Source organism: Citrobacter sp. wls714 (genome assembly GCF_005281025.1).
In the GTDB taxonomy this organism is placed as follows: Bacteria; Pseudomonadota; Gammaproteobacteria; order Enterobacterales; family Enterobacteriaceae; genus Citrobacter; species Citrobacter werkmanii.
On the sequence record NZ_SZWZ01000004.1, the window covers coordinates 1 to 57,671 of the forward strand.

Annotated in this window: 42 protein-coding genes and 3 pseudogenes (1 of these 45 running past the window's edge); 22 read left to right on the forward strand and 23 right to left on the reverse strand. The window is 52.5% G+C overall.

What is annotated here, in order from left to right; genetic code table 11:
- From FDX11_RS00955 to cusR, 6 genes are all read right to left on the reverse strand, one after another.
- Positions 1 to 322 (reverse strand): GtrA family protein (locus FDX11_RS00955; protein WP_137397304.1); only part of this gene is annotated, 322 nt, incomplete at its 3' end.
- Between the two features lie 453 nt (positions 323 to 775).
- Positions 776 to 1,204: a universal stress protein UspF gene (uspF, locus tag FDX11_RS00965; RefSeq protein ID WP_038638520.1), complete on the reverse strand. Its 429-nt coding sequence runs from the start codon at positions 1,202 to 1,204 to the stop codon at positions 776 to 778.
- A 163-nt stretch (positions 1,205 to 1,367) separates the two neighbouring features.
- Positions 1,368 to 2,171, reverse strand: a complete 804-nt coding sequence (locus FDX11_RS00970; RefSeq protein WP_137397306.1) for an MBL fold metallo-hydrolase — start codon at positions 2,169 to 2,171, stop codon at positions 1,368 to 1,370.
- An 83-nt stretch (positions 2,172 to 2,254) separates the two neighbouring features.
- The gene (locus tag FDX11_RS00975; protein WP_137366316.1) at positions 2,255 to 2,464 is read right to left on the reverse strand and encodes a hypothetical protein; all 210 of its coding nucleotides are present in this window, start codon (positions 2,462 to 2,464) and stop codon (positions 2,255 to 2,257) included.
- A gap of 120 nt (positions 2,465 to 2,584) precedes the next feature.
- Positions 2,585 to 4,036, reverse strand: coding sequence for a Cu(+)/Ag(+) sensor histidine kinase (locus FDX11_RS00980; RefSeq protein WP_042309923.1), 1,452 nt, complete (start codon positions 4,034 to 4,036; stop codon positions 2,585 to 2,587).
- Positions 4,026 to 4,709 carry a copper response regulator transcription factor CusR gene (cusR, locus tag FDX11_RS00985; RefSeq protein WP_038638530.1) on the reverse strand — a complete coding sequence of 228 codons (684 nt, stop codon included), beginning with the start codon at positions 4,707 to 4,709 and terminating at the stop codon, positions 4,026 to 4,028. The genes FDX11_RS00980 and cusR overlap by 11 nt, the downstream gene beginning before the upstream one ends.
- 195 nt (positions 4,710 to 4,904) lie before the next feature.
- Between cusR and FDX11_RS00990 the strand changes: the two genes are divergently transcribed.
- From FDX11_RS00990 to FDX11_RS01005, 4 genes are all read left to right on the forward strand, one after another.
- Complete coding sequence (locus tag FDX11_RS00990) at positions 4,905 to 6,287, forward strand: efflux transporter outer membrane subunit (protein ID WP_137366156.1); 1,383 nt, start codon at positions 4,905 to 4,907, stop codon at positions 6,285 to 6,287.
- Positions 6,288 to 6,319: 32 nt separating this feature from the next.
- Positions 6,320 to 6,667 carry a cation efflux system protein CusF gene (gene cusF, locus FDX11_RS00995; protein ID WP_042309919.1) on the forward strand — a complete coding sequence of 116 codons (348 nt, stop codon included), beginning with the start codon at positions 6,320 to 6,322 and terminating at the stop codon, positions 6,665 to 6,667.
- Positions 6,668 to 6,743: 76 nt separating this feature from the next.
- Positions 6,744 to 8,036 (forward strand): efflux RND transporter periplasmic adaptor subunit, encoded by a 1,293-nt coding sequence (locus FDX11_RS01000; RefSeq protein WP_042309918.1) that lies wholly within the window; start codon positions 6,744 to 6,746, stop codon positions 8,034 to 8,036.
- An 11-nt stretch (positions 8,037 to 8,047) separates the two neighbouring features.
- Positions 8,048 to 11,191, forward strand: a complete 3,144-nt coding sequence (locus FDX11_RS01005; RefSeq protein WP_042309917.1) for a CusA/CzcA family heavy metal efflux RND transporter — start codon at positions 8,048 to 8,050, stop codon at positions 11,189 to 11,191.
- Between the two features lie 52 nt (positions 11,192 to 11,243).
- On the opposite strand, the gene rclR is transcribed toward FDX11_RS01005, so the two are convergent.
- Positions 11,244 to 12,098: a reactive chlorine-specific transcriptional regulator RclR gene (gene rclR, locus FDX11_RS01010; RefSeq protein WP_042309916.1), complete on the reverse strand. Its 855-nt coding sequence runs from the start codon at positions 12,096 to 12,098 to the stop codon at positions 11,244 to 11,246.
- Positions 12,099 to 12,332: 234 nt separating this feature from the next.
- Here rclR and rclA point away from each other — a divergent pair, with 234 nt between their 5' ends.
- The 5 genes and pseudogenes from rclA to FDX11_RS01035 all read left to right on the forward strand — a co-directional run bounded on the left by rclA (position 12,333) and on the right by FDX11_RS01035 (position 16,536).
- Complete coding sequence (gene rclA, locus FDX11_RS01015) at positions 12,333 to 13,658, forward strand: reactive chlorine resistance oxidoreductase RclA (protein ID WP_137397307.1); 1,326 nt, start codon at positions 12,333 to 12,335, stop codon at positions 13,656 to 13,658.
- 15 nt (positions 13,659 to 13,673) lie between these two features.
- Positions 13,674 to 13,802: pseudogene (locus FDX11_RS01020) on the forward strand (DUF417 family protein); the annotation flags it as partial.
- 569 nt (positions 13,803 to 14,371) lie between these two features.
- Positions 14,372 to 15,067, forward strand: a complete 696-nt coding sequence (locus FDX11_RS01025) for a flagellar brake protein (protein WP_042309913.1) — start codon at positions 14,372 to 14,374, stop codon at positions 15,065 to 15,067.
- Positions 15,068 to 15,088: 21 nt separating this feature from the next.
- Entirely contained in the window at positions 15,089 to 15,670 is a 582-nt protein-coding gene (locus tag FDX11_RS01030; protein WP_170973568.1) for a LuxR family transcriptional regulator, read from the forward strand.
- 98 nt (positions 15,671 to 15,768) lie between these two features.
- Complete coding sequence (locus tag FDX11_RS01035; protein ID WP_042309909.1) at positions 15,769 to 16,536, forward strand: bifunctional diguanylate cyclase/phosphodiesterase; 768 nt, start codon at positions 15,769 to 15,771, stop codon at positions 16,534 to 16,536.
- Between the two features lie 144 nt (positions 16,537 to 16,680).
- Here the strand turns inward: FDX11_RS01035 and FDX11_RS01040 are convergent, their stop codons facing one another.
- From FDX11_RS01040 to FDX11_RS01050, 3 genes are all read right to left on the reverse strand, one after another.
- On the reverse strand, positions 16,681 to 26,019 hold the full coding sequence (locus tag FDX11_RS01040; RefSeq protein ID WP_137397308.1) for an autotransporter outer membrane beta-barrel domain-containing protein: 9,339 nt from the start codon (positions 26,017 to 26,019) through the stop codon (positions 16,681 to 16,683).
- A gap of 195 nt (positions 26,020 to 26,214) precedes the next feature.
- The gene (locus FDX11_RS01045) at positions 26,215 to 26,793 is read right to left on the reverse strand and encodes a LuxR C-terminal-related transcriptional regulator (RefSeq protein WP_137397309.1); all 579 of its coding nucleotides are present in this window, start codon (positions 26,791 to 26,793) and stop codon (positions 26,215 to 26,217) included.
- A 617-nt stretch (positions 26,794 to 27,410) separates the two neighbouring features.
- Positions 27,411 to 28,586, reverse strand: coding sequence for a DnaJ family molecular chaperone (locus tag FDX11_RS01050; RefSeq protein ID WP_137397310.1), 1,176 nt, complete (start codon positions 28,584 to 28,586; stop codon positions 27,411 to 27,413).
- Positions 28,587 to 28,879: 293 nt separating this feature from the next.
- Here FDX11_RS01050 and pheP point away from each other — a divergent pair, with 293 nt between their 5' ends.
- Complete coding sequence (pheP, locus tag FDX11_RS01055) at positions 28,880 to 30,274, forward strand: phenylalanine transporter (RefSeq protein ID WP_137397311.1); 1,395 nt, start codon at positions 28,880 to 28,882, stop codon at positions 30,272 to 30,274.
- A 54-nt stretch (positions 30,275 to 30,328) separates the two neighbouring features.
- Here the strand turns inward: pheP and FDX11_RS01060 are convergent, their stop codons facing one another.
- Together FDX11_RS01060 and FDX11_RS01065 are read right to left on the reverse strand one after the other, a co-directional pair.
- Positions 30,329 to 31,573, reverse strand: a complete 1,245-nt coding sequence (locus FDX11_RS01060; protein WP_042309900.1) for a mechanosensitive ion channel family protein — start codon at positions 31,571 to 31,573, stop codon at positions 30,329 to 30,331.
- Positions 31,574 to 31,644: 71 nt separating this feature from the next.
- Complete coding sequence (locus FDX11_RS01065; protein WP_212734559.1) at positions 31,645 to 33,084, reverse strand: MFS transporter; 1,440 nt, start codon at positions 33,082 to 33,084, stop codon at positions 31,645 to 31,647.
- A 107-nt stretch (positions 33,085 to 33,191) separates the two neighbouring features.
- Between FDX11_RS01065 and FDX11_RS01070 the strand changes: the two genes are divergently transcribed.
- A complete protein-coding gene (locus FDX11_RS01070) occupies positions 33,192 to 34,055 on the forward strand; it encodes a helix-turn-helix transcriptional regulator (RefSeq protein WP_079225085.1) in 864 nt (287 codons plus the stop codon).
- Positions 34,056 to 34,101: 46 nt separating this feature from the next.
- On the opposite strand, the gene nfsB is transcribed toward FDX11_RS01070, so the two are convergent.
- The 3 genes from nfsB to FDX11_RS01085 all read right to left on the reverse strand — a co-directional run bounded on the left by nfsB (position 34,102) and on the right by FDX11_RS01085 (position 35,823).
- A complete protein-coding gene (nfsB, locus tag FDX11_RS01075; RefSeq protein WP_137360465.1) occupies positions 34,102 to 34,755 on the reverse strand; it encodes an oxygen-insensitive NAD(P)H nitroreductase in 654 nt (217 codons plus the stop codon).
- 118 nt (positions 34,756 to 34,873) lie between these two features.
- Complete coding sequence (locus tag FDX11_RS01080) at positions 34,874 to 35,242, reverse strand: MmcQ/YjbR family DNA-binding protein (protein WP_079225081.1); 369 nt, start codon at positions 35,240 to 35,242, stop codon at positions 34,874 to 34,876.
- Positions 35,242 to 35,823, reverse strand: coding sequence for a TetR/AcrR family transcriptional regulator (locus tag FDX11_RS01085; RefSeq protein WP_061381627.1), 582 nt, complete (start codon positions 35,821 to 35,823; stop codon positions 35,242 to 35,244). The genes FDX11_RS01080 and FDX11_RS01085 overlap by 1 nt, the downstream gene beginning before the upstream one ends.
- Before the next feature lie 190 nt (positions 35,824 to 36,013).
- Between FDX11_RS01085 and FDX11_RS01090 the strand changes: the two genes are divergently transcribed.
- Both FDX11_RS01090 and FDX11_RS01095 read left to right on the forward strand, forming a co-directional pair.
- Positions 36,014 to 37,126 (forward strand): MBL fold metallo-hydrolase, encoded by a 1,113-nt coding sequence (locus tag FDX11_RS01090; RefSeq protein WP_137397312.1) that lies wholly within the window; start codon positions 36,014 to 36,016, stop codon positions 37,124 to 37,126.
- A 17-nt stretch (positions 37,127 to 37,143) separates the two neighbouring features.
- On the forward strand, positions 37,144 to 37,485 hold the full coding sequence (locus FDX11_RS01095; RefSeq protein ID WP_042310172.1) for a RamA family antibiotic efflux transcriptional regulator: 342 nt from the start codon (positions 37,144 to 37,146) through the stop codon (positions 37,483 to 37,485).
- A gap of 21 nt (positions 37,486 to 37,506) precedes the next feature.
- Here FDX11_RS01095 and FDX11_RS01100 read toward each other — a convergent pair whose 3' ends face one another.
- Both FDX11_RS01100 and FDX11_RS01105 read right to left on the reverse strand, forming a co-directional pair.
- The gene (locus FDX11_RS01100; RefSeq protein ID WP_137397313.1) at positions 37,507 to 37,755 is read right to left on the reverse strand and encodes a DUF1158 domain-containing protein; all 249 of its coding nucleotides are present in this window, start codon (positions 37,753 to 37,755) and stop codon (positions 37,507 to 37,509) included.
- A gap of 66 nt (positions 37,756 to 37,821) precedes the next feature.
- Positions 37,822 to 38,940: a YbdK family carboxylate-amine ligase gene (locus tag FDX11_RS01105; RefSeq protein ID WP_137397314.1), complete on the reverse strand. Its 1,119-nt coding sequence runs from the start codon at positions 38,938 to 38,940 to the stop codon at positions 37,822 to 37,824.
- 142 nt (positions 38,941 to 39,082) lie between these two features.
- Between FDX11_RS01105 and FDX11_RS25330 the strand changes: the two are divergent.
- Both FDX11_RS25330 and FDX11_RS25335 read left to right on the forward strand, forming a co-directional pair.
- Positions 39,083 to 39,772, forward strand: a pseudogene (locus FDX11_RS25330) (GNAT family N-acetyltransferase); the annotation flags it as partial.
- 294 nt (positions 39,773 to 40,066) lie between these two features.
- Positions 40,067 to 40,780, forward strand: a pseudogene (locus FDX11_RS25335) (alpha/beta hydrolase); the annotation flags it as partial.
- Here the strand turns inward: FDX11_RS25335 and entD are convergent.
- Both entD and FDX11_RS01120 read right to left on the reverse strand, forming a co-directional pair.
- Positions 40,770 to 41,423, reverse strand: a complete 654-nt coding sequence (gene entD, locus FDX11_RS01115) for an enterobactin synthase subunit EntD (protein ID WP_137366166.1) — start codon at positions 41,421 to 41,423, stop codon at positions 40,770 to 40,772. The pseudogene FDX11_RS25335 and the gene entD sit on opposite strands and share 11 nt — an antisense overlap.
- 50 nt (positions 41,424 to 41,473) lie before the next feature.
- The gene (locus FDX11_RS01120) at positions 41,474 to 43,768 is read right to left on the reverse strand and encodes a TonB-dependent siderophore receptor (protein WP_042309884.1); all 2,295 of its coding nucleotides are present in this window, start codon (positions 43,766 to 43,768) and stop codon (positions 41,474 to 41,476) included.
- A gap of 253 nt (positions 43,769 to 44,021) precedes the next feature.
- On the opposite strand from FDX11_RS01120, the gene fes reads away from it, so the two are divergent.
- From fes to wzz(fepE), 4 genes are all read left to right on the forward strand, one after another.
- On the forward strand, positions 44,022 to 45,239 hold the full coding sequence (fes, locus tag FDX11_RS01125) for an enterochelin esterase (protein ID WP_137397315.1): 1,218 nt from the start codon (positions 44,022 to 44,024) through the stop codon (positions 45,237 to 45,239).
- Between the two features lie 30 nt (positions 45,240 to 45,269).
- Positions 45,270 to 45,488, forward strand: a complete 219-nt coding sequence (locus tag FDX11_RS01130; protein WP_087857112.1) for an MbtH family protein — start codon at positions 45,270 to 45,272, stop codon at positions 45,486 to 45,488.
- Positions 45,485 to 49,375 (forward strand): enterobactin non-ribosomal peptide synthetase EntF, encoded by a 3,891-nt coding sequence (gene entF, locus FDX11_RS01135; RefSeq protein ID WP_137397316.1) that lies wholly within the window; start codon positions 45,485 to 45,487, stop codon positions 49,373 to 49,375. The genes FDX11_RS01130 and entF overlap by 4 nt, the downstream gene beginning before the upstream one ends.
- A 227-nt stretch (positions 49,376 to 49,602) precedes the next feature.
- Positions 49,603 to 50,736 carry an LPS O-antigen length regulator Wzz(fepE) gene (gene wzz(fepE) / locus FDX11_RS01140; protein ID WP_042309880.1) on the forward strand — a complete coding sequence of 378 codons (1,134 nt, stop codon included), beginning with the start codon at positions 49,603 to 49,605 and terminating at the stop codon, positions 50,734 to 50,736.
- A 45-nt stretch (positions 50,737 to 50,781) separates the two neighbouring features.
- Here the strand turns inward: wzz(fepE) and fepC are convergent, their stop codons facing one another.
- From fepC to fepD, 3 genes are read right to left on the reverse strand one after another with little or no spacing between them, the layout of a single operon-like run.
- Positions 50,782 to 51,579, reverse strand: coding sequence for an iron-enterobactin ABC transporter ATP-binding protein (gene fepC, locus FDX11_RS01145; protein ID WP_038638617.1), 798 nt, complete (start codon positions 51,577 to 51,579; stop codon positions 50,782 to 50,784).
- Positions 51,576 to 52,568 carry an iron-enterobactin ABC transporter permease gene (gene fepG / locus FDX11_RS01150; protein WP_170975579.1) on the reverse strand — a complete coding sequence of 331 codons (993 nt, stop codon included), beginning with the start codon at positions 52,566 to 52,568 and terminating at the stop codon, positions 51,576 to 51,578. The genes fepC and fepG overlap by 4 nt, the downstream gene beginning before the upstream one ends.
- Positions 52,565 to 53,572: a Fe(3+)-siderophore ABC transporter permease gene (fepD, locus tag FDX11_RS01155; protein ID WP_137397317.1), complete on the reverse strand. Its 1,008-nt coding sequence runs from the start codon at positions 53,570 to 53,572 to the stop codon at positions 52,565 to 52,567. The genes fepG and fepD overlap by 4 nt, the downstream gene beginning before the upstream one ends.
- 109 nt (positions 53,573 to 53,681) lie before the next feature.
- Between fepD and entS the strand changes: the two genes are divergently transcribed.
- Positions 53,682 to 54,917, forward strand: coding sequence for an enterobactin transporter EntS (gene entS / locus FDX11_RS01160; RefSeq protein ID WP_137397318.1), 1,236 nt, complete (start codon positions 53,682 to 53,684; stop codon positions 54,915 to 54,917).
- Between the two features lie 61 nt (positions 54,918 to 54,978).
- Here the strand turns inward: entS and fepB are convergent, their stop codons facing one another.
- The gene (fepB, locus tag FDX11_RS01165) at positions 54,979 to 55,935 is read right to left on the reverse strand and encodes a Fe2+-enterobactin ABC transporter substrate-binding protein (RefSeq protein WP_061381637.1); all 957 of its coding nucleotides are present in this window, start codon (positions 55,933 to 55,935) and stop codon (positions 54,979 to 54,981) included.
- Positions 55,936 to 56,122: 187 nt separating this feature from the next.
- Between fepB and entC the strand changes: the two genes are divergently transcribed.
- Both entC and entE read left to right on the forward strand, forming a co-directional pair.
- On the forward strand, positions 56,123 to 57,298 hold the full coding sequence (gene entC, locus FDX11_RS01170) for an isochorismate synthase EntC (RefSeq protein ID WP_137397319.1): 1,176 nt from the start codon (positions 56,123 to 56,125) through the stop codon (positions 57,296 to 57,298).
- Between the two features lie 9 nt (positions 57,299 to 57,307).
- A protein-coding gene (entE, locus tag FDX11_RS01175) for a (2,3-dihydroxybenzoyl)adenylate synthase EntE (protein WP_137397326.1) crosses the window boundary here: on the forward strand, positions 57,308 to 57,671 show its 5' end (the start). It continues 1,247 nt past the right edge of the window; 364 of the gene's 1,611 nt are visible here — the first part of the coding sequence; the start codon lies at positions 57,308 to 57,310; the stop codon falls past the right edge of the window.

Genomic DNA, 57,671 nt, shown 5'->3' on the forward strand with positions numbered 1-57,671 from the left:
AACCGCATACCAGGCTGATAGCGGAAAATATGATGAGCGTGACTATTGGAGGCAGACCGGATTTATCCGCTGCCCAGCCAACAGTCGCGCTAAGGGTTCCCATAAATCCTACATAAAGCATGTAGCGCATGGTTGTTGTGGAGGACTTGAACGTGAACTTGGCATTTGCAAAGAAGCTGAATGACACCGCCACGACAAAACCAGCGAAGTTGCCAAGTGCCTGACCTGTGTGAAACGCATATATGCAAACAGCAAACACAACCCAGTGGATTAATGTGTTAATTATGCCGATAGATGTGTACTTAGCGAATAGCTTTAACATTATAAAAATCAGTAAATTCTTGGAGGCCGAAAGTTTAGCATTTGAAAGGGGATCGATCGACATATCATGTTGGTGGGTGAGACAAAAGTGGGACACAAAAAGCTTTGCATTGGTTTGCAAGGCTTTGCATGTTTTTCGAAAATGGGACGCGTGAGCGCCGTAGTGATGGGGTAAGTTGTTGTTAGCTCAGGCAGTTCCAGGAACTTCTAAGCCGTAGGTCGTAGGTTCGAATCCTACAGGGCGTACCATTTCAAAGTAAGCCCCAATTCTTAGCTTCTGCGTACCGCTACGAACCTTCCTTCTCCAGCCATATTTCTACTTCATTAAGACTGCGTTGCACACATCTTGCTGGCTGAGCGCATTTGCGTGCTGGATAATCAGCACTGAGTGCTGATCTGCGTCGGAATAAAAACGGGCGAAAATTTACGCCCGTTTTTATTGTGTTAGCCAGTGTCAACGTACAACCAGCACCGGACATTTTGCATGGCGAACTACGGCAGAAGCCGTTGAACCCAGCAGGTAGGTGCTAAAACCGGGCTTATGCGAGGCGATGACGATAAGTTCGGCGTCAACCGCTTCCGCCAGTTTGAGGATCTGATCCTTCGGCGGGCCGTAAACGACGTGGATTTGACTCCTGCCAGCAGGAATGTTGAATTGCTTAACAATCTCTTCGAGTTTTTCGCTGGCCTTGGCCTGCAGACCACTGCGGTCCGGGAATTCGCTAGAGTAGGCCAGTCCCAGCGAGGCATAGAACGGAACGGTAGGAATAACGGCCAGAAAATGGACCTTGGCGGTTTTGGCATGCGCCTGAACCTGCGGCACAACATGGCGGGTTAAATCGGCTTCAGAGATATCAATGGGCACCAGAATTGAGCGATACATATTCACTACCTCCTGTTTGTTTACCTCTATCCTGAGTGTATCCAAGGTTGTCTCTGTATAATAAGTGACCAGATCAAGGTTACGTGCATAATTGTCGTTAATGATAAACGGGGAACGTAAGTTCCCGTTTTCTAATGCAGATGTGGGGCACGTTTTACCGCCTTTAGTTCGCCAGCACGATGACATCCCCCGTTGCCGGGGCTTTTGTTCCCGGTAGCCACATCCGTCCCCACGAACCGGTACAATGACAGCCGAGCAGTTTTTCCGGTTGCTGCTGCTTAATAAATTGCCGCGTCCGCCACAGCTTAGCGGGGGAGGCGGCGCGTAAATGGAACCCACCGATGAGGGCGTGAATTTTGCGAATGCCGGTGATGTTCTGGCAATGGCGGACGATATTTTCTATTCCCCGGTGCCCGCAGCCGGTAATGATCACCAGCCCACGGTCAGATTTATAGATCAATACGCCTTCATCGCTGATGTAATCTGGCTGAGGTGTTTTCTCGCGAATAACACCATAGGCTTGCGGTGTGGGTACGCTAATTTCCCCGGACCACAAAAAACGATCGCTTATCGCCAACGGTTCGCGGGTGTATTCCATATTCAGACGAGAGTAGTCGTTATCGCGGGAGAGTTTTTTAATTTGTCGCGGCTTTCCCGCAAGCGTTATCGACGCGTAACGCTCACAGGCTATTTGAGGATGGCAAATAATACGGCTGTTATCGGCAAGCCAGGGGACACCGCCACAATGATCGTAATGACCGTGTGACAACACCACGGCGGTTAATTGCGTCAGGTCGATCCCCATTTGCGCAGCGTTTAGTATGAAGCTGTCATCCGGCCCGGTATCAAACAGTATGGTGGTGGTTTCATCCTGAATTAACAGACTTAATCCAGGCTTTGCCCGTAATGATTTATCTGCACCAGCAGCGCGCCGATTTTCAAGCAATACCGTGAGGGTTAAAGCCATGCCTGACTCCAGTATTAAAACGGCATACTGTAGCGCACAGCTTTTGAGAGCGCTGTGATCGCAGCGCCCTTTGGCGTTATCCGTTATTGTGCAGAGTTTGCCTGCGCACGGTGTTTTTCCGCCTGTTGCTCATGGGCATAGGAATGACCATTATTTGTCGACTGATGTACTACCATCGCTTTTTCATGTTCATTCATTTGTGAAAATGATTGTGCATGGGGTGACGTTTCTGCCGCATTAACGCCTGCTGAGATAAAAAACGCGATAGCTAAAAAAGAGGACATCTTATTCATCATATTTCTCCTGTGTGGGTTTACGGAAGAAATTATAATTAGCGCACGCTGTCAGTGACGTGACAGGAATATGACGGTTAAGTCAGAGAACAGGAATGACTTAACCGTTATTACCGGAGATTAAATTGCATGCCGGGGCAGCGTCAGAATAAAGCGGGTGGCATGTGAATCAGATGTCACTGCAACTTTTCCCTGATGGGCAATGACTATCGATTTCACGATCGCAAGGCCAATACCGCTGCCTTCTCCCTTACGTTGCCGGGAAGGATCTACCCGATAGAAGCGGTCAAATAGCCGCGGAAGATGTTGCGGAGGAATTGGCGGGCCGGGGTTCTCAACGACTATCTGCACCTGTTCATCGGCCTCTTTCACCCGCACGGTCACTGACTCGCCTTTTGGCGTGTAGCGCATGGCGTTTGAAAGCAGATTACTCATTGCCCTGCGTAACATTAACGGATCGCCCGATACCCAGCATTCGCGCCCCTCAAAGCGTAAACTAACCTCACGCTCTTCTGCCCAGGCTTCGAAAAAGTCGAACACTTTACTGACCTCATCAGCCAGATTGAGCGCGGTCTTTTCCGGGATCAGTTGATTGTTGTCCGCTTGCGCCAGAAACAGCATGTCACTCACCATCTTCGACATCCGGCCAAATTCTTCGAGATTGGAATACAGCACGTCCTCCAGCTCTTTTTGGCTACGGGTCTGGCTCAGCGCAATTTCTGTTTGCGTGACCAGGTTGGTAATTGGGGTGCGGATCTCATGGGCAATATCCGCTGAGAAATTCGACTGACGTTTAAAAACATCCTCGATGCGTTCGATCATGTGATTAAACGAACTTACCAGCTGTTCCAGTTCAATAGGCACGGCTTGCGGGTCGAGGCGTACGTCGAGATCTTTCGAGGTGATATTTTGGATGCGGCGACTGACATTACGGATAGGCTCATGGCCTTTATAAACGGCGAACAGCACGATAAAAACAATCATCATACTAATCAGCGATGCTGTCATAATCAGTTTGTTTTTCAGGTCATTAATATAGTGCAGATGAAAATCGATCGATAACGCCAGGTACAGCGTATATGCCGGTTTTCCATTGGCAAGCTGTCCGACAGGCAAACGAATCATGCGCCAGTTTGATGATGTCATCTGCCCGTGCGTATGTTTGGGCGTTTGCAGCATGGGACCAGATATAATAAAGACATCGCGGGCATGGGCATTTTTATCCGGCCTTGCACTGGCAATAAATTGCCGGAGATCCGGGGTGCCAGGTGAATGAAAAATAGCCTTCTGATTGCTATCTTCCAGAGAAATAATGACGTTCGAGTAACCCGCCACGACGTTTTTTAGCGTTTCCAGTCGGCGTGATTCAGGTTCGTTCGGTTGATTAAGAATACGCTCCAGCGTGGCGCTGATCTCTTGTAAATCATTGATGTCCTGCTCGGCGAAATGCACTTTTACTGAGTGGATCATTATCCATGCGAAGGCGAAAAATGAAGCGATAGTCGCCAGACTGATAAAAAAGGTCAGTCGCGTCGCCAGGGAAAAAGGGCGTTGCCATCGTTTACTGGCCATCAGGAACCTCAAGCATATATCCCACACCGCGCACGGTCTGAATCAGTTTCGGCTCAAAGTCATTATCGATTTTGGCGCGCAGACGCTTAACGGCGACGTCGATGGCGTTGGTATCGCTGTCAAAATTCATATCCCAGACCTGAGAGGCAATCAGCGAGCGGGGTAAAACTTCTCCCTGGTGGCGCAGGAAAAACTCAAGCAGCGTAAACTCTTTGCTGGTCAGGGTGATGCGCGCCCCGCTGCGGGTGACTTTTCTACTCACCAGATCAACCATTAAATCTGCGACCTGAAACTGACTTTCGACAATCACCGCCGCGCCCCGGCGTAATAGCGTTCTGACCCGCGCCAACAGTTCGGCAAAGGCAAACGGTTTGACCAGATAATCGTCAGCGCCTAATTCCAGACCTTTAACCCGATGTTCAATAGTACCCAGCGCGGTGAGGAGAAGAATGGGCATGCCTTTGTTGGCGCTACGCAGCATGCGTACGATATCCCAGCCGTTTACATCCGGCAGCATGATGTCGAGTATGAGCAGATCGTAATCGCCGGTCATCGCCAGGTGGTACCCGTTCAGGCCGTTGTCCGCCAAATCCACGACAAAACCTGCTTCCGTCAGGCCTTTTGTCAGATATTCACCGGTTTTTTTCTCATCTTCGACTATCAAAATCTTCATCGCATTCTCCTTCTCGCACTGCTTGTGCGGACTTTCAATTCTAGGGAAGCGGGATCGGATAGCAATCGGTTATTGGGAAAATGACAGTTTTGTCATTTTCCTGTCACCGGTTAAACAGAGTCACTTCGTTAAAGTACAACCCTATAAATTCCTACATATTTTAGGGTCATCAGTCCGGTCAGGACGAGAAGAACTATGAGCAAATTTAAGCTTCTTACCCTCAGCGCGATATTCGTTCTCGCCGGTTGTTCATTAGCGCCGGACTATCAGCGCCCGGCTTTGCCGGTGCCACAGCAATTCTCCTTAAGCCAGAATGCGCTGGTGTCAGCCTCTGGGAATTATCAGGACACCGGTTGGCGGACCTTCTTCGTTGACGACCAGGTTAAGATGCTGATTGGTGAGGCGCTGGTCAATAACCGCGATTTGCGTATGGCAGTGCTGAAGGTTCAGGAGGCGCGAGCGCAATATGGCGTCACGGACGCTGACCGCTATCCGCAAATTACGGCAGGCTCCAGCGGTACCTACAGCGGTAAATTAAAAGGCGACAGCGGCACCGATCGCGAATTCGAGGCCGGGCTGAATCTCAGTTTCGATTTGGATTTTTTTGGTCGGCTGAAAAATATGAGTGAAGCCGATCGACAGAATTTCTTTGCCAGTGAAGAGGCGCGTCGGGCGGTACATATCTCATTAATCTCTAACGTGTCGCAAAGTTATTTCAATCAACGTCTGGCTTATGCACAACTGCAAATTGCCGAAGAAACGCTGCAAAACTATCAGCGTTCCTACGCCTTTGTTGAAAAACAACTGGTCACCGGTAGCACTAACGTACTGGCGCTGGAACAGGCGCGGGGCGTGATTGAAAGTACGCGCAGCGAAATCGCGAAGCGTAAAGGTGAACTGGCGCAGGCGAACAACGCGCTGCAACTGTTGCTGGGTACCTACGGAAAATTACCCGAGGATCGGGCGCTCAGTCGCGGAGATATTAAACCGGTTACGCTGCCGCCATCACTCTCGTCGCAGATACTGTTGCAGCGCCCGGATATTATGGAAGCTGAGCACGGATTAATGGCGGCGAATGCCAATATCGGCGCCGCGCGGGCGGCATTTTTCCCGTCGATTACCCTGACCAGCTCCGTGTCCAGTAGCAGCAGCGATCTCTCCAGCTTATTTAATGCTGCCAGCGGCATGTGGAATTTTGTCCCCAAAATAGATATTCCCATTTTTAACGCCGGACGTAATCAGTCCAATCTCGATCTGGCTGAAATTCGCCAACAGCAGTCGGTGGTGAATTACGAACAAAAAATTCAGGGCGCATTTAAAGAGGTGGCGGATGCGCTGGCGTTGCGCCAAAGCATTGCCGAGCAAATTAGCGGCCAGCAGCGCTACCTGGCGTCATTGCAAATCACCCTACAACGTGCCAGAGCGCTGTATCAGAATGGCGCGGTTAGCTATATCGAAGTTCTGGACGCCGAACGTTCTTTATTTGCCACGCAGCAATCGCTGCTCGATCTTAATTACGCCCAGCAGGTTAATGAAATTAAGCTGTTTGCTGCCTTAGGCGGCGGTTGGGTGGAGTAATCCTTAATATTAACTTTTCAGGAGCATCAATTATGAATACTACCGCCAAAGCCGTGCTGTTAAGCCTTTTCTCTGTGGTCATATTTAACGCTCAGGCCAATGAGCATCAACATAGCGAGATGATGAATATGCAGCCGGCGGCTCAGCAGGAACAACGCATTAGCGCTACCGGGGTGATTGAAGCTGTTGATATGGAGAGTAAAAAAGTCACGATTAAACATGATCCTATTCCGGCGGTGAACTGGCCGGCCATGACGATGCGTTTTACGCTGGTGGCCGATACCAGGGCTGACGATATTAAGCCGGGTGATAAGGTCGCGTTTACGTTTGTTCAGCAGGGAAATATCTCTGTTTTACGCGATATTCACATCAGTAAATAACGTTCTCGCTGGTCTCTTTAATTCTTGCCCGGGTTCTTGCGAGCGCGGGTGAGATTATCGCGCAATGGAAATCATTATGGCGTCTTTAAATATTAAAAATACCGCGCTTATTCTCGCTGGCATGATTGCAGGCGGAATTATTTCTGTCGGTGTTTATACTTATTATTCATCCGCAAAAGTATCGACCGAAACCGGACAGGCTTCGCCAAAAGAAGCCAGAAAAGTTCTGTTCTGGTATGACCCCATGTATCCGAATACGCGTTTTGACAAGCCGGGCAAATCGCCGTTCATGGATATGGATTTAATCCCGAAATATGCCGATGAAGAGACCGCAAGCGCGTCAGCACCTGGTGTGCGCATCGATCCCACTCAGACCCAGAATCTGGGGCTAAAAACGGAACCCGTGCGTCGGGGACCACTGCACTATGCGCAAACTTTCCCGGCTAACGTGAGCTATAACGAATACCAGTTTGTTATTGTCCAGGCACGCTCCGCTGGCTTTATCGAGAAGGTTTACCCGCTCACTGTGGGTGACAAAATCAAGAAGGGTTCTCCGCTCATTGACCTGACGATTCCTGACTGGGTTGAGGCGCAGAGCGAATATTTGCTGCTGCGCGAGACCGGCGGCAGCGTGACGCAGGTGGAAGGGATTCTGGAGCGATTACGCCTTGCCGGTATGCCGGAAGCGGATATCCAGCGTTTAAAGTCGACGCGTAAAATTCAGACCCGCTTTACCCTGAAAGCCCCCATTGATGGGGTGATCACCGCATTCGATTTGCGTACCGGCATGAATATTTCCAAAGACAATGTGGTCGCGAAAATTCAGGGAATGGATCCGGTATGGGTCAGCGCGTCGGTCCCGGAATCTATTGCCTGGCTGATTAAAGACGCCTCGCAATTTCGCATCACGGTTCCTGCCTGGCCGGATAAGCCATTCACCATCAGTAAGTGGAGTATTTTGCCAAGCGTTGATGCCACCACGCGTACCCTCCAGCTGCGTTTGCAGGTTGATAACCCCGACGAAGCGCTCAAGCCTGGAATGAATGCTTACCTGCAATTGAAAACGCAAAGCGAGCCGATGCTGCTGATCCCGTCTAAAGCGTTAATTGATACGGGTACCGAACAGCGGGTGATTACCGTTGATCAGGAAGGTCGATTTGTGCCGAAGCAGGTGGCTGTTTTCCATGAATCTCAGGGGCAGACGGCTATTCGCTCAGGCCTGACTGAAGGTGAAAAAGTGGTGTCCAGCGGTCTGTTCCTGATTGACTCCGAGGCGAATATTTCTGGTGCCCTTGACCGTATGCGCGCCCAGAACAGTGGTGCGCAAGACGCAGGCGCGATGCCGGCCCAGGCGACCCATTCACATTGAGGATATGATAAATGATTGAATGGATTATCCGCCGTTCAGTGGCAAACCGTTTCCTGGTGATGATGGGGGCGCTGTTTCTCAGCATCTGGGGAACCTGGACCATCATTAACACGCCGGTTGATGCGCTGCCCGATCTCTCTGATGTCCAGGTGATAGTCAAAACCAGCTACCCCGGACAGGCCCCGCAAATCGTTGAGAATCAGGTCACTTATCCGCTGACCACCACCATGCTGTCGGTACCCGGCGCGAAAACGGTGCGTGGCTTCTCGCAGTTTGGCGATTCCTACGTCTACGTCATTTTCGAGGATGGTACCGATCCTTACTGGGCGCGCTCGCGCGTACTGGAATATCTCAACCAGGTGCAGGGAAAATTACCGGCAGGCGTTAGTGCTGAAATGGGGCCGGACGCCACGGGCGTCGGCTGGATCTTTGAATATGCGCTGGTGGATCGCAGCGGAAAACATGACCTCGCGGAATTACGTTCTCTTCAGGACTGGTTCTTAAAATATGAGTTAAAAACGATTCCTAACGTGGCGGAAGTGGCCTCGGTGGGCGGCGTGGTTAAACAGTACCAGGTGGTTATCGACCCGATGAAGCTGACGCAATATGGCATCAGCCTGGCGGAGGTGAAATCTGCGCTGGATACGTCAAATCAGGAAGCGGGCGGCTCGTCTGTGGAGATGGCCGAAGCCGAATATATGGTTCGTGCCAGTGGCTATCTGCAAACGCTTGATGATTTTAATAACATCGTCCTGAAAACCGGGGCCGACGGTGTACCGGTTTATCTGCGCGATGTGGCACGCGTCCAGATTGGGCCGGAAATGCGCCGTGGGATCGCCGAACTCAATGGCGAAGGCGAAGTCGCGGGTGGCGTGGTTATTCTACGATCCGGTAAAAATGCGCGTGAGGTGATCTCTGCCGTTAAAGCCAAACTCGATACGCTGAAAAGCAGCCTGCCGGAAGGCGTTGAGGTAGTTACAACATACGATCGCAGTCAGCTTATCGATCGCGCCATTGATAACCTGAGCTACAAGCTACTGGAGGAGTTTATCGTCGTTGCGCTGGTGTGCGCGCTGTTCCTGTGGCATCTGCGTTCGGCATTGGTGGCGATTATTTCCCTGCCGTTGGGGCTGTGTATCGCGTTTATCGTGATGCATTTCCAGGGGCTGAACGCCAATATTATGTCGCTCGGGGGAATTGCTATTGCCGTTGGGGCGATGGTTGATGCGGCAATCGTGATGATTGAGAACGCCCATAAGCGACTGGAAGAGTGGGGGCATCAGCATCCGGGTGAAAAGCTAGATAACGCCACGCGCTGGAAGGTCATTACCGACGCCTCGGTGGAAGTTGGCCCGGCATTGTTCATCAGCTTGCTGATTATCACGTTGTCATTTATCCCTATTTTCACCCTTGAAGGGCAGGAAGGGCGGCTGTTTGGTCCGCTGGCGTTCACCAAAACCTATGCCATGGCGGGCGCGGCATTTCTGGCCATTGTGGTTATTCCGATCCTGATGGGGTTCTGGATCCGCGGCAAAATACCAGCGGAAAGCAGCAACCCGCTTAACCGCTTCCTGATCCGTATTTACCATCCGCTATTGCTGAAGGTGCTGCACTGGCCCAAAACCACTATCCTGGTCGCGGTGCTGTCAATACTGACGGTTATCTACCCGCTGAATAAAGTCGGTGGTGAATTCCTGCCGCAGATTAACGAAGGCGATTTGCTGTATATGCCTTCGACACTGCCGGGGATTTCGGCGGCGCAGGCGGCGGACATGCTGCAAAAAACCGATAAGCTGATCATGACCGTTCCTGAAGTGGCGCGCGTATTTGGTAAAACCGGCAAGGCGGAAACCGCAACAGATTCCGCGCCGCTGGAAATGGTTGAAACGACGATCCAACTGAAGCCGCAGGATCAGTGGCGTCCGGGTATGACGATGGACAAAATCATCGCCGAGCTGGACAAAACCGTGCGCTTGCCGGGGCTGGCGAATCTGTGGGTGCCACCTATTCGTAACCGCATCGACATGCTCTCTACCGGGATAAAAAGCCCTATCGGGATTAAAGTGTCAGGTAACGTGCTGGCTGATATAGATGCCACGGCGGAACAAATTGAAGAGGTGGCCAGAACCGTGCCAGGCGTCGCCTCTGCGTTAGCTGAGCGTCTGGTAGGGGGACGCTATCTCAACGTGGATATTAATCGTGAGAAAGCGGCCCGTTATGGCATGACCGTTGGCGATGTACAGCTGTTTGTGACCTCCGCTGTGGGGGGCGCGATGGTGGGCGAAACGGTAGAAGGGATCGCGCGTTATCCTATCAACCTTCGCTATGCGCAGAGCTATCGCGATAGCCCGCAAGCGCTGCGTAATTTGCCCATTCTGACCCCCATGAAACAGCAAATCACCTTGGCTGATGTGGCGGATGTCACGGTCGTTTCTGGGCCGTCAATGTTAAAAACCGAAGATGCGCGACCCACCAGTTGGATTTACATCGATGCCCGCGATCGTGACATGGTTTCGGTGGTGAACGATCTGCAAAAAGCGATCGCGGAAAAGGTACAGTTAAAGCCGGGGACCAGCGTGGCGTTCTCCGGTCAGTTCGAACTGCTTGAACGCGCCAGTCATAAGCTCAAATTGATGGTGCCGATGACGCTGATGATTATCTTCGTCCTGCTTTATCTGGCTTTCCGTCGCTTTGGCGAAGCGCTGCTGATTATCACCAGCGTTCCCTTTGCGCTGGTAGGGGGGATCTGGTTCCTCTACTGGATGGGGTTCCATATGTCGGTCGCGACCGGAACCGGGTTTATTGCTCTGGCTGGCGTGGCCGCGGAGTTTGGCGTGGTGATGCTGATGTATCTACGTCACGCCATAGAAGCAGAGCCCGCGCTGGAAAATCCGCAAACCTTTACGGCAGATAAACTGGATGAAGCGTTATATCACGGCGCAGTACTGCGCGTGCGCCCGAAAGCAATGACCGTGGCGGTGATTATCGCCGGGCTGTTGCCCATCTTGTGGGGGACAGGAGCCGGGTCAGAAGTGATGAGCCGCATCGCCGCACCGATGATTGGCGGCATGATTACTGCGCCGCTGTTGTCGCTATTCATTATTCCGGCAGCCTATAAGCTGATGTGGCTGCACAGACATCGCAAGCAAAAGTAACCTTATCAATCATACGCCTGTCTTCGGTTTGTACCCCGAAACAGGCGTAGCTCTATGCTTCCAGCGCTTTCACGCGTTTGCGGTACTCGCCCGGCGTACAGCCGAATTCGCGTAGAAAGACTTTATAAAACGATGACTCGCTGGCGTAGCCCACCGATTCAGCTACCACAATCAATGGTTGAGATCCGCGTGACAACATCTGAGCGGCGATTTGCAGGCGCAAAGTGGTTAACACCGCCAGCGGTGTGGCGTTTGAGACTTCACGGAATAATTGCGCAAAGCTGGCCCGCGACATGTGTACGCGTTTCGCCAGCTCTTCGACGGTCCACGCAAAGGACGGTGATTCGAGCATCAGAAACACCACGGCTCCGAGTTTGGGGTGCAGCAGTAAATTCAACACGTTTTGTGCGGGCGATGCTCTGGTTAACCACTCACGAACGGCTAAGGCGAACAGCGTGGCGCATTGTTGGCTGCATACAGCGCTGGAACCCGGCAACCCACTGATGGATTCCTGTTGTAATAGCGCAATCACGGCCTTGAGCCAGTGGCTGACGGGACTCTTTTCTTCTGGCGCCAGAATCAGTGCTTCCGGTAGCGCGGTTAAAAAATAGCGCGAGGTGGCGTGCAGTCGCAGGCTACCGCAAACGATATGCGTTTGTTCATCCCCTGACTGGCAAAGTCGATGGGCGGAGTTCTGCGGCAGGATAACGAGAGTCCCTGGTCGCAGGGTGAAAGATGTCCCATCGGGCATATCAAGTTGGGCTGCCCCCTGAGTGACCGTATGCCAGCGGATAACGGACAGCTCGCCCGCCGCATGCGGCAGTTGCCAGTCTCTGCTCAGTAAACAGTTTTGATCGATCGAGCCTTGCGGATCGTTAAGCATGAGTAATCGACTTAGAGTATCCATGAAGACTCCTGAGCAGTTTTAACCGCTGTTATTTTGGCGGGATTATCTCGCTAATTCAAAATTAAAGTAATACATTTAAAGTGTTAATTTATTATGCTTATATGTTTCGTGAAAGAGATTAAAAGTGATTTAGACGATTTGACAGTAATGAGCGCGTTCTGGATACGTTTTCCTTGCATGGTTACCCTTATACTTCAGTTCAACAAATGAACAGTGATCAGGCGGAGAGACAGCATGAATCAGTATCAGGCGATTATTATTGGATTTGGCAAAGCGGGTAAAACGCTGGCAGCTACCCTGGCAAAAACGGGCTGGCGAGTAGCGATTGTTGAACAGTCGAACACCATGTATGGCGGGACATGCATCAACATCGGCTGTATTCCAACTAAAACCCTGGTACACGACGCTGAACTCCAGCATGACTTTGCTGCGGCGATGCAGCGCAAGGCTGCCGTTGTCAGTTTCCTGCGCGATAAAAACTTCCATAATCTGGCCGATCTGGAAAATGTAGATGTGATCGACGGTCGTGCTGAATTTGTCGATAACCGTACTGTGCGGGTCGTGCAGTCAACTGGCGCGATTGAGCTAAGCGGCGAGAAGATCTTTATTAATACCGGTGCGCAGTCAACGATGCCAAACGTAGAAGGGTTAACCACCACACCGGGTGTGTTCGACAGTACCGGGCTGTTGAATTTGACGCAACGGCCTGAACGTTTGGGAATTTTGGGTGGCGGTTACATTGGTGTGGAGTTCGCATCAATGTTTGCCAACTTTGGCAGCAAAGTCACCCTTTATGAAGCCGCTCCGCTGTTTTTAGCCCGCGAAGATCGGGATATTGCCGAAGCTATCGCCGGGATTTTACGCGACAAAGGGGTTGAGATTATCCTTAACGCCAACGTACAGGCGGTTTCGTCCGTGGACGGCGCGGTACTGGTGAAAATGCCGGGAGGCGTCCAGACTGTGGATGCGCTGCTGGTGGCATCGGGCCGCAAACCGGCGACCGAAAATCTGCAGTTGCAGAAAGCGGGTGTGGATGTAAACGACCGCGGCGCCATTATCGTGAATAAATATCTGCGTACCTCGGCAGATAATATTTGGGCAATGGGCGATGTCACCGGCGGGTTGCAGTTCACTTATATCTCACTGGATGATTTCCGTATTGTGCGTGACAACCTGTTAGGCGAGGGGGGACGTCACACCGGCGATCGTCAAAATATACCGTATTCCGTCTTTATGACGCCGCCGCTTTCCCGCGTGGGGATGACCGAAGAACAGGCCCGCGCCAGCGGTGCTTCTGTGCAGGTAGTCACGCTACCGGTGGCGGCGATTCCGCGTGCGCGAGTGATGGATGACACCCGTGGCGTACTTAAAGCGGTGGTGGATAGCGAAACGAAACAGATATTAGGTGTTTCGCTATTATGTGTGGATTCGCATGAGATGATTAATATCATCAAGACGGTTATGGATGCAGGATTACCCTATACAACTTTACGCGATCAAATATTTACCCATCCGAGTATGAGTGAATCATTAAACGATCTCTTTTCTCTCGTTAAATAATAAAAGCGCAGGGAAGATATACACCACGGATTTCCGTACTTGTCTGGAGCTGGACCTCTGGTGTTGAAGGATACGTTAATGCTGGCGGGAGTGGTGATGATCGTTGCAGATTCAGTCAGCTCAATCGTTATGCAGCGGTATTGAATTTTTAACGTTGTACCCTCTGTAAGGTAGCAAGCCACTCTAGTTCGATTCGGTATTTACCGGGCCAGCAGGATGCTGGCTTTTTTCTGACTTAAGGGAAATTTATTTAATATATAAAATGTAACTATTCACTTTATAACAATAACGAGTCAGGGCTGTTTTGGCAGTTAATGATATGAAGAGGTGAGTACCATACGCACTGATGACAAAAGCGCGACAACCTGCGCATCGCCCAACCATCCCAATACCTTCATTTTTCTCTATTTTTTTCTGTGCAATTCTTGCTATTTGTTATCTCAAAACAGTATCTTAAATAAAATTATTATTCATTTTTGTTATAGTTAATCCATAAGTTCGCGTGGTTTTAAGCGCGGCTTAAGCTAGAATTATCCTGATTAAATGTTTTTACGTATCAATAATTGGCTAAAGATAGTTAAAAACTTAATTTTTAACCAACTGTCTGACATGGAATCCACTATGGTAATTAAGCACCAGGGCGGATGCTGATCTCGCGTTTTTGGGTAACCAAAAGCGGGACATATCTTAAATATGGAAATAAGGGTTTTAGAATGAGCTTTGGATTAGCAAAGGACAACAAGTTTGAAATCATCGCTATCCTTCGTGAAGAGCTGCACAAGAAAACGAAACTGGAAGTCTTATGCGAAAACAGTAGCGTTATCACACAGCTAGATAAGGTCGATTTCGAACGGTTTGTCATCTCCGGCCATGAAGAGATTGTGCCTGAAAAGGTCCAATACTTTATCCTGCACAGCGAAAGCGGGATTGTAAAATTTAGTGCCAGATTTGAACAAACTCCACCAGCAGGTGCGGAGGCAGGATTATCCTACCTCATCCCGGATATGATTTTCTTTGCCCAGCAGCGACAAAATCAGCGTTTTTCCTTCCTGAAGGGTTATGACTTTTTCTGTTTTGGTCGTTACAAAAACGGAGAAAACTACTCTTTCAGGATTAAAAACATCTCTCAGGGTGGCTGTGCGTTAATTGTTAAAGATGTAAATACCCGCTTTGTTTATAAAGATGCGGTGATTAAAAATGCCTCGCTGGAGTTTGATACGTTTGGCAGTTTACAGCTGGATTTAAAAGTGATCGATGTCGTCACGATCAATGAGTTTGATGAGGATAATCAGTTGTACTCCTGTCATCAGATCTCGTGTGAGTTCGATTTTAAAAATCGTCGTGAAGAGGCTGAAGTCGAGAAAATTATTATCAAATTTTTAATGAGTAACAAGATCAGAAGCTTATAAGGAGCGGTAAACAGGATGTTGATGTGTGGCAATGATAATTTTGTGGGCAACGGTATGTTCGCCTACCTGACCAGCAAACAAGTACCCGTACAAACATTCCAGTTTGAGGATATGTTGCATCAGTCATCATTATGTCAGCATCAAACCATGGTTTTTAATATCATTAATAATGAACAACCGTGTTCAGACGTCGTACAGTTTCTGAATAAAAATCGATTCAAGTTCTATAATAACGTCGTAGTGATTGTGGCTGACAGTTTGGTGGCGAAATTATGCGTGGAGTTATTATATATTGAGAAAGCAATAGTGTTGACTGAGAAATCTTCACTGCGAGATTTCGGTCAATTGGCGACGTTGTCGGTCGGGAAATGGAATCCCCGGCTGTATCGTTCGCAGAAAAGGTTAACTGAAAGGGAACAGCAGATCCTGAGTTTGCTGGTAAGTGGTTATACCGCTAAAGAAATTTCTGAATTAGTGAACCTTAACTATAAAACCATTCAGGCTCATAAAATGCGAGTCGTCGCCAAGTTGGGACTGAACAATACTTCTGATTTAAATAAATTAATTGTCAGATTCACCCATCGTATGTCTTTTTTACCCTAGTCTGGTGATTCTTTTCTGATGTAAAACATCTCATAGTAGATATAATTCGGGAGCGATGTGACTGGTTTTAAATTATATGATTTGTAGAGGTAGAGGGAATGTTTAATTCCAACGAGGTGCTCACCGCGCTTGAACAGGCATTGAATACCAGTCAGTTTTATATGGTTTATCAGCCCATTTTTAATTTGCACACTCAGCAAATTAGCGGATTTGAAGCATTAATGCGTTGGAACAGCCCTCAGATGGGGATGATCTCTCCCGATATTTTTATTACGTTATTGGAAGACAGCGGCAATATCATTTCAATTGAAGACATGGTTACCCACACCCCCTGGGATGTGGCGACTTCCTGGCCCGATCCTCTTGTATTATCAATCAATATTTCCGCACTTGAATTTTGTGACCCTCTCTTACCCCAACGCGTCAGACGTAATCTCACCCTCTGTGGGCTACCGCCTTATCGGTGCCAAATTGAGGTGACGGAAACGTCACCACTGCGCGACAGCCAAATAGCGGTTAACAATATGCTGGAGCTAAAGGATATCGGGGTTAAACTCGCTCTTGATGATTTTGGTACTGGTCACGCGAATCTTAATTATCTGCTGAAGTATCCTTTTGATACCCTAAAAATTGATAAGGAATTTGTTGCTGGCATTGAGCCCGATACCCGATCGACAAAGATTGTGGAGGGCATTATTTCACTGGCACACAATTTTGGTATTGAAGTTCTCGCCGAAGGGGTGGAAACCCAGTCCCAACTGGACCGTTTAATGCAGATTGGCTGTGACAAAATTCAGGGCTTTTTCATTTCTCCGCCGGTGTTAGCAGAAGAAATCCCGTTACTCCTGACGCAGTATAATCGTTAATCCCACCTTTTTACGTTTCCCAACCCCTTGATTGTTCAGCGTTGTTGGTAAGCCCGTAGGGCCGATAAGCGTAGCGCATCAGACAGCCCTGAAAGGCAAAAAAAAGCCCCCTGCAGAACAGAGGGCTGGTGAGTTTATGACTGCTTAGAACGATTTCTTAAAGCCAATGGAAGCATTAATCGGGGCTTCAACTTGCGACTTACTACCACCGTTGCTGAATTGCGTACCCAGTTCACCGTAGACCTGCACGTTTCTGTCGATTGACCAGGACAGACCGGCCGCAACTTCGGTGCTGGAGTACTGCTGTGAGGATTCGAGCGTGGTGGTGGCGACCGCATTGCTAAAGTGCGTTTTGTCTTTTGAACCCAGACCCTGCCAGACGTTTACCCTGCCGTACGGCTGGAATTTGCCATGGTTGGTGTCATAGTCAGCAACCAGACGTACGCCCAGACGGGCGGTAAAGGAATCAGCGGTATCCATTTTCACTTTCGTTTGGGTCACACCATCAAGCCGACCATTATCAAAATCGCTGTATTGGTAGATTAACTGAGCCTGAGGTTCCAGACTCCAGGCGCTTGAACCCAGACGGAACGATTTACCCACCTCCGTTGACGCCGTCAGCGTGTTGCCTTTGACGGTATAAGAACCGTTATTCCCGGTCGCCGCCAGGCGAGATTTATGGTTACCGTACTGCAGGACGTTATCAACATACATCCCGTTACCCGAGAACCAGGTGGCGTAACCGCCGACGTAAAACGCATTGTCGTCGATGTTACCGCCTTTGCCATCGCTACCCGTCTTCGTACCTTTCACATTGCTGTCGATGTCAAGGATGCTGGTATACATCCCGGCTTTCCAGTTTTCGTTAGCATACATGTCAACGCCGACCTGAATACCCATGGTATGGGTGCTGGTTTGTGTCCCGGCCGCATCGTCCAGTTTGGTTTTACCGGAGTAACCAAGCATTCTCGCCCAGGCGCGATTATCTTCGTCAATACCCGGTTTAACCTCGTCGCCCATACGTTGGTGCATGTTACCCAGCAGGCTGATGTCGCCCTGACGCACAACGCTGGCAAGGCCAGAATACAGCATAGTTTCTGGACGATATTCGCTTCTCAGATACCAGTTTTCCCCCTGACCCTGAGCATTGCCCGCATGCAGTTGGTACTCAAACGCGCCTGCTGCCATACGATCGGCGGCAAGATGGAAGGCGTCACGCGACGTTTGCGCGGTGGTGGTTGCGCCATTGAGCGCCGTAACGACTTCGATACCATCACCGACGGTCGGCGCGCCGAGGCCAGAACCATCAACGTCCAGCAGCGTACTCCCGCTGGCTTTACCGCCATCAATAATCAGACGGTCGGCAATGCCTGCACCGCTACCATTCTGAATGGCCGCCATGTTGATGGTCCCTTTTTCGCCGATGTAATCCCCTTTGACGGTTAACGTTGTGCCAGTCTGCTGGCCGATGAGCGAGACATCACCGCCGTTGCTCAGGCCCGCGACTGTCTGGTTGTATCCCTGCGTGTTCAACATGGTGTCAGCGACAACGTAGTGGTGTGACGCACTACTCAGGGTGTTGGTGTTACCCGCCCGCAGTACGCCGTTGGCAATTAACGTTGCGCCGCTGTAGCTGTTTTCACCTTGCAGTTCCGTAATACCGCTGCCGGTCTGGTGCAACTGGCCTTTACCGCTGATATTGCCCGCTAACGCCAGGGTATCCGCGCGATCAACCTTGAGTACGCCGTTATCAACGATATCTCCCTGAATGCTGCCGATGTTACCGCCATTACCCAACTGTAAAACGCCTTGTTCGATGGTAGTGCCCCCGGTGTAGGTATTATCCAGCGTCAGGGTGAGGGAGCCTTTACCGGTTTTGGTCAGATGACCATTACCTTCGACTTCCGTCAGCAGGGAAACGTTATGTCCGTTGGTATTGAATGTCCCGCCGCCGGATTCCAGCATCACCTGACGGGCGGTATCAAATGCTTCGCCATACTTCAGCGTACCGCCGTTGAAGGTAATACCCGTCTCTGGCGCGCCAAGGTTGGTATCACCCGCCACCTGCAACGTACCTGAGGTGATGGTGGTTCCACCGCTGTAGGTGTTGTCGCCAGTAAGTATCAGCGTCCCGAGATCGCCTTTATTCAGGCCGCCGGTACCGCGGATCACGCTGTCGATAGTTGCGGTGTAGTTTGCGCCGTCTACCGTGCCATCGCCGACGCGAATCAGCGTGTTCGCTGTGTCGGTGGTAATGGCCTCACCACCCACGCGATAGCCATCGGTGGCGAACTGTGCGCCGCTGATGATAACGTCGCCTTTGCTGTTATCGACGGTGACGTTGCCCGCTTCACCCTGGAAGACCGCGAAGGCGGCATCGGTAAACGGTGCATTCAGCGCGCCTTCTGGCGTGGATTCATCCGTGGTCCAGTTGTCGTTACCCTGGCTGGATTGCCAGATACCGTCGCCGCCGTTGATGACGCCGTTGTTTTTCAGCTCGCCATTCTCACCGCCGGTACCGTCCCAGAAGCGCAGCGTCAGTCCGGCATGATTGACCAGGTTTACCTGGTTGTTAACCGAGGTTTGCACGTACAGGCTGTCTGCGGCTTCCGGCGCGTTGGCAATGTCCATCACATTGTTGGTCAAGGTGCCGGTGTAGTTGATGACGCGGTAAACGCCCACGTCAAAGCTGCCGCCCGGAGAGGTCTCGATATTGAGCTTACCGTCGAGCGTCAGGTCGCCATTCACATCAATCAGGTCGTTGAAGGCACCGCCTGGGGTATAAGCCTGACCAAACTGATAATCCAGTTGGGCGTTATCACTCAGCGTCAGTGAACCGGTGGTCAGTTTACCCACGCTGTTGATGGCGGCACCAGCTGTAATATGACCGTCGTCCAGCACGTCAACCGCGCCGCCGATAATACCGTTCCCGCCGAGCGTCGCGCCGGATTTAACCGTTACCTGACCGGTCGCGGCAGACTGGTTGCCGTTGACCAGCAGCACGCCCTCATTGACGTCCGTGGTGCCGGTGTAAGTGTTATCGCCTGTCAGCGTTAAGGTGCCATCACCGATTTTCACCAGACTACCGTCGTTACCGCTGATAATGCCGCTGATGGTGTCATCAAGTTGCAGATTCCCCAGCGACAATGCTTTATTGCCCAATTCGACATTCCCCGCGCCGGACAACGAGCCGATAGAGGTTGCGCTGTCGACCGCGCTGATATCGACCTTACCGCCCGCCAGGTTCTTAACGACGGTATTTTCAGCCATCGCCTGGTCGGCAAAGGTCATCAGTCCACTGTTGTTCACGCTGGCATTGCCGCCGCTGGCATTCTCTTCCAGAGCCAGCGTACTGTCTTTTGCCACGTTAACCGTCGCGTTGCCTGCAGTGGCGTTGTCGGTTAACAGCGCTTTTGCTGCGCCCGTCAGGTTCAGTTTGGCGCTTGCGGCGGTGACGTTATCCGCCAGCGTTAACAGGCTGTCGGCGATGTTCATGGTCAGGGATTGCAGACTGGTATCTGTCCCGCTGACATTGAGCGTCGCCCCCTTATTGACGTTCACGGTGCTGCTTTCATTGCTACCAAAGGCTCCGGTTTTGCTGACGTTGACCGTGACATTGTTGGCATTACCCGTACCGGCAATTTCGGTATCACCTTTGTAGCTGTTGGCGCGATCGAGCGACAAGGTGCTGCCCGCATCGCTTGAGCTGCTGGTGACTTTCAGTTTACCGTCGCCGGTAATCTCACCGGCTGGCGTGAAGTGGTGCGAATTGAGGTCAAACACCGCCGCGTTATCACTCGCTCCCAGCTCAATAGTGCGATTGCTGGTCAGGTCTGCGCCCATCTGCAGGGTGGAGCCGTTGTTAATAACCAGATCGGTTCCGCTTTGGCCGAGGTTGCTGTCAGAGGAAATCTGCAACGTACCGCCATCAATGCGCGTGCCACCGCGATACTCGTTATCACCGCTGAGGATCAGACGACCAAGGTCGGTTTTCACCAGCGTCAGTTTGTCAGTCGTGCTGGCTTCGCGGATCACGGACTCAATGGCCGCGGTATAGTTTTGACCCGCGCCACCGGCACCAACGCGCAGCAGCAGTTCACCGGTGCCTGGCGTCTGGCCTGCATGGGTCGCGTTTTCTGTGGTGGCATACGCGTTAAGTGCATCACCTTTAACCACATAGCCATCGGCGTCAAACTGTGCCCCGGAGAAATTAACTTCGCCCGCGGCGTTATCCACGGTAACGGTTCCGCCTTTGGTGGTGAAGACGGCAAAGGATTTTTGCGCCCAGGGAGCATTACCTTTACCGGTTGCCGTGGTCCAGTTGTTATCTCCCTGGCTACCGATCGCCATCCATTTGCCATCGCCGCCGTCAATTTTGCTGTTGCCTTCAATTCCCGACGCGCCATGGCTCTGATTGACGGTTGCGCCGTCCCAGAACTGCAGGGTAACGCCGTTGGCATTCACCAGGTTGACCTGTTTGTCGATAGAGGTCTGGACAAAAATATTACTTTTATCCTGGCTGTCTGGTATTGCGCCCAGCTCCAGCGTCTGGTTATTCAGCGTGCCTCCGTAGTTATAGATACGATATACGCCCGGTCCGAAGTTCCCACCCTGTGAGGTGGTAACATCCAAGGTTCCGTCAAGTTGCAGATCGCCTGCGACGTTGACCAGATCGTTTAACGCACCGCCTGGCGTATAAGCGTTGCCCAGTTCGAAAGCGGAGGTCGTTTTGCTGCCAAGCTGCAGATTACCGTTAATGGTGAGCGTACCTGCACCGCCATCACCCGCGCTGAGGGTGGTGGCATCGTTCATCAATACATTGCCGCCGATAATGCCATTCCCGCCAAGTGTGGAGGTGCCGCTGACGGTAGTTGCACCGCGCGCCGCGCTTTGATCGCCATTCACCAGCAGTGTACCGTTGGTGACGGTGGTGTCGCCGGTATAGGTGTTATTGCCGTTCAGGCGGGTAATGCCGCCGCCGATTTGTTGCAGTGCGCCGATGCCCGAAATCACCCCGTTGAGCAGGACGTTGTTGGCGCGGTTGATCGCCAGCATGCCGTTGTCGATGATGTCAGACACGGCATTGACTTCGCCTGCATTTCCGCCGTTACCCAACTGCAGCGTACCGGTTTGATCAATGGTGGTAGAGCCAGTGTAGGTGCTGTTGGCGGTGAACACCGTGGTGCCGCCCGCCGCACGTTCAAATTTCCCGTCGCCGCTGATGATACCGCGATAGATTTGCGCCGCTGATGCATCCCCTTGGGTGTCGAAGATAACCCGACTGCCTGCGCCCTGGGTCGTCACATCGTAATCGCCAATGCTGGCGGCAGTACTGGTCGGCTCAACGTGATCGCCGGTGCGCAGCGTTGCGCCATTATTTACGGCAATGGTTTTACTCGCCAGACTCAGGTTTTCAACGACGCGGACATCCGCGTTTGATCCGCTGATGGTCAGGGAATCCCAGCCGGTGCCAATGTTGGTGCCGGTATTCAGGTTGTCGCTGGCAAGCGTGCCAATCTTCGCATCTTTCGTATTGGTGAAGGTGAGGGCATTGCCCGTACCCGCAGCGGTAATGATGTGGCGCGTTTTATCCAGTATTACATTGCCGATGTTGGCTTTATTGTTGCCGCCAGTGCCAGCGAAATTCACTTCACCCGCATAGGAACCGCTGCGCCAGTTGAAGGTGTCCCTGCCTTCGCCGGTATTGATTACGCCGCTGGTGATACCGCCGCTGATATCAATGGTGTCATTGCCTTTACCAGACTGAATAGCCACCGCCGTGTCGTTGATGGCCTGAAGGGTGCCGGTATTGGTGATTTTTTTCTTGCTGTCGCCGCTGGCGTCAATCACCGGTGAGGTCGTGCTGGCAGAAATAATCTTCCCGCTGTTGGTCAATGCGCTGACGTTTTTCGCGATGATCGCAGAACCGCCCGCGCTGTCATGTACGTTGATATCGGCACTAGTCGTGACCTCGCCATCCGTGTTGGCGCGGATACCGCTGCCTTCGCTGTTTAGCACCTCAACGGTATAGCCTTTGCCGATTTTCAGATCGCCCGTCACCGCGTCGCCATTGCGTTGCTCAAAGGCGAAACCGGTACCTTTCCCGTTGACGTTGAGGATGTTGTTCAGTCCATCGTTCATGGTCAGCGCAACGCTGGTGCGGATCCCTGGACCATCGTTGGAATCGATGGTGACATCACGCAGCGTGATATTGGTGTTGTTGGCATCGTTTTGAATGCCGGCACCAGTACCCTCAGCGCGAATCATCACGCTTTGCGCGGCCAGCGCGCCTGCGCCCTCGGCCAGACGAATACCGTCAGCAGATCCATTGGTGGTAATGCTGTCGCCAGTTTTACCGTTAATCAGCAGGCTGGCCCCCTGGGTCAGCAGAACGCCAGCAGTACCATCATCAACCAGAATTTTGCCCAGCTTATTAATCTGCGCGTTAGAGCCTGAGGCGCGTACGCCGATGCCGTTGCTGACATGCAGGGCGCTGGAGGAGTTATTGGTTAAGCTCCCACCTTGTTGCACATCAACGCCGATGCTGTCGACGCTGGCCAGATCGATAATCGATTTGGTATCGAGGAGCAGGTTGCCCAGATTTCTCGCCACATAGGCGATAACCTTGTTGCCGCTGGCTTCAGAGGTGATCTTCGCGTTCGAGGTGAGGATCGTGTTTGTGGCATTCCCCTGCGTGTTGCCATTCAACTGATGCGCCTGACCATCCACCACCCCGGCAATGGTGCTTTCACCGGTTAAATTGATGGTGGTTTTATCACTGATGGTACCGTTGGCGCCGCCTTCGATGAGCAGTGCTGCGGAGTTGGTGCCCTTAACAGTAAATGTCGCTTCCCCGGTATCTACGCTGCTGCCTGCGCCGGTGGCGAGGACGCCAACAGAATTGTTGCCGTTGAGCGTCAGATTCAGGTCAGAAGTGGACTGATCTTTCGGGTTAGTCGTATTACCGGCCAGCAATGCGCCATTGGCGATACGGAAAATAGTGGTGCGGTCCTGACCATTGTCATTCATCACCGCCTGCCCAATATTGGCGGTCGCGCCTTTACCATACAGGTAATAACCAATCTGATCGGTATTGTTGAATGCCGGACTACTCAGACTATCGACGTTAGCGATGGCGTTATCACGCACGTGTACGCCGATATTACCGGCCTGATTCAGGGTGATACCAGAATAGACATTGACCGTTGCCTGACCGTTGGCGCCGCCTTCCGCCCAAATAGCATAGTTTCGGTTACCGACGCCGCCGTCACCGTCTACTACGATAGAACCAGAAGCGCTGGTGGTGACTTCGGCGTTTTTCTTATTGGCGCTGACGTGGATCCCGACGTTATTGTTGCCATTAACGTTAATCTTGCCGTCATTTCTAATGATCTGACCATTCTCTGCGCCACTGTCACGCACAGTGATGCCGTAGTTCTTGCTGGTGCCTCCACGACCATCGCCATTGATTGCGATAGTGCCGGTATTCAGCACATTACCTGTTGCATTGCCGATCAGGATCCCAGCGGCGTTACGTATGCCGACGCCAAGGGTGATGAGACCGTTGTTAATCACCTCTTTAGCGCTTTTGGTCATGATACCGGCGCTTGGGCTGGCACCGCCTGGCAATACGGCATCCAGGGAGGAATTATTCGCATCGCGGCCAAGGTATATCGTTGCATCCTTGGCGTTGGTAAATGTGGCGTTGTCGGCGACTTCCACGCCAAAGGCGGTGCCATTACCAAAGGACTTCTTGTTTTTGCGTCCGTCGACGATATTGATATCGCCGTTATTCGTGCCCTGCGCGTCGTTAGACAGCTGCATACCAATGGCCAGCGTCAGCGAAGTCTCGGGATCGTCTTTACTCCAGGGGTCGGCAGCAGAAGCGGTACCGAAGTTATCGGTAGTAATCGCCTGGTTGATGGTGCCTTCGTTGGTAATGACGCTGGCGCCTTGCCCCTGCATGCCAAATGCACCGTAGCTGCTGACGTTTTGGTTACCGTCCTTATCAATAAACAGCCCGGAGTTGATGGTTCCGTGGTTGGTTGCCGTTGCATCTTTCGCCAGCATGCCAATTGCCAGGCTTTGCCCGGTAGAGGTACGCAATGCGTTCAGTTCGCCCAGGTTAGTGATAACCCCGCCGTCAATGGCTTTCATAACGCCATTAATACTGCCGTCTACGGCGATCATCGCGTCTTTGTTCAACGTACCGGCGGTACCTGCGCCGTTGGCATAGATAGCGTGCAGCTCACCGCGATCGGCGGTTGTGTTATTGCTGTGCGACTCGCCATCGGTCCAGACGTCGTAATCCCAGGAGATAACATCAGATGACTTACCTGAAGTCAGTAAGTCATCAATCAGCTCAGCATACTTCGCTTGCGCGGCGGAGACGGTGGTGATTTGACTATCTTCTACATCCAGCCACAACTGGATCTGGCTAACTTTTTGTCCATCCGGTTTTTGCGCGGCATCATCGCTTTCGCCTAATAGCCAGCTATTGAACTCGGCCAGTTCCGCAGCAGTGGTAATTGAGAACGTTTTTTCACCTGTTTCGATAACCTCGCCGGCGTCGTTGTAGCCATACGTCATCAGCGTTACATCGCCGCCAAATACGGAGGTTGTCCTGGAACCGTTAAACGTTTTGGTCGGAATAACGGGGGCGGCGTTAAATTTGATGTAGTTATCGGATTGCCAGTTCACCTGGCTGTTGGCGCCTTGCGCTTCCAGCAGCGAGGAATCTTTAGCCAGTAATTCGATGGTATTGGCTTTGTCACGCACATGAAGCGTATCGTTGCCAATATTCAGGTTGGCCGTGGCGCCATTGGTTGCCAACGCGATGCCAAATTGCTTATAGATTTGCGTTTGTTGAGGATCATACGTATTTAAAACAGCATCGCCGATTTGTGACTCAGTGATAAACCCGGCTAACGCACTGGTATCAAAGACTTTAATGGTATCTGGTTCTTCAGGAAGCGCCGGATCGAAAATAGCAAAGTCCGTGCTTTGCGAAGGTTTCGCTGACTGGGTATGAGTCAGGTATTCTGCCAGCTCTTCCTCCGTGGAGATTGTTTTTACGCTCTGGTCAGGGCTGGTAGCCTTAAGGGTGATTTTTCCGGTTTGCAGCAGCTCTCTGATGGTGGTGGACTCAACAACGCCGCTTTGGCCTGGGGTAATCGTCGGGATCGCGCCGCTGATATTGAGCGCCTGACCAGTGGTATTATCTTCATATAAGAAGCCGTAGTTATGAATTCCCTCATAAACGCCAGCGGAAATTCCTCGCTGGTAGTCAGTAGAAATATTATGATCGCCGGTATCAATAATCGGATCAGCCGAGGCCATCATCGACGCTCCGCTTAATGCGCCAGCAGCGAGGACGGCGACAGTTTTACGTGAACTACTTTTTTTCTTACCTTTAGTTAATTCAGAAACGACCACCCAGATACCGAGCGCCGCGTTCCAAATAATGCTGTAAACTTTGTTCATATATAACCCTCGTCTACATTCCTGTTATGTATGTGTTAATACGTTGAGTTGTTGGCTATGGTTGGCCCGCGGACGCGTTACCCGGTATGGTAATTTTGGGAAATAGGGTTCCCTTCCGAGCTATGCGGAATTAAAAAATGAGCCGAAAGGACAGCTTTAAATAATAACCGTGATAATTGTCCTTAAATAAGTCAGTTATGGCTGGCTATAGTGGGAAATGGTGTACTTGAGCCGGGTGTTATTTTTACCGAGCTTTCTGGCAATGTTGCTTTTGTACGCCCCGATGGTTTTTTCACTTTTTTGTGATGCCCCGGCGATTTGTGCCAGTGACCAACCCCGGGCAAGCATCATCATCACATTGAATTCGTTTGCGGTGATTTTTGTGTGCAGTGCTTTGATATTATTTTGTTTTTTATTCTGTATGATACGTGTAACGGCATGCAGCAGCCGATCAAGACTGGCATCTTGATCGAGTAATTGCATATTCTTCCCGCAAACGGTTTGAAAAAGAGAAAAGGTGGCTTCATCTGCCAAAACAATAATCTTTGTGGCAGGGCGGATAGCCATGCTGCGGATAATTCTGGCATATTTTAAAAAATCTGATTTGTCAGGATTAATAATGATGTAATCTGTATCATCTGGCAGAAACTTGACTGCTGAAAACGTCTGAGAGGAGTGGTACGTGATATCAATATATAAGGATGAACCACGTAGAATTTCTCGCATGCCTAGCCAGGGATAAAGTGAGTCACCCAAAAAAATAGCCTTAGACATTACGATCTCCTTGAAATTTTAATGCAAGCGGTCGCCTCTTTTTTCTGGCTGAAAAAAGAGTTTCTTGCGACGCGTGGAATGTTAATTAAATCTCGTATAACGTTCTTTGGTTTGAACGTATCCTTATTTATTGCCAATTCAACAGATATATTCTGTATTTATTTGAAGCATTAACTATTCTGAAAGTAGATATTACACTTTGTTAAAATTTAAGATAAATCGTTTATATCACCTCTGAGCAGATGATTGATAGATTTCGCTTATGAATCACCATAAGAATGAGCCAACCTTTTCCATAAAGGCAGGATATTCCTGGGCTTATTGACGGCGATTTATTTAAAAATGATTATATTTCAAAGGAATGCTCGCTTGTGATGATGGACTGGTTGGTGGGTAGGAGAATTCTTAATTAAGATTAGGAAGAAGGGGCGGGTGGGAACAGTGAAGATGGTAATATCGCCAAATTTACATTAAGCATCTAAAAATGTTTGAATTTAAGGCTAATTAGCCAATTAAATAAACATTTATAGTTTTTTATTCTGAGTTGATCTTTTTGTGCTTTATTTGAGCATGTTGCTTGCCGTTGTCATTTTATCTGCTTACTTCGCTGCTAGCGCTCAGCCCGCTAACAGCTCCTGCTCGACCTGTTGCACCTGTTGTTCCAGCGAGTTGCGGATTTCCGTCAGCGCCCGTTGCTGGTCAGAGAAGTAAGCCTCTTTATCGGTCACGGAGGAAGCAAGGCGCCAGGCGTTTTCCGCCTCTAGTTCGGTAATCTCTTTCAGCAGTGCGTTAATTTGTTCTCTGAGCTGCTGTATTTTGCTGCGTAAATGCTGCAGATCGTTCAATCGGTCACTCGCCATCATCGGTTCGAGACCACTTTGTAACTGGGTCAGTAACGCCCGTACGGCGGCAAGGTCGGCATTTTGGCGCGCCTGGTTAAGCTGTACCATCATCTGGTGCGCTTTCTCTTTCAGATCATCCGCCACTACGTCCGGGTGGCAAAGACGACTGGCCTGCCGCCACAGGCGTTTTAGCTCGTTACGCTCATTGGCAGAAAGTCGTTGGTCGCGAGTAAAACGATGCTGTGCGTCCTGCTGCTGCTCCTGATATTCATCATATTCATGACTGGCCTCTTCTTGTGCCTGGCGAGTCGCGCTGTCGTCCTGGCGAGAAAAGTCGTTTTCCAGCTCACGAATCTCCGCCAGCAGGGCGGTGATCAGCTCCGTTTGTTGCTGAATGCGTTGCCGGGTTTCGACAGATTCGCGCGAATCTGAGTGCTGGTTCATCCATTGCTGATTGAGTCTGGCCAACTGCTCAACGGCCTGGGAAATATAGTGCTGACAGGATTTATAGTCTTTTTCCCGGCGCTTTCGCTCCGCTTCCTGTTTACGTTGGGCGCTGACGGCCAGTTGCTTACGCAACTCAAGGATGCGGCTCATCAGCGGCCCAAGACGAAGATGGTATAGATCGTTGAAATCATCGAGGATTTGAATGCGCGTGTTGCGCTTATCAATTAGGTCACGCAGTTGTGTTTCAAGCGCTTTCAGTTCGAGTTTACTCGCCGCAATCGCAGGATCCCGCCACGTAGAGAGCGCTCGCTGAGATTGCAGCCAGGCCGTGATTTCACGCAGAGCATCGCTAAAGCGCCGGGCTTCGATCGCTTGCACGATGGTGTCTGGCACGACTGACAAAGGCTCATTTTTCAGATGCGCCACCTGCTGGAAAATAATCTCCTCATCTTCCAGTTCAATAGCGCTTTTGACGATTTCCAGTCGTTTGATGATCTTATTCATGACAGTCGTTGCCTGGCCTGACTCAAAAACGAATGGCTTAAATACAACAGGCCCACCCGTTTGAAAATGTTAGAAAAACAGTAAGGTGCATTCTGTGGCCTGCAATACCTTTTCGTCCAGAATAATTCACTGTAATTATGAAAAGCGTGAACTCTGGTAAGGAGCCCACCCATGAAAAATAACAACTGCTCAGGCATCGCTGACAACCATGATGTTAAACGATTGCGCCTTGCGGCAACCAGGTTGAAATGTTAAAAGAAGCCCCTTCAATAAAAACGACACAGGGGAAGGGCGTGAAAAACGCGTCAACTGCATCTGGCACCAGCGTGCCTGATGCCGCGTCGACGAATGAGCCGACGCTTCAGCGGGGGTTGCAAAACCGCCATATTCAGTTAATTGCGCTGGGCGGCGCAATTGGAACCGGCCTGTTTTTGGGCATTGGACCGGCCATTCAGATGGCGGGGCCTGCGGTGTTACTGGGTTACGGCGTAGCCGGAATCATCGCTTTTTTGATTATGCGTCAACTGGGCGAAATGGTGGTGGAAGAACCCGTTTCCGGATCGTTTGCCCATTTTGCCTATAAATACTGGGGACCTTTTGCTGGCTTTTTGTCCGGCTGGAACTACTGGGTGATGTTTGTGCTGGTTGGCATGGCGGAGCTGACAGCGGCCGGAATCTACATGCAGTACTGGCTGCCCGATGTCCCCACCTGGATTTGGGCTGCCGCTTTCTTTGTGATCATCAATGCCGTCAATCTGGTTAACGTACGTCTGTATGGCGAAACGGAATTCTGGTTTGCGCTGATTAAAGTGCTGGCCATTATCGGCATGATTGGCTTTGGTATCTGGATGCTGTTTTCCGGTAACGGCGGGGAACATGCGAGCATCGATAATCTCTGGCGTTACAACGGCTTTTTTGCCACTGGCTGGAATGGATTGATCCTCTCGCTGGCGGTGATTATGTTCTCATTTGGCGGGCTGGAATTGATAGGGATCACCGCCGCGGAAGCGCAGGATCCACAGAAAAGTATTCCGAAAGCGGTAAACCAGGTGGTGTACCGTATTCTGCTGTTTTACATCGGTTCTCTGGTGGTGCTGCTGGCCTTGTATCCGTGGGTGGAAGTGAAATCGAATAGCAGCCCGTTCGTGATGATTTTCCATAATCTTGACAGTAACGTGGTGGCTTCTGCACTGAATTTTGTCATTCTGGTGGCTTCGCTGTCGGTGTATAACAGCGGGGTTTACTCGAACAGCCGCATGCTGTTTGGTTTGTCCGTTCAGGGAAATGCGCCGAAGTTTTTAACCCGCGTCAGTCGTCGTGGCGTTCCGGTGAACTCATTGATTCTGTCCGGCGCGATTACGTCACTGGTGGTGTTGATCAACTATGTGCTGCCGCAAAAAGCGTTCAGTCTGTTGATGGCGCTGGTTGTCGCGACGTTGCTACTAAACTGGATTATGATTTGTCTGGCGCATTTGCGATTCCGCGCGGCGATGCGCCGCAAAGGACGTGATACGCAGTTCAAAGCGCTGCTGTATCCGGCCGGAAACTATCTGTGCATTGCCTTCCTCGGCATGATTCTGATGCTGATGTGCACCATGGATGATATGCGCTTGTCCGCTATTTTGCTGCCGATATGGATCCTGTTCCTGTTTGTTGCCTTCAAACTGCTGCGCCGCAAATCCCGCTAATATCTGACCGATCTCATCCTGGTGATGAGATCGGTCACTGCTTCTCATTGCCGATTAACGCTGAAAGATCCCTGACAATGCGCGAATATCATTTCCGGTAGGCGACTGATGAATGCGTAAGCCAAACTCTTCGATCACGGCAAATATGTGGTCGAAGATATCAGCCTGAATACTTTCATATTCCAGCCAGACTACCGTATTAGTAAAAGCATAAATTTCGATCGGTAAACCGTGATCGTCCGGCGCAAGCTGGCGTACCATTAACGTCATATCTTTGCGAATCCGCGGATGGTGACGTAAATATTCGTTCAGATAGGCACGGAAAGTGCCAATATTGGTCATCCGGCGGTGATTCAATACGGATTCAGGCGCATCCAATAGCTGATTCCACTCGTCAATTTCCTGATGACGCGTGGTTAAATACGGCTTTAACAGGTGTGCTTTATGCAGTCGCTGGCGTTCATCTTCGTCAAGAAAATGAATGCTGGTGGCATCAATGCTGATGCTGCGTTTAATGCGTCGACCACCGGAAGCTGACATCCCACTCCAGTTTTTAAAAGAGTCCGATACCAGTGACCAGGTGGGAATAGTGGTGATGGTGTTATCCCAGTTGCGCACTTTTACGGTGGTTAAACCTATATCGATAACCGCGCCGTCTGCGCCGTATTTCGGCATTTCCAGCCAGTCGCCCAGTTTGAGCATATCGTTCGCTGAAAGCTGGATCCCAGCCACCAGACCGAGGATTGGATCTTTAAATACCAGCATTAAGACGGCGGCCATCGCGCCCAGGCCGCTTATCAGTATTGCCGGAGACTGACCAATCAGCAGGGAAATCATCAAAATCCCAACGATAATTGCGCCAATCAGTTTGATTCCCTGGAATATACCTTTCAACGGTAGCTGAGATGCGGCAGGGAGTTTTTGCGACAGATTGAGAATAACGTCCAGCAGGGAGAAGAGGGACAGCAGGGCGTACATCATGATCCACAGCTGTGCGCAGGTCACTAATATCTCTGCGGCTTCGCTGCCTTTTTGTAACCACAGCGCGGCCTGAATGTTGACAATGATACCCTGCAGGGTGAATGCCAGCCGGTGAAATAACTTATTCTGCGTGATGATTTGTAGCCACAGACGGGAGCTGGCGTTCGCGCGCTTTTCAAATGCGCGCAGCACCACCCAGTGCAAAATAACGTGAACAATAATGGCGGTGAGAAAAATAATGCCAAAAATCATCACCAGCGAGGTGGTGTGGTTTATTTCAATGCCGAGTTCTTCTACCTGAGATATCAATTCCTGCATAAGGTCTCCTTAATAAACAGCGGCCTATGATGACCGCTGTCGGGAGCTTATGCAAATTACGCTCGTCTTGCCTACGATTTTGCGGCGATGCTGGCGCACACCGGATTGATATTCAGCGTGCGGCGAAATAAAAGGGTAGTCAGTAACAGCACGGTCATCATTGTGGCTTCGACGGCTAAAAAACCGATAACCGAGCGCGTGTAATCGCCATGGTAATGTTGCTGCAGATGCAGGAACAGCGCCCCCAACACGGCGGGACCGAGTCCTAATGTTGCCTGCTGCAACGTACTCAGAATGGTGGTTCCGGCGCCCGCATCCTGCGTGGCGATATCGCGCATACCGATGCGATAAAAACTGTTCACAATCAGAGCCTGACCATAGCCGATAAACGCTGTAGCTGGAACGAGCGTAATGGCCGAGGTGCGCATGCCTGAATACCAGAAGGTCATCATTAACCCCATTAAGCCAGCGATCTGAATAACCAGCCCGGTGAGCAGAATACGCCCCGTACTATAGCGGGCAATGAGTCGCGGTGCGTAACATGCAGAGATAAAATAGGCTGCGCCAAGCGCAATAAAGCTATTGCCGGATTCCCACGGGGCCATACCGAGACCGGCCTGTAAGGTTAACGCCATGCAGAACATAAATCCCGACCAGGCGCTAAAAAACAGTAATGCAATCAGCACGCCGAACCGGATGCTGCTGAGTTTCAACAGGCGTGGCGGCAAAAGAGGATGTTGCCCGTTCTGTTCTTGCCGTAACGCATTGCTTCGCATCCACCATCCCAAAGGCAGGATGGCGACCAGAGCTACCTGAGTCTGCCACGGCCAGCCGGTTTCCGGACCTAATGCCATAGGAAACAGCAAACAGCAGAGAATCACAGCCAGACTACTGGTGCCCAGCCAGTCGATGCGGGTTCGGGTTTCCCGGGTGGTTTCAGGGACATAGCGTTGGCTGAACATCAGGACTAACAGACAAATCGGGACATTAATAAAAAAAGCGTTGCGCCAGCCCAGCCCTGCAATATCTGCCGAAACCAGCCAGCCCCCGCCCATTTGGCCGACAATAAACGCGATGCCGCCAATGCCTCCATACAAACTGATGGCTCGCGCATGTGCAGGACCTTTCAGCGTGACGTGCAGGGTGGCAAGGATCTGTGGCACGATCAGCGCCGCACCCGCACCTTGTAGAACGCGAGCACTCAGCAACATGTGAATGGAATTCGCCATCCCGCAAAAAAGGGAGGCGATGCCAAACAGTACGACGCCCGCCATAAACAGGCGGCGGCGACCATAGTTATCACCAAGTTTGCTGCCTAGCGCCAGACAAACGGCGAAAGTCACCCCGTACAAAGCGACAATAAGTTCAAGCTGCGTGGTAGTGGCCTGGAGCGACTGGGTAATGGAATCCAGAGCGACATTGGTAATTGATGTATCAATGAGCGGGAGCATTTGGCCTGTCAATAACAGGAGCAACCCTATGCGGCCGGGTGAAACAGTTGATGTACTCATAGTAACTCCATTGCATCATTTTGCAGATGGACGTAGCATCACTGAAAAATTAAACGGGTACCAGTTCCTGATTATACTGGTATTGGTACTACTATGCTGGAGAGTCCATGGCGGTAATAGCGCAACAGGAATCCGCGGTTATCCTCCCCGATGATAGCCGCAAGCAGCTTGGCGCGTTTTTACGTGCGCGACGGGAAAGCCTCGATCCGCAGCGTCTGGGTCTGCCGCGTATTGGGCGGCGAAGAACGCCCGGTCTGCGCCGCGAAGAGGTCGCGATGCTGGCTAACGTGGGCGTCACCTGGTACACCTGGCTGGAGCAGGGGCGAGAGGTTAATCCGTCGCAAGCGGTCTTGCTGAATGTGGCGAATGCGCTGCAATGCAGTCCGCTGGAAACCCGCCACCTGTTTGTGCTGGCCGGATTGACGCCACCGGAATCCACGCCGGTGATGGTGTGTGAAGGGATCACACCAGGCACCCGAAAAATGCTCGACAGTCTGATGCCGCAGCCCGCCAGTATTCAGAAACCCAGTTTTGACATCGTGGCCTGGAATGAGAGTTTTTGCCGGTTAATGGGCGTTGATTTTTCCACGCTCCCGAGCGAAGACCGCAACTGTATTTACCTCTATCTCACCAATGAAACCTGGCGTAGCCGTATAGCAAACTGCGATGTATTACCGACGTTTGTTTCTTATTTCCGTGCGGCAATGGCGGAACATCGCAGCGATCCTGTTTGGGAAAATAAACTGGCACGCTTTTTTGCCGCATCGTCTGAATTTGAAGCATTATGGCATCAGCGTTATGACGTTCGCGGTGTGGAAAATCAGGTCAAAAACTTTGTCCATCCGCAGCTAGGGCGTTTTAGCTTGCAGCAAATGTACTGGTATTCCGCCCCGCGTAATGGTTCGCGGCTGCTGGTTTATTTACCGATGGATGAAGCGGGGGAGCAGGCTCTGGCGTGGCTGAATCAGTAGTGATACGCCCGATGGCAGTGATACTCATCGGGCGTGACGGAAAAAATCAGACTTCCGTCAGCGTTGTTTCCAGCGGCAGACGAGATTTCGGCAGCGCAGCGTTGAAATCCTCCACGCTGTGATGACCTACCGGGACTACGACCACGCTGGTGTAGCCTTTTTCTTTCAGACCAAATTCCGCATCCATTACTGCAGCATCAAAGCCTTCGATTGGCACCGCGTCCAGCCCCATCGCCGCAACGCCCAGCAGGAAGTTGCCGACGTTCAGGTACACCTGTTTCGCCATCCAGTGGTTGTCATCTTTGAGATCTTTGCGGTGCAGGTCGGCAAAGAAAGTACGGCCTTTATGGTTAGCGGCTTTGGCTTCCGGGGTAGCGAAACGCCCATCGCACTCTTCTTGATCGACAACGCGCTCCAGCCACGCATCGTCCATCGACGTTTTGGCGCAGAACACCACAACGTGGGATGCATCCAGCATTTTACGCTCGTTGAATACAAAGCCACCGGCTGCGGATTTCGCCACGCGCGCTTTACCTTCGTCAGTGCTGGCAACGATAAAGTGCCACGGCTGAGAGTTGGTGCTGGACGGACTAAACTGCAGCAGCGTTTTTAATTTTTCGGCCTGCTCAGCGGTCAGTTTTTTATTCGGATCGAATGCCTTAGTGGAGTAACGTTTTAAGGCGACAGAAACAATATCCATAACTACTCCTGGTGATTTTCCTACCCTGCGGGTGCGTTTTGTTCCAGCAGGGTACAGGGTTAGCAGAAAAAAGATAAGACAGAAAAATGCAAAAACACTTATCGACGTTAACGATAAATCAGACAGGGCGCAGGTGCTTTTGCTCTCGTTTGGGCAGGCCATCCACTACCTGGTGCCATGAGTCATTCACCAGGTCCGTCAGCAATGGCTCGGTAATGTCGTCGCCTGGATAGACTGAGATCCAGTGCTTTTTATTCATGTGATAACCGGGTTCAATGCTGGGGTAGATCTGTTGATTTAACAATGATTTTTGCGGATCGGATTTCAGGTTAACCAGCGGGCGTCCGTGATGTTCAAACACCAGCATGAAAATCTTACCACCGACCTTGAACACGTCGTATTCCGGGCCAAAAGGCCAGCAGTGCTCGGTGAAAGGCAGTTCTAGCGCAAGGCGCTTTGCGCAGTCATGCAGTGTCTTTCCGTCCATTATTTTTCCTCGCGAGTCAGGGCGCGCCACATGGCTTCAAACCCCAGCGAAATGTATTCAGCTGCGCGGGCAGGATTGCGGGCAGCGAATTCCATGGTTGTTTCTGCAAGTGTTAAAAAAAGCCCGTCGCCAAAGGCGCGATACTCGTCCGACATAAATTCAGGTCGCACGGAGCGATGGCAAAGATCGCGCAGTTCCGGGAACATATCGTCAGCCTTCTGTTCTGTTTCTTTACTGATTTTCTCGCTGACGGCCAACTGGCGAATGGTGCGATGTCCGCAGGTATGATTCAGACCCCAGCTAATGTAGCTATTCCAGATGTAGTGAGTCATGGTTTTGGCATCGGTCACTGAGCGATCCAGATTTGCCATCATTGACTGGCAGAGATCGTGTTTTAAAAAGAGGTAAAGTTCGTTGATCAAATCATCTTTGGTCGCGAAATAGCGAAACAACGTTCCCTCCGCAACCCCTGCATTGCGCGCGATTACGGCGGTAGAGGCCGCAATACCTGATTGTGCAAATGCTGTGGTTGCAGCTTCCAGTAATGCCAATTTTTTGTCTTCACTCTTCGGACGAGCCACTACACTTTACCCTTAAGTCTGTAAAAAACATGATTGAATCACGGCCTTTGCAGCACCGCAACGGCGAATGTCAAAGATTGAAAATCATCTTGACGGCGAACTTTCGATTTCTATAATGAGTGCTTACTCACTCATAATCAAGGGTCAGTCGCGCAAACCAGCGGAAAGGAGGCGCGTTTAAGGTCAGGATATGAAGCGTCTCACAGTTTGTGTGGTTGTTATTATGCTTATTGCCGCTGCTACAAGTTTACCGTTTGTACTCAATGCCGGATTTGGCCAGGCGCCGCAAGGGGCACAACTGAGTCAGGTTGAACAGTCGCCACACTATCGTGATGGACAGTTTCATAACCAGCTGCCGACACCGGGCTATACCGGTAACAAAGGTATGCTGGCGGCCTGGTGGGAGTTTCTGGTCGCTAAGCGTGAAAATGCGCGGCCAGCACAGCCGTTACCGTTGGTGGCGAGCGATCTCGCCGGGTTACCGCCGCAGCAGGATACTCTGGTCTGGCTGGGTCACTCTTCATGGTATTTGCAACTGGCGGGTCAACGCATCCTGATTGATCCGGTGTTCAGCAACTATGCCGCGCCGTTTTCATTTCTAAATAAAGCCTTTGCCGGGGATTATCCGTGGACCGCACAGACAATGCCGGAGATCGATCTGCTTATCATCTCGCACGATCACTATGACCATCTGGATCTCGCCACCATCAAGGCGTTAATGCCAAAGATTAAGCGGGTGATTACGCCGCTGGGGGTGGGGTCGCATCTGCGTTATTGGGGAATGCGCAGCGAAATAATCGAAGAGCGCGACTGGAATCAGTCTGTCAGAGTGACGGATTCACTGATTGTGCATGTTCTGCCAGCCCGCCATTTTTCGGGACGAGGCATTAAGCGTAATCAGACGCTATGGGCCAGCTTTATGTTTGAAACGCCGGAACAGAATATTTATTACAGCGGTGATTCCGGCTATGGACCGCATTTTAAAGCCATTGGCGAGCAGTTTGGCTCGGTTGATTTGGCGATTATGGAGAACGGTCAGTATGACCTGGACTGGAAGTTTATTCACATGATGCCGGAAGAGACGGCTCAGGCCGCGGCGGATCTGCATGCGAAAGCCGTTTTGCCTGGGCACGCAGGTCGTTTTGTTCTGGCGAAACATACCTGGGATGACCCGTACAAACGACTGGCGCTTGCCAGCCGCCAACAAGATTACCGACTGCTGACGCCGATGCTGGGTGAACCGGTCATACTGTCCGAACCGGACCAAACATTTGCGGCCTGGTGGCAGCAGGCGAATCAATGAACACAGGGGAGAGCATGATGACGATTTCTGCTCAGGTAATTGATACGATTGTTGAATGGATTGATGATAATTTGAATCAACCATTGCGCATTGATGATGTTGCCCGCCATGCGGGTTATTCAAAATGGCACCTACAGCGTCTTTTTATGCAGTACAAAGGCGAGAGCCTGGGGCGTTACATCCGTGAGCGTAAGCTGCTGCTGGCGGCGCGCGATCTACGCGATACCGATCAGAAAGTGTACGACATCTGTTTGAAGTACGGATTTGATTCGCAGCAGACCTTTACGCGTATTTTTACCCGTACGTTTAGTCAACCGCCTGGCGCTTATCGCAAAGAAAATCATAGCCGAACGCATTAACGGCACCGGGTTCTCGCAGGTTTAATCCGCCAGCGAGAACCAGCGCCGCCAGATGTAGCGCAGCACAACATACTCAATCACCCCCAGTAGTAAAAACCATAGGCAAAACAGCAACGTGTAAAACTGGTTGAGGTCCATCAGATGAAAAGTGGCAACCAGTTTTTGCGCCAGCACCAGGCCAAGTGAAGGGGCAGGTAAGAGCAGGCAGGACAGAAAAGCCAGCAGCAGGATCCCTGCGGCGGTCATCAGCGATTCAAGCGGGTGTCTCATGGTATTGTTAAAGTTGAGTTAAAATACCATTGTCCGGGATCTCTGCGGGCAACGCAAATCCCACGCCTAAAGCCCTGCCCAAATCTCACAGTGTTTTTTCACCAGACCACTCAACGATCCGCCTTCCGCCACGAAATCACGCATATTCTGTGCTTCATCATGACCATTTTTAACCTGTAGGCGTAAGGCTTCAATCGCGCTGGTCGCACCCACTTTGTCCGCAGAGGCGGCGACATTCTCCAGCAGCCGTAGCGTGTCATCCGCCAGGCGATGTCCATCGCCCGTATTCACGTCGGTGACGATTCCCGCCATACCAAAACGGCAGGCCTGAAAACGGTTGAATTTATACAGTAAATAATTTTGTTCCTGGTGTTTGAATGGACGTTTGGTGAGTAACCAGTGGGCGGTGGACTGAATCAGTCCCGCCATATTGACCGCGTGTTTAAGGGTCAACGGAGTGTCCATTACCCGAACCTCAACCGTACCGAAGTGCGGGCTGGGGCGGATATCCCAGTGCAAATCTTTAATGCTATCAATCATGCTGGTGTAAGCCAGGCGACGAAATAGTCCCGTAAATTCCGGCCAGTTATTCACCCATGGCATCGGACCGTTATCGGGAAATCCGGAGAATATATTCAGGCGCGAGCAGGCAAATTGCGTGTCGGATGTTTGCATATAAGGTGAGGCGGCAGAGAGCGCAATAAAATGAGGAACAAATCGCGACAGCCCGTGTAGGAGGTAAATGGCATCATCACCGTTGGCGCAGCCAACATGGACGTGTTGACCGAAAACGGTCGCCTGCTGAATAAGATAACCAAAATTTTCCAGATTACGTCGATAGCGTTCGTCATCGCAGACTTCCTGACGTTGCCATTTTTGAAATGGGTGCGTACCACCGCCGCAGATGGCGAGGTGATGATCTGCCGCAACCCGCATGATTACCTGCTGCATGGCCGACAATTCAGCATCAGCCTGGTCGATATTGCGACAAACTCCGGTTGCCATCTCCAGCATACTTTCGGTGATGTCGTGCTTCACTTCCCCGGCGGTAAGCTGCGGCTTAATGGCGTCAATCAGCCTGGAAGAATCCTGGCTCAGGTCGTAACCTGGGGGATTAACCACCTGCATTTCCAGTTCAATGCCTAACGTAAAAGGGTCGGAAACATGAAAATCGGGTAGTGACATAGGGTTCTCTTCAGCGTTGATTTTAATTAAGTATAGAAGGGCTGCTGGTTTTCTGTTCCGCGTAAGAAATCATCGCATGACGCTTTGAAGGCGAAATGGCAGGTGCTATAACTATTTTTTGCTTCGCAACAGGGGTTGAGTCGTGCCGGAAATAAATCTTTATGGACAGACAGTCGGCGATGTTGTTCCGGACTGGAAAGGTGCCGCCGTGCTGCCACGGGAAGAGCTTGTTGGGCAGTACTGCCGTTTGGTTCCTCTGGATGCTGACAGCCATGCCGCCGACCTGTTTGATGCCTATGCGCAGGCACCCGACGATCGCGACTGGACCTGGCTTGCAAGCTCTCGCCCAACGAGCGTTGAAGCCGCGGCTTGCTGGATCACGGCAAAATCCACTGACGCCTCTCTGGTTCCTTATGCGGTAATTGAACAGCGTTCCGGGCGTGCCGTTGGCCTGGTGTGTTTTATGGCGATCGAGCGGGAGCATGGCTCGGTCGAAATTGGTCATGTGACCTGGTCGCCGCGCATGAAAAATACGGTACTCGGCACCGAAAGCGTCTGGCTGCTGCTGCGTCAGGCGTTTGCGCTAGGGTACCGTCGTGTGGAGTGGAAATGCGATTCGTTGAATACGGCGTCGCGACGGGCGGCAGAGCGTCTTGGATTTATCTTTGAAGGGCGTTTTCGCCAGAAGATTGTGCGTAAGGGGCGCAACCGCGACAGCGACTGGTTATCAATAATTGATAGCGGATGGCCGCAGCGCGATGCCGCATTGCAGCGCTGGCTGGCTGCCGACAACTTTGATGAACATGGGCGGCAACGCAGGTCGATGGCAGAGTGCTTTTCCTGTCAGGTCGTCAACGCTGAGACAGTGCAGACGCAACAGCAAGATTATCAACAACGCTGGCAACAGGAACACGGTCCGGTGGCGCAAACACCGCCCACGCCGCTGGCTGATTTTCTCGCCGCGCAACCCCATAATCCCAATCCCGTCTACGACACGCTCAGCTCTCGAGCAGGATTAGCGGCGCTGACAAAAGCGAATGTATCCGCCCTGGAGCCGATGGCGGCGATTATCAATACTGAAGTGGATACCGGGGAGCGTCGCATTCCGGTACGGATTTATCGCCCGACATTTACCACAGAGCCGAAGGTGGTGGTGTTTATCCATGGCGGCGGACATCTGAGTGGTTCGGTGGAGGTGTACGACCCTATCGCCCGACATCTGGCGATGGCGACAAAAAATACCGTTGTTGCGGTTGATTATCGACGTGCGCCAGAAAATCCTTACCCGGCGGGTCTTTGCGATGCTAAAGCCGCGATAGAACACGTCTGGTCGCTGCTCGAAAGTCAGCATATTCCTTATACTCGCCAACTTACGCTTATTGGTGACAGCGGCGGCGGTGCTTTCAGCGCGACGCTGGCCGCTGCTTTATCCCGCGAGCTGCCGGGATTAATTCATCGCCTGGTGCTGATTTATCCGAGCCTGGACTACACCCTGAACTGGCCGTCGGTACAGGAGAATGGTTCAGGAAAGCTGCTGGATGAAAGCAAAATACGCTGGTATTTTCAGCAATATTTCCGCAATGGAGAAGATCGTAAACAGGCGTCTCCGCTTTATCTGCCGCTGAGCCAGAATTTTCCATCTACCCTGGTATTCAGTGGTGGGCTGGATCCGTTACGGGATGAGGGTTTTGCATTTGTCGCCAGATTGCAGGCGGAGGGGATATCCGTTCAGCATGTGCACTTTCCTGGGATGACGCACGCATATTTGATGCTGGAGGATAAAGTTCCGCAGGAGGCGCAGGCTACGTATCAGGCGATTGGTGAGTTTGTTAAAAAATAACGTCGCACAGCGTAATGACCTGGCGATCGCGCTGAAACCAGCGAACGTTAATTTCCTGCCCGGCGAGGCTTTGCGAAAATAAGGGCTGGATTCGCAAGGTTATCTGGGTTGGGGTGAGGGCGGTAACTTTAGCGCTGGCGAACCCCGGTAACGCCGTAGTGTGTTCCGAAAACGTTTTATACAGGCTCTCCTTTGCGCTGAACGCCAGGGTTAAGGCGAGTGGAAAGGGCAGGTTGGCGTGATGCATAATCTGTCGTTCGTGGTTATCGACAATGCTGTCAGCCAGCTCAACGGCGGTTGGTGGTGGAAAAATAGTTTCGATGTCCACTCCAACGGGACGCGTCGACACCACCGCCAGCGCAGTTGATGCGCTATGGCTGATGCTGCCAAACAGATTTTGCGGCCATAACGGTTGGCGTTGTGCGCCGATGCCGGGTACGGTTTTGAGGCCAAATTCGCGCAGAGCGTATACTGCAGCGATCCGCCCTGCTAAGTGTTCAGCGTTACGCTTACGTCCACTGGACAGGAGCTGAGCGTGGTGGGGGAGCCAGAGCAGCTCCTGCTCATGGAAGCTGGCGGGATCAAACTCGACAATATGCAGCGTGTGGTCTGCGAAAGTGAGTGGTGTGTGCGTGGTGTGCATGCTAGTGATGATTTCCCTCTCCCCACAGGCGAGGAGAGGGATAAACGTTATCAGAAGTGCGTGTTCACGCTCATGAACCACGTCCGGCCCGGTTCGTTATAGGTGTATGCGCCTGCGCCCGCCATATAGTCGCCAGTTTTGATATCACTGGTGGTTTGGGCATTACCTTCACGCCACAGACGTTTGTCGAAGACGTTATCCACGCCGCCGGTCAGGCTGACGTTTTTCGTCACATCCCAGGTCGCGCTCAGACCGACGATGCTGTACGGGCTGACTTCACTCGCCGAACTGCCGGTAACCGGTTTGCCTTGGTAATCATATTTTTTCGGCTGCTGTTTGCCGTACCAGGTAAAGGTTGATTGCAGTGACAAATCTTCGCGTGCCTGCCAGCTCAGCGTTGAGTTCAGCGTGTACTCAGGAATAATCGACAGGCGTTCGCCGGTCTCTTTATTCTTACTTTGCAGCATGTAAGTGATGTTGTTGGTCCAGGTAACGGTTTCGCTAACCGGCACGTTCAACGTCCCTTCCAGACCCTCAACCACCGCTTTAGGCACATTTTCCCACTGATAGATATCGGTGTAGGTTGTTGTTTCTTTGCCCGTAGTCGGGTTTTTCTGGGTAATTGACGTTCTGCTTAGCGGTGCGGTTCCCGCTTCGATCTTGTTGCGGTAATCGTTACGGAACCAGGTAACGCCTGCAAGCCAGCCGTCGCGTTTGAACTCCAGACCAATCTCTTTGTTGATGCTGGTTTCAGCTTTCAGGTCATCGTTACCCATCATATAGCAGCCAATACCGGTGGCAGAACCGGTGGCGTAGCAACCCTGGCCTTTGCTGTACAGAATATAATTCGGGTTAGTCTGGTACAGGCTAGGTGCTTTATAGGCGCGCGCGATGCCCATTTTCAGCGTAAAGTCGTCGCCCAGCCCCTGAGACAGGTTCAGCGACGGGCTCCAGTTATCGCCCACAATGCTGTGGTGATCGAAACGCAGACCCGGCGTCAGCATGGTGCTGTCGGTCAGTTCCATGTTGTTTTCAGCAAACAGAGAGAAAATTTCAGCTTGTGAATACGGGCTACGATCTGTACTGCTGGCACCAGGTATGTTCCCCCCCATAAACGTCTGGGTATTGGAACTCATGTCTTTCATACGCTGCTGATTCCACTCGGTACCCAGCGTCAGGTTCTGATTAACCAACAGGTCGAATGGAATGCTAATTTCACTGTGTAGAGTGACATCCGCCAGGTCAGTGTCAGTAAAATGATTACTGTTAAATAATCCTTCAAGACCTCCTGCCAGACCTTCACCTAAGCGAGAGTTGCGGGTGTGTTCGTACTGCGCCCAGTTGCTGGTGGTAATGCCGCTGTCCCAACCGCCGTTCCACGTCAGCGCATAGTTCTGGCGGTACATACGGTTAGTTTCTTTACCGTAGTATTTTTTTACCAGCCCATTGGTTTTGTTATCGTTGTTGGTGTTCTGAGTGTCGCCAGCATACAGATTGCCCTGGCGGCTGTAGCCTGCTTCAAACTCCAGCGATTGCATCGGAGCAAAATCCCAACGCAGCTGGCCGTTGATATCTTTGTTTTTTACCCCTTCACGACCGGCTGGCATCGTATCGGCGTATGACCCTGTACGAGCCGACTGGTGACCGTCGTTGATGTCCCACGCGTCGGCCTGAGTTTTATCGAGATTACCGTACAGACGGAAGCTGAAATCCCCGCCCAATGGGCCGTTCAGGCTAAAGTTGGTACGCTTGGTCGAGCCTTCGTCTTTGTGTTCCGGGGCATTGAAATAGGTATCCCACGAACCGTGCCATTCATTGCTGCCTTTTTTGGTGATGATATTCACCACGCCGCCCGCAGCACCATTGCCGTAACGTGCGGCGGCAGGACCACGCAGTACTTCAATACGCTCGATCATCTCCGGTGGCACCCAGGCTGTATCGCCGCGGGTATCACGCTCGCCGCGCCAGCCCTGACGCACGGAGTTACGGCTGGTCACCGGTTTACCGTCGATCAGAATCAGGGTGTTTTCTGGACCCATACCACGAATATCAATCTGACGGTTGTTACCGCGCTGGCCGCTGGTTGAGTTACCAGTCAGGTTAACGCCAGGCATGGTACGGATGATTTCCGCCACATCTCGGGCGGGAGGATTTTTACGGATTTCATCCGCGGTGATGGTTGAAACACCCGGCGCCTGCAGGTTCTGCTGAGCGGCGGTAACGACGATGGTGTCTTCATGAGAGACAGCGGCGTTTTCAGTTTGATCTTCTGCCATTGCTGGCAGTGCTACCCCGTAAATCCCTAAATTGACCAATAAGGCCAGTGAATGAATCTTGTTGTTCATTGTATGTCCTGCTGTTCTTTTAGCCACGAGAACCCATGTGCCGTGGTGCGGCATTTGGTCTGATGTCGCCCGCATCCGCGTAAACCCTCCATTCCAGAAAAAGTACGCAGCGCCAGGTCGGTTTATAAGTGGTGAAAAACTGTGCGCGCTTCCCACAGCGCGACAATACGCTATTGCAAATGCAAATAGTTATCAATAATATTATCAATATATTTCACGCTGAATCATAAAAATTCACAATAAACATGGGGTTATGGCGGTGACGACGTTAAAGACGGGAAGCGAAGCGTGGTGGCAGTCGAAAAAAGGCCCGGAGTGGGAGCGTGAAGAGAACGGAAATTATCGGGTAACCTTCTGGTGGCGTGACCCGCAGGGAACGGAAAAAGAGTCAGCCATTCGTCGTGTGTGGGTCTATATCACCGGCGTCACCGACCACCATCAAAATGTCCCCCCTCAGTCGATGCAACGTATTAGCGGTACAAATGTTTGGTACTGGAGTGTTTCCCTCAGCGCCCACTGGCGCGGTAGCTACTGTTTCATTCCCACCGCTCGGGACGATATTTTTTCCGCGCTGACGGCGGGTGAAGCGCCTGACCGAACTGTGTTGCGTGAAGGCTGGCGACAATTGTTACCGCAGGCGATTGCCGATCCTCTTAATCCTCAGAGCTGGCGGGGAGGTCGTGGCCATGCGGTGTCTGCGCTGGAAATGCCAGACGCTCCCGTACAGCCTGGATGGGATCAGCCTGAAGATCCCGATTGCCCCGCAGTTTGCCTGCAATGGCACAGCACCAGGCTTGGGAATACGCGTCGCGTATGGGTATTTACCACCGGTGACGCCCGACCAGAAGCGCGTCCGCTGGCTATCCTGCTGGACGGTCAGTTTTGGGCACAAAGTATGCCGGTCTGGCCTGCACTGGCTGCGCTCACGCACCGCGGAGATCTCCCACCCGCCGTATATCTTCTGATTGACGCGATCGACACATCTCATCGTAGTCGCGAACTGCCGTGTAACGCCGATTTTTGGTTGGCGGTACAGCAGGAGCTATTGCCGCTGGTAAAGACGACCACTGTGTTCAGTGACGATCCGCAGCGCACGGTGGTCGCCGGACAAAGTTTTGGCGGGTTGTCTGCGCTGTATGCGGGACTGAACTGGCCCGCGCGCTTCGGCTGTGTGCTTAGCCAGTCCGGTTCTTACTGGTGGCCGCATCGCGGCGGTCATCAGGATGGGGCGATTGTTGAGCAACTGAAGAGCGGGCAGGTCAGCGTTCAGGGACTGCGTATCGTTCTGGAGGCCGGGATCCGCGAGCCGATAATTTTTCGTGCCAATCAGGCGCTATATGCCCAATTACCCTCTGCACCACAATCTATTTTCTGGCGTCAGGTTGATGGCGGACACGATGCGCTTTGCTGGCGCGGCGGCCTGATGCAAGGGCTAATGACGCTCTGGCAGCCGCTTTCCGAGACGATTTAACCGGACGATGTTCCACGACAGGAGTTGAGTATGGAATTCAGTAACCCCTTCGATAATCCGCAGGGCCAGTTTTACATTCTGCAAAACCCACAGCGTCAGTTTAGCCTCTGGCCGCAGCAGTGCTCCCTTCCTGCTGGCTGGCAAGTCGCGTGCGAACCGCAATCGCAGGAAGCCTGCCAGCAATGGCTGGACGCAAACTGGACCACGCTGACGCCAGCAAACTACGTTGATGTGCAGGAGGCTCCATGACTCAGCGTTTACCGTTAGTCGCGGCTCAGCCGGGGATCTGGATGGCGGAAAAACTCTCCACACTGCCCTCGGCGTGGAGCGTGGCGCACTACGTAGAATTAACCGGCGAACTGGACGCGCCGTTGCTGGCGAAAGCGGTTGTGGCGGGTCTGGAGCAGGCGGATACCCTACGGATGCGGTTTAGCGAAGATAACGGCGAGGTCTGGCAATGGGTAGACCCCGCGCTCGCCTTTGCGCAACCCGACATTATCGACCTGCGCGAAAAATCTCACCCACATGAAGCAGCGCGCGCATTGATGCAGGCCGATCTGCAACAGGACTTACGCGCTGATGGCGGTAAACCGTTGGTTTTCCATCAGCTTATTCAGGTGGGAGATAAACGTTGGTACTGGTATCAGCGTTACCATCATCTGCTGGTTGATGGCTTCAGTTTCCCGGCCATTACCCGCCAGATAGCCGCTATTTACCGCGCATGGTTGTGTGGCGAACCCACGCCGGATTCGCCTTTTACGCCGTTTGCCGAAGTCGTGGAAGAGTATCAACAGTATCGTCAAAGCGATGCCTGGCAACGTGATGCTACTTTCTGGACCGAGCAGCGTAAACAGTTACCGCCCCCGGCGTCGTTGTCGAACAAACCGTTACCGGGGCGCTCGGCCAGTGCCGATATTATTCGTCTGAAGCTCACCGCGCCTGAAGGCGCGTTCCGCCAGCTTGCAGCACGTATGCCTGATGTGCAGCGTGCGGATCTGGCTCTCGCGCTGGTAGCGTTGTGGCTGGGACGTTTATGCAGCCGAATGGATTATGCCGCCGGGTTTATTTTTATGCGGCGTATGGGATCGGCGGCGCTCACGTCCACCGGACCGGTTTTAAACGTTTTGCCCTTTGGGGTGAGGTTGGATGCGGCAGAAAACTTGCCTGCGCTGGCACAGCGGTTGGCAGGGCAGTTGAAGAAAATGCGGCGACATCAGCGTTATGACGCTGAACAAATTGTGCGCGATAGCGGGCGTGCAGCCGGTGCCGAGCCGTTGTTCGGCCCAGTGCTGAACGTGAAAATATTCGATTATCAGCTGAATATTCCGGGCGTTCAGGCGCAGACCCATACCCTGGCGACAGGCCCGGTCAACGATCTTGAGCTGGCGCTATTCCCGGATGAAAACGGTGGGCTAAGTATTGAAATCCTCGCTAATAAACAGCGTTACGATGCGGCGACGCTGGCGCAACACGCATCGCGTTTAACCGCGCTTATCGAACAGTTTGCCGACAATCCGGCGCTACGCTGTGGTGAGGCCGGGATGCTGTTGCCAGCGGAGTATGAGCGGCTGGCGAAGATTAATGACACGACGGTGGAGATCCCGTCCACTACGCTGAGCGCGCTGGTGGCACAGCAGGCCGATAAAACGCCGGATGCCCTGGCGCTGGCCGATGCTCGCTATCAGTTAAGCTATCGCGAAATGCGCCAGCAGGTTGTGGCGCTGGCGCAGCTACTGCGTGCGCGTGGCGTACAGCCAGGTGACAGCGTTGCGGTAGCATTACCGCGTTCCGTGTTCCTGACGCTGGCGCTGCACGGTATTGTTGAAGCCGGCGCCGCCTGGCTACCATTGGATACCGGATACCCGGACGATCGCCTGCGGATGATGCTCGAAGACGCGAAGCCGAAATTGTTGATCGCAACCGATGAACAACTGGCGCGCTTTGGCGATATCCCAGGACTGGAAAGTCTGTGCTACAACGCGCCGCTGCCTGTGGGTGATACCGCGCCGTTGGCCCTCTCTCAACCTAATCATACGGCCTATATTATTTTTACTTCCGGTTCTACCGGCAGACCAAAAGGGGTGATGGTCGGGCAAACGGCCATCGTTAACCGTTTGCTGTGGATGCAAAATCACTATCCGCTGACGGCAGAGGATGTGGTGGCGCAAAAAACGCCGTGCAGTTTTGATGTCTCGGTGTGGGAATTTTTCTGGCCGTTTATTGCCGGCGCAAAATTGGTGATGGCGGAACCTGAGGCACACCGCGACCCGCTGGCGATGCAGCAATTCTTCGCCCAATACGGGGTGACGACCACTCACTTTGTCCCTTCCATGCTGGCTGCTTTTATTGCGTCATTGACGCCGGAAACTGCGCAGGAAAGTTGTGCCTCGCTGAAGCGGGTATTCTGCAGTGGCGAAGCCTTGCCTGCAGATTTATGTCGTGAGTGGGAACAGTTGACCCATGCGCCATTGCACAATTTATACGGGCCAACCGAAGCGGCGGTCGATGTGAGCTGGTATCCGGCCTGGGGGGAAGCGCTCGCCGCCGTAACCGGCAACAGCGTGCCGATTGGTTATCCGGTATGGAACACCGGTTTGCGGATCCTTGATGCCATGATGCGTCCGGTGCCCTTCGGCGTAGCGGGCGATCTATACCTGACGGGGATCCAACTGGCGCAGGGCTATCTGGGACGAGCGGATCTGACGGCAAGCCGCTTTATCGCCGATCCGTTTAATGCCGGTGAACGCATGTACCGTACCGGGGATGTGGCCCGCTGGCTGGAAAATGGCGCGGTGGAATATCTCGGGCGCAGCGATGACCAGCTTAAAATTCGCGGACAGCGTATTGAACTGGGGGAAATTGATCGGGTGATGCAGCAACTGCCCGATGTCGAGCATGCTGTTGCCCATGCCTGCGTATTTAATCAGGCAGCGGCGACCGGCGGCGATGCGCGTCAACTGGTGGGGTATGTGGTGTCGCAATCGGGTTTACCGCTGGACACATCTGGATTGCGGGAGAGTCTGCGCGAAAAACTGCCAGCGCATATGGTGCCGACGGTATTGTTGCAACTGGCGGAGCTGCCGCTCAGCGCGAACGGTAAATTGGATCGTAAAGCGCTACCGATGCCTCAGCTAACGTCGCGTACAACGGGACGTGCGCCGCGCCCAGGGATCGAAACCACCATTGCGCACTCTTTTGCAGCCTTGCTGGATTGTGAGGTCAATGATGTGGAGGCAGATTTCTTTGCGCTGGGCGGACATTCTCTGCTGGCGATGAAGCTGGCGGCACAATTGAGTTGCCTGTTTGAACGACAGGTGACGCCAGGTCAGATTATGGTGGCTTCTACTGTTGAACAACTCAGCGCATTGCTGGAGAGTCAGGATGATGAACAGTCGCAGCGTCTGGGATTTGAGACGCTGCTGCCGCTGCGTGAAAGTCACGGCCCAACGCTGTTTTGCTTCCATCCGGCGTCGGGTTTTGCCTGGCAGTTTAGCGTGCTGTCGCGTTACCTCAGTCCACAGTGGTCGATTATAGGCATTCAGTCACCGCGACCGGATGGACCCATGCAAACGGCGGAAAACCTCGATGCGGTATGTGACCATCATCTGGCAACGCTGCTTAACCAGCAGCCTCACGGTCCATACTATTTATTAGGTTACTCACTGGGAGGCACTTTGGCGCAGGGGATTGCCGCACGTTTACTCGCTCGGGGTGAGAAAGTTGCCTTTCTGGGGCTGCTGGATACCTGGCCGCCGGAAACGCAAAATTGGCAGGAAAAAGAGGCCAATGGGTTGGATCCTGCCGTACTGGCGGAGATCGAGCGTGAACGTGAAGCGTTTCTGGCCGCACAGCAGGGCAATGCGTCTGACGCGTTATTCAACGCTATCGAAGGTAATTATACCGATGCGGTTCGCCTGTTAACCACAGCCCACAGCGTACCTTTTGCGGGCCACGCTACGTTGTTTGTTGCTGAACGCACATTACCGCAGGACGTTAGCCCTGAACGTAGCTGGTCACCATGGATATCCAGTCTGGATGTTTATCGTCAGGACTGCGCGCATGTCGACATCATTTCTACCACCGCCTTTGAGACGATAGGGCCTGTAATTAATGCGCTGATTAATCAATCTGTGTAACAAAGTCACTTTTGCTATTGCGGCGATCGAACAACCCCATAATGCAGCGTCATGTTGTGGGGTTGTTACTTTACTGTGTGATGGGTTGGCAAGGAGAGTGAATAAATTCCGAATATAATTTTTGGTAGGGGCTGATGCGTAAAGAAAGTTTCGGATAATTCTGACTAGCTGGTAGACTTCTCCCACGGGAGTGTTTTTCTTATGGGAAAGTTTTCAGGTCACGCAACATGTCATCATTAAATATTAAGCAAGACAACGTTTCGGAATTTACTGCCTATCCTCAGCCTGCGGTAAACGCCAACGAAATAGATTTGGTTAACCTGATCGAAATCTTATGGCGCGCCAGGACGAAAATTGTGGCTACCGTTTTCGCCTTTGCCTGCGTAGGTATCCTGGTCTCTTTCCTGCTGCCGCAAAAATGGACCAGTCAGGCCATCGTGACCCCAGCAGAACCGGTTCAGTGGCAGAACCTCGAGAATACGTTGACCAAATTGCGCGTACTGGATATGGATATTGGCGTTAGCCGTGGGGATGTGTTTAACCTGTTTATCAAAAAATTCCAGTCACCCTCATTGTTAGAAGATTATCTGCGTTCTTCACCCTATGTGATGGATCAATTGAAAGGCGCTGATATTGACGAAATGGACCTGCACCGCGCAATCGTCAGGCTCAGTGAAAAAATGACCGCGGTTGACGCCAATGTCGGTAAGAAGAATGAGACCTCGCTGTATACCGCGTGGACCCTGAGCTTTACCGCCCCTCAGGCCGAAGAAGCCCAGTCTGTGCTACAGGGATATATCCGATATATTTCTGATATTGTAGTGAAAGAAACGCTGGAAGATATTCGCAATAAACTGTTCATCAAAACCAGTTATGAGAAAGAAAAATTGGCGATGGATCGCGTCAGGCTCAAAAACCAGATGGAAGCAAATATCCAGCGACTCAACTACTCCCTGGAAATTGCGAATGCCGCCGGGATTAAAAAGCCGGTCTACAGTAATGGCCAGGCGGTGAAAGATGACCCTGATTTCTCTATTTCACTGGGCGCTGACGGTATCTCGCGTAAATTAGAAATAGAAAAATCAGTAACAGATGTTGCGGAGATTAACGGAGAATTACGTAACCGCCAATATCACGTTGATCAACTGTTAGCGATGAATGTGAGTGACGTAAAATTTACGCCGTTTAAATATCAGCTTTCACCTTCGCTGCCAGTGCATAAAGATGGTCCGGCTAAATCGATGATCGTTATTCTGGCGGCGTTACTGGGTGGTATGGTGGCCTGTGGTGGCGTTCTGCTGAACTACGCCATGGTGTCGCGTAAGCAAAAAATGACGTTTATTGATCAGCAACTGGTGTGATTAATTGGCGTATGGCGGCGGGCAGTCGCCATACGTTAAATCTCGCTATTTGTTGCGCCCTAGTGGCACCACTAACGGCGTGCCGGCAACTGGATCGTCGATAATCATACAGCGTAATCCATAGATTTTTTCGATAAGCTCCGCAGTAACAATCTCCTTCGGTGCCCCCTCGGCAATAATTTTTCCGTCACGAAGCGCAATCAGATGCGTGGCGTAGCGACAGGCCTGATTGAGGTCGTGCAGAACGGCAGCCAGCGTGTAACCCTTCTCCCGGTTGAGTTCACTGAGCAGCTCCAGCAGATCAATCTGATGGCTGATATCCAGCCAGGTGGTGGGTTCATCGAGCAACATAATCGATGTTTCCTGCGCCAGTACCATTGCAATCCATGCGCGCTGACGTTGCCCGCCGGAAAGAGTATCTACACTTTGCGCCGCCAGATGCGTGATCCCTGTGGCCTGCATCGCTGTGTTTACCGCGATTTCATCTTCTTGCCGCCAGCGGGTAAACAGCGGCTGATGTGGGTAACGCCCGCGAGCAACCAGCTCCTGTACGGTAATATCGCCCGGCGTGGTGGCGTTTTGCGCCAGCAAACCTATTCTGCGTGCGACCTCTTTGCTGGCATAGTGCTGAATATGCTCACCGTCGAGCCAAACCTTGCCGTGTGCGGGTGTCATCAGACGACTCAGTGTACGTAGTAGCGTTGATTTCCCGCAGCCGTTTGGCCCAATGATCGCGGTAAAGTGACCGTCGGGAATCGACACATTGAGGTTTTCCGCTACGGTAAACTTGCCATAACCCAGCGTTAACTGGTCGCCGCGCAAACGGGCAACTGATTCGATCATTTTTTGCGGGACTCCTGAATTAACAAGACGATAAGATAAATACCGCCGAGGCTTACGGTGACCACACCCACCGGAAGCTGATAAGGCATAAACAGCTGTTGGGCGCATAAATCCGCCATCATCAGCAGCAATGCGCCGCACAGCGCTGACAGGGTTAATCCCCAGCGGGATGTGCCGCTAAGTCGACGCGCAATATGCGGGGCGACGAGAGCAATAAAGGAAATTGGACCTGCCAGCGCGGTGGCGGCGGCGGTCAGTACCACGGCTACCAGCATCATCATCAGACGCGAACGCTCAACGCTGACGCCAAGCGCACAGGCGCTGTCATCACCCATTTCCAGTAAACGCATCCGGCGCACCAGCAGTGTGGCGCACACCAGCATCACAATAATCAGCGGGGCAGAAGGCCAGGTCTTGGCCCAGGTCAGGCCATTGAGCGATCCGGCGTTCCACAGTCCGGCTGTTAACGCGGTTTCTAATGATGCTTTCAGCAGCAGCCAGGTGTTGAACGCCACCAGCATAGCGCGTATGCCAATACCAATAATAATTAGCCGGAAGGTGTCGATACCATTACGCCAGGCGAGCGCCCAGACTACCAGTGAAGTCAGGATGCCACCCAGCATAGCCGCCAGCGCGATAGCGGTAAGATGCTGACCAAACAGCACCATTGCCACCAGTACACCGCTCCAGGCACCGGTATTGAAACCCATCACATCCGGGCTGCCCAGCGGGTTGCGCATCAGCGACTGAAATATTGCGCCACTCACGCCCAGTGCCGCGCCAATCAATAGCGCCATAAGCACGCGTGGCAAGCGCCATTCGGTGACCACCAGCGTAATACTGCGCGGCGCATCGCCGAACAGAGCGGCAATAATTTGCTGAGTTTCCAGCGTAACGACGCCGCTACGCAGGCTCCACAATCCAACGACGAGACACCCTACAACCAGCAGCAGGCTGCTGATGATCAGACGGCGGGAGAGGTGCATCATGCGCCACCCCCGCGCGATTTACGGCGTACTAAAAAGATAAGCACCGGCGCGCCGATAAATGCGCTGACCACCGAGACACGCAGCTCGCCGGGGACAATCACACGACCGATAATATCGGCAATTAACAGTAGAGAGGGGGTTGCCAGCAGAGTGACGGGCAATGACCAGCGGTGATCGGCGCCTACCAGCCAGCGCGCCATATGCGGCATCATCAGGCCGATAAAGGCGATAGGACCAACAATCGCGGTCGCGCTGCCGCACAGGACAGTGATCGCCAGCAGGCCGATAAACTGCGTACGAGCGACTTTACTGCCAAGCGCGGTTGCGGTGTCACTGCCGAGACTCAGGCTATTCAGGGCACGGCTGAGGAACAATGCGACAGCCGCGGCAATCAATACCGGCACCAGTACTACCTTCAGCGTTTGCAGGCTGCGGATATCGAGGGAACCGGCCTGCCAGAAACGCAACTGATCGTAGACGTCCGGGTTGAGTAGGGCGATGCCGGTGGATAGCCCCTCGAGCACTGCACCCAGCGCAACGCCCGCCAGCGTCAGTCGTACCGGGCTGAGTTGCCCACCGCCCTGGCTACCGGTAAACGCCACAATCAGCGAGGCGGCCAGCGCCCCGGCAAAAGCCATCAGCAATTGTTCCTGTGGCGAAGAGAAACCGAACAGCGACGCGCCCAGCACGATGGCGAAGCTGGCGCCAGAGTTAACGCCAAGGATCCCCGGATCGGCGAGCGGGTTACGCGTGAGCGTTTGCATTAATGCGCCCGCCAGACCCAACGCGCCGCCGGCGAGCAGTCCTGCCAGCGTGCGTGGCAGTCGCGCGTCCAGCACGATGGTGCAATCCGCGCTTTGGCAACTGCCGGAGAGTGCGTCCAGCACCACGGAGGCAGGTAGCGATTTTGCGCCAATAACCAGACTTAATACCGTGGTGAGAACAAGTAATAACAATAGTCCGGGCACGGCGAAGGCGCGTGTCGCGGAAACAGTGCATGACATATCAACTTCCCTGATAATGATAGTAATTATCGTTATCGATCTTATTTGGATATGTTAGCATGTGCAGCCATCGAATGGATATTGAAAAAGTACCTGGTAAGGCTCTGTAATGAATCGACAATCCTGGCTGCTTAATCTCAGCCTGTTAAAGACCCACCCTGCATTTCGCGCCGTCTTCCTCGCTCGTTTTATTTCCATTGTCTCTTTGGGGCTACTCGGTGTGGCGGTTCCGGTACAGATCCAGATGATGACCCAATCGACCTGGCAAGTCGGTTTGTCGGTGACGTTGACCGGCAGCGCGATGTTTATTGGCCTGATGGTTGGTGGCGTACTGGCCGACCGCTATGAGCGTAAAAAAGTGATCCTGTTGGCGCGTGGAACCTGTGGCATCGGCTTTATTGGTTTGTGTCTGAATGCGCTGCTGCCCGAACCGTCGTTACTGGCGATTTATCTGCTTGGTTTATGGGACGGTTTCTTTGCCTCGCTGGGCGTGACAGCTTTGCTGGCAGCAACGCCGGCGTTGGTCGGGCGGGAAAACCTGATGCAGGCCGGGGCGATTACCATGCTGACGGTGCGTTTGGGTTCGGTCATTTCGCCGATGCTTGGCGGAGTGCTGCTGGCGACCGGCGGCGTGGCCTGGAACTACGGGCTGGCGGCGGCAGGCACGTTCATAACCTTACTGCCTCTATTGAGCCTTCCTGCGTTACCTCCACCACCGCAGCCGCGCGAGCATCCGCTGAAATCGCTGCTGGCAGCATTTCGCTTTTTGCTCGCCAGTCCGCTGATTGGCGGCATTGCGTTGCTCGGGGGCTTGTTGACCATGGCGAGCGCCGTGCGCGTGCTGTATCCGGCGTTAGCGATTAACTGGCAGATGTCGAGCGCGCAAATAGGTTTGCTGTATGCGGCTATTCCTCTTGGCGCGGCGGTGGGGGCATTGACCAGCGGACAGTTGGCGCACAGCGTTCGTCCGGGACTGATCATGCTGGGTTCTACCGTGGCTTCGTTCCTGGCTATCGGCCTGTTTGGCTTGATGCCGGTCTGGGAGCTTGGGGTAGTCTGCCTGGCGCTGTTCGGTTGGTTAAGTGCGGTTAGTTCTTTGTTGCAGTACACCCTGTTACAGACGCAAACGCCAGAAGCGATGCTCGGGCGAATTAACGGTTTGTGGACGGCGCAGAACGTCACCGGGGATGCGATTGGCGCGGCGCTGTTAGGCGGTTTGGGGGCGATGATGACGCCCGTCGCCTCGGCAAGCGTGAGTGGATTTGGGCTGGTGATTATTGGTCTGCTACTGCTGCTGTTGCTGGGGGAACTACGTCGATTCCGGCAAATGCCAGTGAATGCCTGATGGCGTTATGCTTTACGGTTTGCAGGCCGGATAGGGCGTTAGCCGCATCCGGCGCTGGCTTTTAAAAGAGAGCCGACAGACGTTGCAACAGCAGCGTCGCGCTGTAGTAGTCGAGACGGAAGGTTTCCGTGCCCAGAGCGTAAACACGTTTATTTTGCACGGCTGGCAGATGCGCCAGAAGCGGATTGGCATATATGGCGTCGGCATCTTTGCTGTCGCCAGCAAACAGGAACAGCGCTTCGCCGTTCAGGCCTGCCGCCAGATTTTCACCGCCAAGCTGGATGATATCGTGGCGTTTTCCCTGGCTTTGGCTGGTGTGCAAACCGGCAGGCAGCGGTGCCAGCGTGAAACCTAACTGTTCCATCAGCTTGCCCTGCGCCGACTCAGGCGTCCAAAGATTGGCACTGTGCGCCGCAGCGGTATAGACCAGCGCGCTGACCGGCTGTGGTGGCAGGGTGATACGTTGCTTAACCGCTTGCAGTTGCTTATCAAATTCGGCAATACGCGCTGCTGCCTGTTGTTCCTGACCGGTAATTTCACCCAGTTGCGTCAGCAGCGACTGCCAGCTTTTGTCGTCGTAGTTGATGATAAGCGTGGGCGCGATGGTGGACAACTGATCGTATAGCGCGAGGGCGGAATCGCCGCCGGTGGCGCTGATTAGAATCAGATCCGGCATTTGTGCCGCTACGGCTTCAGCACTTGGTTCGCCGATGTACAGACGGCTGAGTTTGCGTTCCCTGGCCACGTCGCTCCATTGACGTAAAAAGCCCTGCGCATCGCCAATGCGGTTGTTCGGCGTGGTGGCGCCGCTGGCAATGACAGGGGCATCAATCGCCAGCAGCGAGCCGGTGAGGGTTACGCTGGTGGAGACAATGCGCTGCGGCTTATGCTCCAGCGTATGCGTGCCACGGCTGTCGGTGATCTGACGCGGCCAGTCGGCGGCGTGACCTAAAGAAACTCCTGAAATAAACACACCAGTCAGTAAAAGCACGGTGCGACAAAAAGAGGGGAGACTCACGAATCAGCTTCCTGTTATCAGTATGGTTAATGCTTCTCATTTTCATTGTTAGCGAGCAAGGATGCAAGCCAAAGTCGCACATTGTGCTGCCACAAGAGTTGACATACAGCCGCTTTGCTTTTAGGTTAGCGACCGAAAATATAAATGATAATCATTATTAGAGCCTTTATCATTTTTGGAGGATGATATGGATATGTCACTGGCCGAGGAAAAAACGCAGACTATGCCGACGCTCGCTCCCGACAGTTTTTTCTTTATGTCGCCGTATCGTAGTTTTACGACGTCAGGATGCTTCGCCCGCTATGCGGAACCGGCAATTGATGGCGATTCGCCAGACAGCCCTTTCCAACACAAAATGCACGCACTGTTTGCTGATGCCAAATCGCAGGGCATAGCTAACCCCATCATGGTCGGGGCAATTCCTTTCGATACCCGCCAGCCATCATCGCTGTTTATTCCCCAATCGTGGCAGAGCTTCTCTCGCACGGCAAAGCAGCAATCATCACGTTACTTTAATCGGCATCAGTCATTAAACGTCGTTGAGCGTAAATCGATTCCGGAACAGGACTTTTTTGAAGAGATGGTTGCCCGGGCGGCGGCGCTGACGGCAACCCCGGAAGTCGACAAAGTGGTGTTGTCACGCCTGATCGATATCGCCACCGATGCCAATATTGACAGTGGGGCGTTACTTGAGCGTCTGGTGGCGCAAAATCCGGCGAGTTACAACTTCCATGTCCCTATTGAAGACGGTGGCGTATTGATTGGCGCCAGCCCGGAACTGCTGTTACGCAAAGAGGGCGATCGTTTCAGTTCTCTGCCGCTGGCCGGCTCTGCACGTCGTCAGCCTGATGATGTGCTGGATCGCGAAGCAGGGATCCGCCTGCTGGCATCTGAGAAGGACCGCCATGAGCACGATCTGGTGACGCAGGCGATGAAAACGGTATTGCGCGATCGCAGCAGTGAACTGCAACTGCCTTCCTCTCCGCAACTGGTTACTACGCCGACGCTCTGGCATCTCGGTACGCCGTTTGAAGGTAAAGCCAACGCAGAGGAAAACGCGCTGACGTTGGCGTGCCTGTTGCATCCGACGCCTGCGCTGAGCGGTTTCCCGCATCAGGTTGCGCGCAAGCTGATCGCCGAGCTGGAGCCGTTCGATCGCGAACTGTTCGGCGGCATTGTCGGCTGGTGTGATGCCGAAGGCAACGGCGAATGGGTGGTGACGATCCGCTGCGCGAAGCTGCTGCGTAATCAGGTTCGTTTCTTTGCTGGCGCCGGAATTGTGCCTGCGTCTTCTCCGGTTGCGGAATGGCGTGAAACGGGAGCCAAGCTTTCCACCATGCTGAATGTTTTTGGACTGCATTAAGGAGTCATGATGAGTATTCCTTTCACCCGTTGGCCGGAGGAGTTTGCCCGCCGCTATCGTGAAAAAGGTTACTGGCAGGATTTGCCGCTGACCGACATTCTGACCCGTCATGCCGACAGCGACCATACGGCGATTATTGATGGTGAACGCCATTTGAGCTATCGCCAGCTGAATCAGGCCGCTGACAATCTTGCCTGCAGCCTGCGTCGTCAGGGAATCAAACCCGGCGAAACCGCATTGGTACAACTGGGCAATGTGGCTGAGCTGTACATCACCTTCTTTGCGTTACTCAAGCTGGGTGTCGCTCCGGTGCTGGCCCTGTTCAGCCATCAGCGTAACGAACTCAACGCCTATGCCAAACAGATTGAACCGG

Coding starts and splice junctions, on each gene's coding strand:
- entC (WP_137397319.1), top strand. CDS start 56,123: ATGGATATGTCACTGGCCGAGGAAAAAACGCAGACTATGCCGACGCTC.
- FDX11_RS01035 (WP_042309909.1), top strand. CDS start 15,769: ATGTTTAATTCCAACGAGGTGCTCACCGCGCTTGAACAGGCATTGAAT.
- fepC (WP_038638617.1), bottom strand. CDS start 51,579: ATGATCGAATCAGTTGCCCGTTTGCGCGGCGACCAGTTAACGCTGGGT.
- FDX11_RS00990 (WP_137366156.1), top strand. CDS start 4,905: ATGAGCAAATTTAAGCTTCTTACCCTCAGCGCGATATTCGTTCTCGCC.
- FDX11_RS01070 (WP_079225085.1), top strand. CDS start 33,192: ATGGCGGTAATAGCGCAACAGGAATCCGCGGTTATCCTCCCCGATGAT.
- rclA (WP_137397307.1), top strand. CDS start 12,333: ATGAATCAGTATCAGGCGATTATTATTGGATTTGGCAAAGCGGGTAAA.
- fepG (WP_170975579.1), bottom strand. CDS start 52,568: ATGATGCACCTCTCCCGCCGTCTGATCATCAGCAGCCTGCTGCTGGTT.
- FDX11_RS01130 (WP_087857112.1), top strand. CDS start 45,270: ATGGAATTCAGTAACCCCTTCGATAATCCGCAGGGCCAGTTTTACATT.
- FDX11_RS01025 (WP_042309913.1), top strand. CDS start 14,372: ATGAGCTTTGGATTAGCAAAGGACAACAAGTTTGAAATCATCGCTATC.
- FDX11_RS01100 (WP_137397313.1), bottom strand. CDS start 37,755: ATGAGACACCCGCTTGAATCGCTGATGACCGCCGCAGGGATCCTGCTG.
- cusR (WP_038638530.1), bottom strand. CDS start 4,709: ATGAAGATTTTGATAGTCGAAGATGAGAAAAAAACCGGTGAATATCTG.
- entS (WP_137397318.1), top strand. CDS start 53,682: ATGAATCGACAATCCTGGCTGCTTAATCTCAGCCTGTTAAAGACCCAC.
- FDX11_RS01050 (WP_137397310.1), bottom strand. CDS start 28,586: ATGAATAAGATCATCAAACGACTGGAAATCGTCAAAAGCGCTATTGAA.
- fepD (WP_137397317.1), bottom strand. CDS start 53,572: ATGTCATGCACTGTTTCCGCGACACGCGCCTTCGCCGTGCCCGGACTA.
- entF (WP_137397316.1), top strand. CDS start 45,485: ATGACTCAGCGTTTACCGTTAGTCGCGGCTCAGCCGGGGATCTGGATG.
- FDX11_RS01005 (WP_042309917.1), top strand. CDS start 8,048: ATGATTGAATGGATTATCCGCCGTTCAGTGGCAAACCGTTTCCTGGTG.
- nfsB (WP_137360465.1), bottom strand. CDS start 34,755: ATGGATATTGTTTCTGTCGCCTTAAAACGTTACTCCACTAAGGCATTC.
- FDX11_RS01095 (WP_042310172.1), top strand. CDS start 37,144: ATGACGATTTCTGCTCAGGTAATTGATACGATTGTTGAATGGATTGAT.
- FDX11_RS01090 (WP_137397312.1), top strand. CDS start 36,014: ATGAAGCGTCTCACAGTTTGTGTGGTTGTTATTATGCTTATTGCCGCT.
- FDX11_RS01060 (WP_042309900.1), bottom strand. CDS start 31,573: ATGCAGGAATTGATATCTCAGGTAGAAGAACTCGGCATTGAAATAAAC.
- FDX11_RS01065 (WP_212734559.1), bottom strand. CDS start 33,084: ATGAGTACATCAACTGTTTCACCCGGCCGCATAGGGTTGCTCCTGTTA.
- FDX11_RS01030 (WP_170973568.1), top strand. CDS start 15,089: ATGTGTGGCAATGATAATTTTGTGGGCAACGGTATGTTCGCCTACCTG.
- FDX11_RS00970 (WP_137397306.1), bottom strand. CDS start 2,171: ATGGCTTTAACCCTCACGGTATTGCTTGAAAATCGGCGCGCTGCTGGT.
- uspF (WP_038638520.1), bottom strand. CDS start 1,204: ATGTATCGCTCAATTCTGGTGCCCATTGATATCTCTGAAGCCGATTTA.
- cusF (WP_042309919.1), top strand. CDS start 6,320: ATGAATACTACCGCCAAAGCCGTGCTGTTAAGCCTTTTCTCTGTGGTC.
- FDX11_RS01120 (WP_042309884.1), bottom strand. CDS start 43,768: ATGAACAACAAGATTCATTCACTGGCCTTATTGGTCAATTTAGGGATT.
- FDX11_RS01105 (WP_137397314.1), bottom strand. CDS start 38,940: ATGTCACTACCCGATTTTCATGTTTCCGACCCTTTTACGTTAGGCATT.
- FDX11_RS01040 (WP_137397308.1), bottom strand. CDS start 26,019: ATGAACAAAGTTTACAGCATTATTTGGAACGCGGCGCTCGGTATCTGG.
- fes (WP_137397315.1), top strand. CDS start 44,022: ATGGCGGTGACGACGTTAAAGACGGGAAGCGAAGCGTGGTGGCAGTCG.
- FDX11_RS01000 (WP_042309918.1), top strand. CDS start 6,744: ATGGCGTCTTTAAATATTAAAAATACCGCGCTTATTCTCGCTGGCATG.
- FDX11_RS01080 (WP_079225081.1), bottom strand. CDS start 35,242: ATGGACGGAAAGACACTGCATGACTGCGCAAAGCGCCTTGCGCTAGAA.
- FDX11_RS01045 (WP_137397309.1), bottom strand. CDS start 26,793: ATGTCTAAGGCTATTTTTTTGGGTGACTCACTTTATCCCTGGCTAGGC.
- FDX11_RS00975 (WP_137366316.1), bottom strand. CDS start 2,464: ATGAATAAGATGTCCTCTTTTTTAGCTATCGCGTTTTTTATCTCAGCA.
- entD (WP_137366166.1), bottom strand. CDS start 41,423: ATGCACACCACGCACACACCACTCACTTTCGCAGACCACACGCTGCAT.
- rclR (WP_042309916.1), bottom strand. CDS start 12,098: ATGGATACTCTAAGTCGATTACTCATGCTTAACGATCCGCAAGGCTCG.
- FDX11_RS00980 (WP_042309923.1), bottom strand. CDS start 4,036: ATGGCCAGTAAACGATGGCAACGCCCTTTTTCCCTGGCGACGCGACTG.